Source organism: Methylorubrum sp. POS3, assembly GCF_043352485.1.
In the GTDB taxonomy this organism is placed as follows: domain Bacteria; phylum Pseudomonadota; class Alphaproteobacteria; order Rhizobiales; family Beijerinckiaceae; genus Methylobacterium; species Methylobacterium suomiense.
Genome location: NZ_JAPRBT010000001.1, coordinates 3,320,869 through 3,377,493, shown reverse-complemented (window position 1 = coordinate 3,377,493; position 56,625 = coordinate 3,320,869). Strand labels below are relative to the sequence as shown.

The 56,625-nt window shown below is 70.4% G+C and carries 49 protein-coding genes and 1 riboswitch; of the genes, 23 read left to right on the top strand and 26 right to left on the bottom strand.

Features of this window, described 5'->3' with window-relative positions; translation table 11 throughout:
• Window positions 1-741 precede the first annotated feature (741 nt).
• Together OWC43_RS15620 and OWC43_RS15615 are read left to right on the top strand one after the other, a co-directional pair.
• Window positions 742-1,827, top strand: coding sequence for a replication protein RepA (locus OWC43_RS15620; RefSeq protein ID WP_137831837.1), 1,086 nt, complete (start codon window positions 742-744; stop codon window positions 1,825-1,827).
• A gap of 367 nt (window positions 1,828-2,194) precedes the next feature.
• On the top strand, window positions 2,195-2,809 hold the full coding sequence (locus tag OWC43_RS15615) for a winged helix-turn-helix domain-containing protein (protein ID WP_393957327.1): 615 nt from the start codon (window positions 2,195-2,197) through the stop codon (window positions 2,807-2,809).
• A 249-nt stretch (window positions 2,810-3,058) separates the two neighbouring features.
• Here OWC43_RS15615 and OWC43_RS15610 read toward each other — a convergent pair whose 3' ends face one another.
• Window positions 3,059-4,405, bottom strand: a complete 1,347-nt coding sequence (locus tag OWC43_RS15610) for a patatin-like phospholipase family protein (protein WP_393957325.1) — start codon at window positions 4,403-4,405, stop codon at window positions 3,059-3,061.
• Window positions 4,406-4,885: 480 nt separating this feature from the next.
• Here OWC43_RS15610 and OWC43_RS15605 point away from each other — a divergent pair, with 480 nt between their 5' ends.
• The 3 genes from OWC43_RS15605 to OWC43_RS15595 all read left to right on the top strand — a co-directional run bounded on the left by OWC43_RS15605 (window position 4,886) and on the right by OWC43_RS15595 (window position 7,767).
• On the top strand, window positions 4,886-5,935 hold the full coding sequence (locus tag OWC43_RS15605) for a CoA ester lyase (protein ID WP_137828260.1): 1,050 nt from the start codon (window positions 4,886-4,888) through the stop codon (window positions 5,933-5,935).
• Between the two features lie 24 nt (window positions 5,936-5,959).
• Window positions 5,960-6,334, top strand: coding sequence for a heat shock protein HspQ (gene hspQ / locus OWC43_RS15600; RefSeq protein ID WP_393957324.1), 375 nt, complete (start codon window positions 5,960-5,962; stop codon window positions 6,332-6,334).
• A 164-nt stretch (window positions 6,335-6,498) separates the two neighbouring features.
• Window positions 6,499-7,767: a GGDEF domain-containing protein gene (locus tag OWC43_RS15595; RefSeq protein ID WP_393957323.1), complete on the top strand. Its 1,269-nt coding sequence runs from the start codon at window positions 6,499-6,501 to the stop codon at window positions 7,765-7,767.
• Window positions 7,768-8,204: 437 nt separating this feature from the next.
• On the opposite strand, the gene OWC43_RS15590 is transcribed toward OWC43_RS15595, so the two are convergent.
• The 3 genes from OWC43_RS15590 to rimO form a co-directional block, all read right to left on the bottom strand.
• Window positions 8,205-8,615: a DoxX family protein gene (locus tag OWC43_RS15590; protein WP_393957321.1), complete on the bottom strand. Its 411-nt coding sequence runs from the start codon at window positions 8,613-8,615 to the stop codon at window positions 8,205-8,207.
• Between the two features lie 12 nt (window positions 8,616-8,627).
• Window positions 8,628-8,813: a hypothetical protein gene (locus OWC43_RS15585; protein WP_393957320.1), complete on the bottom strand. Its 186-nt coding sequence runs from the start codon at window positions 8,811-8,813 to the stop codon at window positions 8,628-8,630.
• A gap of 118 nt (window positions 8,814-8,931) precedes the next feature.
• The gene (gene rimO, locus OWC43_RS15580; protein ID WP_238307738.1) at window positions 8,932-10,278 is read right to left on the bottom strand and encodes a 30S ribosomal protein S12 methylthiotransferase RimO; all 1,347 of its coding nucleotides are present in this window, start codon (window positions 10,276-10,278) and stop codon (window positions 8,932-8,934) included.
• 458 nt (window positions 10,279-10,736) lie between these two features.
• Here rimO and pabB point away from each other — a divergent pair, with 458 nt between their 5' ends.
• From pabB to OWC43_RS15565, 3 genes are read left to right on the top strand one after another with little or no spacing between them, the layout of a single operon-like run.
• Window positions 10,737-12,122 carry an aminodeoxychorismate synthase component I gene (gene pabB / locus OWC43_RS15575; RefSeq protein ID WP_393957319.1) on the top strand — a complete coding sequence of 462 codons (1,386 nt, stop codon included), beginning with the start codon at window positions 10,737-10,739 and terminating at the stop codon, window positions 12,120-12,122.
• Window positions 12,119-12,745, top strand: a complete 627-nt coding sequence (locus OWC43_RS15570) for an aminodeoxychorismate/anthranilate synthase component II (RefSeq protein ID WP_137828265.1) — start codon at window positions 12,119-12,121, stop codon at window positions 12,743-12,745. Before pabB ends, OWC43_RS15570 begins: the two co-directional genes overlap by 4 nt.
• The gene (locus OWC43_RS15565; protein ID WP_393957317.1) at window positions 12,732-13,589 is read left to right on the top strand and encodes an aminotransferase class IV; all 858 of its coding nucleotides are present in this window, start codon (window positions 12,732-12,734) and stop codon (window positions 13,587-13,589) included. The genes OWC43_RS15570 and OWC43_RS15565 overlap by 14 nt, the downstream gene beginning before the upstream one ends.
• 213 nt (window positions 13,590-13,802) lie before the next feature.
• On the opposite strand, the gene pncA is transcribed toward OWC43_RS15565, so the two are convergent.
• From pncA to OWC43_RS15545, 4 genes are all read right to left on the bottom strand, one after another.
• On the bottom strand, window positions 13,803-14,426 hold the full coding sequence (gene pncA / locus OWC43_RS15560) for a bifunctional nicotinamidase/pyrazinamidase (protein WP_393957316.1): 624 nt from the start codon (window positions 14,424-14,426) through the stop codon (window positions 13,803-13,805).
• A 188-nt stretch (window positions 14,427-14,614) separates the two neighbouring features.
• Window positions 14,615-15,589: a quinone oxidoreductase gene (locus tag OWC43_RS15555; RefSeq protein ID WP_137828268.1), complete on the bottom strand. Its 975-nt coding sequence runs from the start codon at window positions 15,587-15,589 to the stop codon at window positions 14,615-14,617.
• A 115-nt stretch (window positions 15,590-15,704) separates the two neighbouring features.
• Window positions 15,705-15,929 (bottom strand): hypothetical protein, encoded by a 225-nt coding sequence (locus OWC43_RS15550; protein WP_393957314.1) that lies wholly within the window; start codon window positions 15,927-15,929, stop codon window positions 15,705-15,707.
• 26 nt (window positions 15,930-15,955) lie between these two features.
• Complete coding sequence (locus tag OWC43_RS15545; protein ID WP_137828270.1) at window positions 15,956-16,171, bottom strand: hypothetical protein; 216 nt, start codon at window positions 16,169-16,171, stop codon at window positions 15,956-15,958.
• Between the two features lie 300 nt (window positions 16,172-16,471).
• On the opposite strand from OWC43_RS15545, the gene OWC43_RS15540 reads away from it, so the two are divergent.
• Window positions 16,472-17,701 (top strand): FAD-dependent monooxygenase, encoded by a 1,230-nt coding sequence (locus OWC43_RS15540; protein ID WP_393957313.1) that lies wholly within the window; start codon window positions 16,472-16,474, stop codon window positions 17,699-17,701.
• Between the two features lie 40 nt (window positions 17,702-17,741).
• Here OWC43_RS15540 and OWC43_RS15535 read toward each other — a convergent pair whose 3' ends face one another.
• A complete protein-coding gene (locus OWC43_RS15535; RefSeq protein ID WP_393957312.1) occupies window positions 17,742-18,194 on the bottom strand; it encodes a DUF488 family protein in 453 nt (150 codons plus the stop codon).
• Window positions 18,195-18,392: 198 nt separating this feature from the next.
• On the opposite strand from OWC43_RS15535, the gene OWC43_RS15530 reads away from it, so the two are divergent.
• The 5 genes from OWC43_RS15530 (at window position 18,393) to OWC43_RS15510 (ending at window position 24,319) form a co-directional block, all read left to right on the top strand.
• On the top strand, window positions 18,393-19,244 hold the full coding sequence (locus OWC43_RS15530) for a GH25 family lysozyme (RefSeq protein WP_137828273.1): 852 nt from the start codon (window positions 18,393-18,395) through the stop codon (window positions 19,242-19,244).
• A gap of 241 nt (window positions 19,245-19,485) precedes the next feature.
• Window positions 19,486-20,247 carry a Crp/Fnr family transcriptional regulator gene (locus OWC43_RS15525; RefSeq protein WP_137828274.1) on the top strand — a complete coding sequence of 254 codons (762 nt, stop codon included), beginning with the start codon at window positions 19,486-19,488 and terminating at the stop codon, window positions 20,245-20,247.
• Between the two features lie 183 nt (window positions 20,248-20,430).
• Complete coding sequence (locus tag OWC43_RS15520) at window positions 20,431-23,202, top strand: PAS domain S-box protein (RefSeq protein ID WP_393957310.1); 2,772 nt, start codon at window positions 20,431-20,433, stop codon at window positions 23,200-23,202.
• Window positions 23,203-23,301: 99 nt separating this feature from the next.
• Entirely contained in the window at window positions 23,302-23,730 is a 429-nt protein-coding gene (locus tag OWC43_RS15515; RefSeq protein ID WP_137828276.1) for a response regulator, read from the top strand.
• 67 nt (window positions 23,731-23,797) lie between these two features.
• Window positions 23,798-24,319, top strand: coding sequence for a GNAT family N-acetyltransferase (locus tag OWC43_RS15510; protein WP_393957308.1), 522 nt, complete (start codon window positions 23,798-23,800; stop codon window positions 24,317-24,319).
• Window positions 24,320-24,497: 178 nt separating this feature from the next.
• Here OWC43_RS15510 and OWC43_RS15505 read toward each other — a convergent pair whose 3' ends face one another.
• Entirely contained in the window at window positions 24,498-27,638 is a 3,141-nt protein-coding gene (locus OWC43_RS15505; protein ID WP_393957307.1) for an efflux RND transporter permease subunit, read from the bottom strand.
• A 137-nt stretch (window positions 27,639-27,775) separates the two neighbouring features.
• Here OWC43_RS15505 and OWC43_RS15500 point away from each other — a divergent pair, with 137 nt between their 5' ends.
• Entirely contained in the window at window positions 27,776-28,981 is a 1,206-nt protein-coding gene (locus tag OWC43_RS15500) for an efflux RND transporter periplasmic adaptor subunit (protein ID WP_393957306.1), read from the top strand.
• A gap of 109 nt (window positions 28,982-29,090) precedes the next feature.
• On the top strand, window positions 29,091-29,318 hold the full coding sequence (locus OWC43_RS15495) for a hypothetical protein (protein WP_137828346.1): 228 nt from the start codon (window positions 29,091-29,093) through the stop codon (window positions 29,316-29,318).
• A 13-nt stretch (window positions 29,319-29,331) separates the two neighbouring features.
• Here the strand turns inward: OWC43_RS15495 and OWC43_RS15490 are convergent, their stop codons facing one another.
• A complete protein-coding gene (locus OWC43_RS15490) occupies window positions 29,332-31,401 on the bottom strand; it encodes a methyl-accepting chemotaxis protein (protein ID WP_393957305.1) in 2,070 nt (689 codons plus the stop codon).
• A 341-nt stretch (window positions 31,402-31,742) separates the two neighbouring features.
• Between OWC43_RS15490 and OWC43_RS15485 the strand changes: the two genes are divergently transcribed.
• The 3 genes from OWC43_RS15485 to OWC43_RS15475 all read left to right on the top strand — a co-directional run bounded on the left by OWC43_RS15485 (window position 31,743) and on the right by OWC43_RS15475 (window position 37,132).
• On the top strand, window positions 31,743-32,189 hold the full coding sequence (locus tag OWC43_RS15485; protein ID WP_393957303.1) for a cupin domain-containing protein: 447 nt from the start codon (window positions 31,743-31,745) through the stop codon (window positions 32,187-32,189).
• Between the two features lie 341 nt (window positions 32,190-32,530).
• Complete coding sequence (gene uvrA / locus OWC43_RS15480; RefSeq protein ID WP_393957302.1) at window positions 32,531-35,635, top strand: excinuclease ABC subunit UvrA; 3,105 nt, start codon at window positions 32,531-32,533, stop codon at window positions 35,633-35,635.
• 519 nt (window positions 35,636-36,154) lie between these two features.
• Window positions 36,155-37,132, top strand: a complete 978-nt coding sequence (locus tag OWC43_RS15475; RefSeq protein ID WP_137828348.1) for a transporter — start codon at window positions 36,155-36,157, stop codon at window positions 37,130-37,132.
• Window positions 37,133-37,386: 254 nt separating this feature from the next.
• Here OWC43_RS15475 and OWC43_RS15470 read toward each other — a convergent pair whose 3' ends face one another.
• Both OWC43_RS15470 and OWC43_RS15465 read right to left on the bottom strand, forming a co-directional pair.
• Entirely contained in the window at window positions 37,387-38,205 is an 819-nt protein-coding gene (locus tag OWC43_RS15470) for an anti-sigma factor domain-containing protein (protein ID WP_393957301.1), read from the bottom strand.
• Entirely contained in the window at window positions 38,202-38,777 is a 576-nt protein-coding gene (locus OWC43_RS15465; protein ID WP_393957300.1) for a sigma-70 family RNA polymerase sigma factor, read from the bottom strand. Before OWC43_RS15465 ends, OWC43_RS15470 begins: the two co-directional genes overlap by 4 nt.
• A gap of 273 nt (window positions 38,778-39,050) precedes the next feature.
• On the opposite strand from OWC43_RS15465, the gene OWC43_RS15460 reads away from it, so the two are divergent.
• The 3 genes from OWC43_RS15460 (at window position 39,051) to trmFO (ending at window position 41,960) form a co-directional block, all read left to right on the top strand.
• Window positions 39,051-40,025, top strand: a complete 975-nt coding sequence (locus tag OWC43_RS15460; RefSeq protein ID WP_137828350.1) for a S1C family serine protease — start codon at window positions 39,051-39,053, stop codon at window positions 40,023-40,025.
• Between the two features lie 158 nt (window positions 40,026-40,183).
• Window positions 40,184-40,411, top strand: a complete 228-nt coding sequence (locus OWC43_RS15455; protein ID WP_393957299.1) for a hypothetical protein — start codon at window positions 40,184-40,186, stop codon at window positions 40,409-40,411.
• A gap of 121 nt (window positions 40,412-40,532) precedes the next feature.
• Window positions 40,533-41,960: a methylenetetrahydrofolate--tRNA-(uracil(54)-C(5))-methyltransferase (FADH(2)-oxidizing) TrmFO gene (gene trmFO / locus OWC43_RS15450; RefSeq protein ID WP_393957298.1), complete on the top strand. Its 1,428-nt coding sequence runs from the start codon at window positions 40,533-40,535 to the stop codon at window positions 41,958-41,960.
• Window positions 41,961-42,068: 108 nt separating this feature from the next.
• On the opposite strand, the gene OWC43_RS15445 is transcribed toward trmFO, so the two are convergent.
• From OWC43_RS15445 to OWC43_RS15400, 10 genes are all read right to left on the bottom strand, one after another.
• Window positions 42,069-42,260 (bottom strand): hypothetical protein, encoded by a 192-nt coding sequence (locus OWC43_RS15445; protein WP_137828353.1) that lies wholly within the window; start codon window positions 42,258-42,260, stop codon window positions 42,069-42,071.
• A gap of 150 nt (window positions 42,261-42,410) precedes the next feature.
• Window positions 42,411-44,639, bottom strand: coding sequence for a TonB-dependent receptor (locus OWC43_RS15440; protein ID WP_393957297.1), 2,229 nt, complete (start codon window positions 44,637-44,639; stop codon window positions 42,411-42,413).
• Between the two features lie 26 nt (window positions 44,640-44,665).
• Window positions 44,666-44,865: riboswitch (cobalamin riboswitch) on the bottom strand.
• Window positions 44,866-45,116: 251 nt separating this feature from the next.
• Complete coding sequence (locus OWC43_RS15435; protein WP_393957295.1) at window positions 45,117-45,662, bottom strand: HupE/UreJ family protein; 546 nt, start codon at window positions 45,660-45,662, stop codon at window positions 45,117-45,119.
• A 47-nt stretch (window positions 45,663-45,709) separates the two neighbouring features.
• The gene (gene ureG / locus OWC43_RS15430) at window positions 45,710-46,327 is read right to left on the bottom strand and encodes an urease accessory protein UreG (protein WP_137828355.1); all 618 of its coding nucleotides are present in this window, start codon (window positions 46,325-46,327) and stop codon (window positions 45,710-45,712) included.
• Window positions 46,328-46,334: 7 nt separating this feature from the next.
• On the bottom strand, window positions 46,335-47,003 hold the full coding sequence (locus OWC43_RS15425; RefSeq protein ID WP_137828356.1) for an urease accessory protein UreF: 669 nt from the start codon (window positions 47,001-47,003) through the stop codon (window positions 46,335-46,337).
• Window positions 46,996-47,502, bottom strand: a complete 507-nt coding sequence (locus OWC43_RS15420) for an urease accessory protein UreE (RefSeq protein ID WP_137828357.1) — start codon at window positions 47,500-47,502, stop codon at window positions 46,996-46,998. The genes OWC43_RS15425 and OWC43_RS15420 overlap by 8 nt, the downstream gene beginning before the upstream one ends.
• The gene (locus OWC43_RS15415; protein ID WP_137828358.1) at window positions 47,499-47,981 is read right to left on the bottom strand and encodes a DUF29 domain-containing protein; all 483 of its coding nucleotides are present in this window, start codon (window positions 47,979-47,981) and stop codon (window positions 47,499-47,501) included. The genes OWC43_RS15420 and OWC43_RS15415 overlap by 4 nt, the downstream gene beginning before the upstream one ends.
• Before the next feature lie 238 nt (window positions 47,982-48,219).
• Entirely contained in the window at window positions 48,220-49,932 is a 1,713-nt protein-coding gene (ureC, locus tag OWC43_RS15410; RefSeq protein ID WP_393957293.1) for an urease subunit alpha, read from the bottom strand.
• 77 nt (window positions 49,933-50,009) lie between these two features.
• Window positions 50,010-50,822: a DUF1003 domain-containing protein gene (locus tag OWC43_RS15405; protein ID WP_393958570.1), complete on the bottom strand. Its 813-nt coding sequence runs from the start codon at window positions 50,820-50,822 to the stop codon at window positions 50,010-50,012.
• Between the two features lie 83 nt (window positions 50,823-50,905).
• Window positions 50,906-52,291 carry a solute carrier family 23 protein gene (locus OWC43_RS15400; RefSeq protein WP_393957292.1) on the bottom strand — a complete coding sequence of 462 codons (1,386 nt, stop codon included), beginning with the start codon at window positions 52,289-52,291 and terminating at the stop codon, window positions 50,906-50,908.
• A 206-nt stretch (window positions 52,292-52,497) separates the two neighbouring features.
• Between OWC43_RS15400 and OWC43_RS15395 the strand changes: the two genes are divergently transcribed.
• The gene (locus tag OWC43_RS15395) at window positions 52,498-53,631 is read left to right on the top strand and encodes an RNA ligase (RefSeq protein ID WP_393957291.1); all 1,134 of its coding nucleotides are present in this window, start codon (window positions 52,498-52,500) and stop codon (window positions 53,629-53,631) included.
• 41 nt (window positions 53,632-53,672) lie between these two features.
• On the opposite strand, the gene OWC43_RS15390 is transcribed toward OWC43_RS15395, so the two are convergent.
• The 3 genes from OWC43_RS15390 to OWC43_RS15380 all read right to left on the bottom strand — a co-directional run bounded on the left by OWC43_RS15390 (window position 53,673) and on the right by OWC43_RS15380 (window position 56,485).
• Window positions 53,673-54,293 carry an urease subunit gamma gene (locus OWC43_RS15390; protein ID WP_137828362.1) on the bottom strand — a complete coding sequence of 207 codons (621 nt, stop codon included), beginning with the start codon at window positions 54,291-54,293 and terminating at the stop codon, window positions 53,673-53,675.
• A gap of 72 nt (window positions 54,294-54,365) precedes the next feature.
• A complete protein-coding gene (locus OWC43_RS15385; RefSeq protein WP_393958569.1) occupies window positions 54,366-55,211 on the bottom strand; it encodes an urease accessory protein UreD in 846 nt (281 codons plus the stop codon).
• Between the two features lie 221 nt (window positions 55,212-55,432).
• Window positions 55,433-56,485, bottom strand: a complete 1,053-nt coding sequence (locus OWC43_RS15380; RefSeq protein ID WP_137831605.1) for an aliphatic amidase — start codon at window positions 56,483-56,485, stop codon at window positions 55,433-55,435.
• Window positions 56,486-56,625 lie beyond the last annotated feature (140 nt).

The following is a 56,625-nucleotide window of genomic DNA, read 5'->3' as shown; positions in this document are numbered from 1 at the left end:
CGTTCCGGCGCTCGGACGGCAGCTTTCGACCGCGCCGGCGGCGATGCGCCCGGCGGGGACAACCCGGGCCGTTTCCCGATCCGACCTGTGCAAAATTCCTTTTATTCCTTTTGAAAATGAGGATTCGAAGTCCGTTCTTTTTGACGAACGCTGCCTCAGCCCCCTTAGGAAAGGTATCAGTAAGGGATTCTTCGAGAGTCAGTTCGGCAAGTTATAAGGGACGCGAAAAACCTCTTTCGTGGCCATGGCTTAAGACCCATTCGCGCATCCAACTCTGCGCATCCGCGCATCGAACTCTGCGCGGTCCCGCATCGGATTCTGCGCGGATCCGGCGGGCCGATGCATCGGATTCTGCGCGGGGCCGCACGGGATTCGGCGTGGATCGCGGCGCCCGCCGGTGGATCGTGGGGACAAGGCCCCGGTCCGGGGCGTATCGAACTCTGCGCAGGGTGAGTCCGGCCCGTATCGGACTCTGCGTGGGGGCGGGGCGGTCGCGTTGCGGCGTCTCCGGGCGCTTTCCGGGCCTCTGCCCCGACAGGCCTGTGCAGACCGGGCCGGGGATGCGTGAATTGCCGGGAAAACTCGCGGACCCCCTGGGACTCCGCGGAGCCGAATCGCGACAGATCGGTTGGCGGCAGGAGCTCGATTCGAGACTCGAAGCCGTGGCGGATGCCCGAGGACCCCGTGAGCGTGTATTTCCCTCCCTGCCCCGTTCCGGCGGCCGAGCGTTAGGCGCCGGTCATGTCCGGGCTCGAGGCCAAGATCGATCGGATCCGTGACGCGGATCTGCGCGCCGAGCTGGAGGCGGCCCGGGGCGGCTTCCTGTTCGCGCCGATCGTCGAGCACCTGCTCTACCGCCAGCGGGAGCGCGACGCGGAGCGGGAAGCGGCCGGGGCCCAGGCCGAGCGGCGCGAGGCCATGGGCCGCGACCGGCGCCGCCGCGAGGCCGTGCGCGAGGTCATCGAGAACGAGCCGACGGCGCCGGAGAACCTGCAGCACCTGCACTCGGTCCTGGCGCTCTGCGGCCTGCCCTATCGCGATCCCGGCGCGACCCGGGAATTCGTGCGGGAATACGGCCGCAATTCCCTGAGCCTCACCGCCGGGCGTCTCAAGAACCCGATCACCGGCGAGATGGAGCCGCAGGGCCTGCCCTACGGCCCCAAGGCGCGCCTCGTGCTGCTGCATCTCTGCACCGAGGCGGTGCGCCAGCGCAGCCCGACCGTCGAGGTCGCCGACAGCCTGTCCGGCTTCATGAAGGCCATGGGCTTCGCCGTCACCGGCGGCGAGCGCGGCACGATCGGCGCTTTCAAGGAACAGCTCAACCGCCTCGCCGCCTGCTCGATGCAGATCGGCCTGTGGGACGGGGAGGGCCAGGCCTCGACCCTCAACGTGCCCCCTTTCCGCGCCCTGGAGCTGTGGCGGCGCGGCGAGGACGGCCTGGTCTGGCAGAAGACCGTCTCGTTCCATCAGGATTTCTACGACAGCCTGATCCGCCACGCCCTGCCCGTCGATATCCGCGCGGCCCGCGCCTTCTCCGGCTCGGCGCGCAAGCTCGATCTGCTGTTCTGGACCGGCTACCGCCTGCGCGCCCTGCAGCGCCCCCTGCGGCTCACCTGGGAGAACCTGCACCGCCAGTTCGGCGCCGAGAACGCCAGCCTGCGCAGCTTCCGCCAAGCCTTCAAGGCGGATCTCGCCGGCCTGCTGGAGGTGTTTCCGAAGCTGCGCATCGATCTCGACGAGGGCGGCCTGCTGCTCTACCCGGCCGAGCCCGGCAGCCTGCTGGTTCCGCCGAAGGCCGCCCGGCCGGCCAAGACCGCGCGCGCCTGAACCGGCCTCTTCCTCATCTCGGAATCGGGCATGTGCGGGGGAATACGCCGCCCGTGCGTCTTCCCTAGTCGCGGACCGGGCGGTCAGCGTGACGGTCCGGTGGCACGGGTCGGCTCATATTCCCTATCGATTTATTCCCTATAATTCCGATAGTTCCTACTGTGATGCGTTCCAACCGAGTGGGAATGCAGCGCTTGGAACGAGGCAGCCCTGGGGGATCCCATGGGCCCTCCTACGGAATAGGAAGATATGGAACAGAGTTTCCGCATATTCCATTCTGATCCATGACGATCGGGTATTCCATTCTCTCCGCGATCCGCTATCTTCCCAACCTGTCCTTCCCGGGCGCAGTTGGAGTATTCGGAACATGGGGCTCTCGGAAGCGCAGGCCGAGGCGCGGCTGGCGGATCTGCGCCGCCGCCGCGACGCCCTCGAGCGGGAGATCGCCGACCTCGTGCTCTACCTCGAACTCGGCCGCCGCCTCGCCGGGCCGGCGGGGCAGGGGGACACAGACACGGGCACGGACAGGAATTTGGATCGGCATTCGGACGGGGATCGGGGCGAGGACAGGCATGGTCCCGCCCCGGTCCGTCCGCCCGCGGAGCCGGTCCGAGCCCCCGCCCCTCCGCCCGCGCCGCGAGCCCCGGCTGCGTTCGCCTCGCCACCGCCCTCCCCGCCTCCGGTCCCGGCGGACGCGCCGGTCATGCGGATGGAGGGCGAGCCCGGCCTGTCGGAGACGGTGCAGGCGCGCCGCTACGGCCGGGCGCTGATCGAGGCGGCGCTGGCCATTCTGGAGGAGGCCGGGCGCCCGCTCCATGCGAGCGAGATCTGGGCGCGGCTCGCCGAGCGGGATTTCGCGCTTCCGGGCGCCGACCCGGTGGCGGCGCTCAACACGCGGCTCTGGAAGCGCTCCGGCCCCGGCGGCCCGCTCCGCCGCCTGGGCGAGGCCGTCTACGCTCCGGGCGAGGCGGAGGAGGGGTGAGGCGCGCTCCGGCGGTGTCGAGGATGTCGATGCGGTGGCGACACGGATCGGTCGTCGCCCGCCGCATCGCCGAGCGATCCGGTCACGTCCCCCTCACGCCCTCGTCCTGAGCAATCGCGGCGGAGGGCGCCGGACAGGGCGTGCCGGGCCGGAACTCTCTTTGCGAGGCTTCCGCCTTCGGCTGCGCCCCCGAGGATGAGGGCGAAGGGCAGGGAGGGTCTTGGTGGCGAACCCCCTCCCCCCATCGCATCACCGCCCGGCGACGGCCCCCAACGCCCCCTCGGCGTGGCCCCCGTCCCGGTGGGCGCTGTCCGCGAAGGCGGTGCCGTCGCGGCCGAGCGCCCTTCCGTGGGCGAACAGGGCCTGCATGTAGGGCCGGTCGAACGGGCGCTCCGAGGTCTGGGTGAAGCGCGGGTCGATCAGGGCCACCTGGAGGTCGAGGCCGGTGCGCTGGGCGTAGGAGCGGGTCAGCGCCAGGGCCGCGCGGGTCTGCGCCTTGATCGCCGCGGACATGGTGCGGCCGAGCACCGAGAGCACCGAGCGGCCCGCCATCTGGAAGTCCGGCTCCAGCCGGTTGTTGACCACGAGATAGACCCGCGAGGTCGGCAGGATCAGCCGCGTCTCGCCCGCCACCGCCGCGGCGGGGGCGAGGAAGAACGGCCCCATGGCGCCGCCGTCGTCGTGCATCTCCTCGAAGGTCCTGTCCCCGCTGCGCGCCGGGATCAGCACCGGCGGGAACACGCCGGGCACGGCGGTCGAGGCCAGCACGATCTCGCGGAACAGCTTGAGGGCGCGGGGATCGCCGTTGGCGTTCAGCGTCGCGATCGCGCCCATGTCCCACAGGGTCGGCCGCTCGCTGTCGACCTGGGTGGTGGCGATCAGCAGGCGCCGACCCTTGGCATGCTCGGCCGCCACCGCCTTGAGCAGCGCGGGCGTCACCGAGCGCTCGATCCGCTCCTTGAGCGGCCACGTATCGGTGAGCGAATCCCGCGTCCCGCCGAACTCGAACACGTCGGCCGCCGAGATCTCGGTGTAGTTCTGCTTGAGGGCCTCGTCGGCCTGGGGCCCGACGAAGGCGAAGGGAGCGATCAATGCGCCGGTGGAGACGCCGGTGATGACGCCGAAATCCGGACGGTCGCCGCGCTCGCTCCAGCCGGCCAGCAGGCCCGCCGCGAAGGCGCCGTTCTCCCCGCCCCCCGACAGCACGAGCCAGGGATCGGAGGCCCTGTCGGCCGCCTCGATCAGCGCCGAGAAGGCCGCCGCGTCGTCGCCCGGGATGCGCACGGAGGCCGGCAGCCCCTCGGGCCGGGCCTTCGCGGCCTCGGCGGCGGTGTAATCCGGCCGCTCCTCGGGCGGCTTCTCCGCCTGTTTCTCGGCCTGTTTCTCGGGATGGCGCTCGATCATCTTCTTGGCCGACGACCGCTCGCCCGCGATGGCCGGTGAACCGAAGAGGGACGCGGCGAATCCGTGCGGGCCGACGCCCTGCACCGGTCCCACCGCCATGGCGGTGCCGAGCAGGGTGAGGGCGAGCCCCCGGCGCATCCGCCGGGCGGCGGGCCATCCCCGCGATCTGAAGTGTGAAATCCGTTCCGGCATCGACGCACGTCCCTCGACGGTGTTCGATCTGAGTGAACCCACGCGACGCCCGATCACCGGATGCCCCTCCCCGGCCCGTCGGACCGGTAGAAGTTTCGTGAATGCACTCGCCCGCCTCGGCCGGAAAACACGGCTCGGCCCCGACCGTTCCGAGCCGTCTTGTTTCGCCGGGCAAGCAACCTGCCCGAATCTGCGTCGATCCGGGCGCAGGCGCAGTGCGAAATCACACCCGAATCCTTGGCGAAATCTTTGGCTCTTTAACCGATGATCTTCGCGAACGGGAATTTGCGCAATGCTCGAATGCATTCGGTGCAGGGTTGTCCCCGAGATGATTGGATCCGGCGGGTCCATCCTCGGTGTGGTTACCGGGCCCGGACGGTGCCGCCGGCCGCCGGCCTCCGCCGAAAGCCCGGCTTTACGGCGGGGGGCGGGGTGCTCTAACCGGTTCTCCAGACGCCAAATCCGGAGCGAAGACATCCGATGAAACTGCCCCGCCGCTTCTTCCAGCCGCTCGCCGCGGGTGCGCCCGAGCCGTTCCGGGAATTGCCGATCAAGCTCGAGCGGATGATCCACTTCGTGCCGCCGCACAACGACAAGGTCCGCGCCCGCGTGCCGGAGCTCGCCAAGACCGTCGACGTGGTGCTCGGCAACCTGGAGGACGCGGTCCCGGCCGATCAGAAGGAGGCGGCGCGCAAAGGCTTCGTCGAGATGGCCAAGGCCACCGATTTCGCGGCCTCCGGCACCGGCCTGTGGACGCGCATCAATGCGCTGAACTCCCCCTGGATCCTCGACGATCTGTTCACCCTCGTCGCCGAAGTCGGCGACAAGCTCGACGTGGTGATGGTGCCGAAGGTCGAGGGCCCCTGGGACATCCACTACATCGATCAGCTGCTCGCCCAGCTCGAGGCGCGCCACGGCGTCAAGAAGCCGATCCTCGTCCACGCCATCCTCGAGACGGCGGAAGGCGTCGCCAATGTCGACGCCATCGCCTGCGCCTCCCCGCGCATGCACGGCATGAGCCTCGGGCCCGCCGATCTCGCGGCCTCGCGCGGCATGAAGACCACCCGCGTCGGCGGCGGGCATCCGGACTACAAGGTGCTGTCCGACCCGAAGGGTGACGCCGAGCGCGCCTCCGCCCAGCAGGATCTCTGGCACTACACCATCGCCCGGATGGTCGATGCCTGCATGGCCAACGGCATCAAGGCGTTCTACGGCCCGTTCGGCGATTTCTCGGATTCGGCGGCCTGCGAGGTCCAGTTCCGCAACGCCTTCCTGATGGGCTGCGCCGGCGCCTGGACGCTGCATCCGAGCCAGGTGGCGCTCGCCAAGACCGTGTTCGCCCCCGATCCGGACGAGGTGAACTTCGCCTCCCGCATCGTCGAAGCCATGCCCGACGGGACCGGCGCGGTGATGATCGACGGCAAGATGCAGGACGATGCCACCTGGAAGCAGGCCAAGGTCATCGTCGACCTCGCCCGCCTCGTCGCCGACAAGGACCCGGACTTGGCCAAGGTCTACAATCTGCCCTGATCGTCGCGGAGAATCGGCTTCGCGATGGCAGGAAGCGGGCGCGAGACCTATCTGTCGGTCATGACCCAGACCAGCATGAGAACCGCGAAATTCGGCCTCGGTGCGGTGGTCCGGCATCGGATCTACCCGTTCCGGGGCGTGGTGTTCGACGTCGATCCGGAATTCGCCAACACCGAGGAATGGTGGCTCGCGATTCCGGAGGACGTCCGGCCGCGCAAGGACCAGCCGTTCTACCACCTGCTCGCCGAGAACGCCGACAGCGAGTACGTCGCCTACGTCTCCGAGCAGAACCTCGTGCCCGACACCTCCGGCGAGGCGCTGCGCCATGCCGGCATCCCCGAGGTGTTCGAGCGCGACGCCGATGGCGGCTACCGGATGCGGCTCGGCCACGCCAACTGAGCGGCGACCGAATTCCACCCCCGAATCCAGCAGGGTGACGCGCGTCCGGCGGTGAATCCGGCTGTCCGGGCATGCCGGTACTGTCTTCGGGCGGGCCGGGGAACGGTTTTTCAAACGTTCCCCGCTAGGCGAGCGCGGGATATCACCGTTGCCTGAAGAGCCCGATGCCGATCGATGCGCTCACCATGCTGTTCATGACGCTGGGCATCGCGGCGGTCGCCGCGGTGTTCCTGGCCGTGGAATGGCGCGCGCTGCGCAACCCCGCTTTGCTGTTCTGGAGTGCGGGCTTCGCCACCATCGTCCTCGGCTGCTCGATTTCGCCCCTGCGCGCGACCTCGTTCCTCCTCGGGGTCTGGTTCGCCAACGGACTTCTCGTCTGCGCCCACCTCCTGTTCCTCGCCGGCGCGACGCGCTTCGCGGGGCGGCGGACCGGGCCGCTGCCCTGGGCCCTGCTCCTGCCCTGGGGCGCCCTGCTGCTCCTGCCCGAAACCATCGACCGCACGCCGGCCTTCGCCGTCGCCAATGCGGGGCTCGTGGCGACCGCCTCGCTCGCCACCGCGCACCGCCTCCTGTCGCGGGCCCAGGCCTTCCCCGACCGGACGAGCGCGTCGGATGCGCTGGGCGCGGTCTTCCTCGTCCATGGCGGCTTCTACGTGCTGAAGGCGGGGCTCGCCCTCGTGCCCGGCGCCTTCGTCAGCCTCGTCGGCTTCAAGGGCGTGATGATCCAGATCTCCCTGTTCGAGGGCGTTCTGGTGGTGGTGCTCCTCGCCCTGCTGATGGCGGCCTCGGCCCGGCGGCGTCGGGAGGAGGAGATGGCGGCGCTCGCCGAGCGCGATCCCCTCACCGGGGCCTTCAACCGCCGGGCCTTCGAGAGTCGGGCGGATGCCGCCCTGCGCGGGGCCGGGACGCGGCCGGGCGCCCTGCTGCTCCTCGACATCGACCGCTTCAAGGGCGTCAATGACGGCTTCGGCCATCTCGTCGGCGACCGCCTCCTCGTCGCGCTGACGGGGGTGCTGAGTGAGACCCTGCCCCGGGCGGCGGTGCTGGGCCGGCTCGGTGGGGACGAGTTCGCCATCCTCGTCCCCGACATCGCGCCGAGGGACGTGCAGGATCTCGGGGATGCGGTCCGTGCCCGCTTCGCCGCCAGGGGCGCCGCGATGCCGGATTGTCCGGTGCGGGCGAGTGTCAGCATCGGTGCCGCCCTGTTCGCAACGGGCGCGCTTGCGCGGGCGTCCGGCCTCGCCGCCCTCGTGGCCTGCGCCGACGCTGCCCTCTACGAAGCCAAAAGCCGGGGCCGCGACCGGCTCTGCCCGCGCGACTTCGGACCGCTCGCGCCCGACGACCTATCGAGAGGGATCGTCCCTCAGGCGGGACGCCGGTCGGATCCGCGCGAGGCGTCCGGGCCCCTGCCCCGGACCTGCGAGAGGGCCTAGAGCATCGGCCCGAAAGGTGGGAGCCGGTGCGCGGCGTCAGCTGCCCTTCCGTGGCGGGCGCGGCGCCTTCGGCTTCAACCGTTCCACGATCCGCTCGATGGCGCGCTCGACGGCCGATTGCTCCGGGCGGGGCGGCTCGTCCTCCCCGTCCCGCGTTGGTCTGGTCCGGCTCGGGTCGCGGCGCTTCGGCATGGGCCAAGGCTAGACGGCGTCACACCTCGATCGCCAGCGCCCTTTACGCCCCGCGCACCGCCCAAAACGGATTTTCCTCAGGAAAAGACCTGCTCATATTTGGAATTATGCTCAATAAACCGTGGCGATGACGAGTTTTCATGCCTCGCCGATCGGCTCTGCTGGTCAGAGTGAGCGAGCGGGCAAGGCGTTGCAAGCAGTGGCCGGACGGGATCCGGTGATGCGCGGATCCTGGGATGAAGGGATCACCGGATCCGGCGATCCCGGAACGGCCAGTCGATCACCCGGCTCGCGTAGAGCGCCCACCACACCATGACCGGTTGAAAGGCCAGACGGGGTCCGTGGTACCACCATGTGTCCGGGATCGGCGGCACGGAGATGCCCTCGACCGCGTGCTTGATGTTGGCCGGGAACACGCAGACCGCGTAGAGCGCGAGGCCGATCCCCGCCGCCTGCCGCAGCCGGCGCGTCATGAGCGCCAACGCCGCCGCGATCTCGCACAGGCCCGTGCCGATCACCACGAGGCGCGGCTGCGGGACCCAGTCCGGCATGATCGGCAGGAACTGGTCGGTGGCGACGAGATGCACCGCGCCGATGAATCCGTAGAGGCCGATCAGGCCGTAGCGCAGCAGGCGGCGGTCGTCCCCGTCGGTCATGGCCGGGCGGGATCAGGCGGAGCGGTCGGGCTTCGGGGGCTCGGGCGTCTCCCCCGCGGGCGATGACCCGCGGGCGGCCTCTTCGGCCTCGGTCCCGGCGCGCTCCATCGGCCCCGGCTGGGATGTGATGCGGCCCGTCACCGGATCCTTGGGCGAGACCGCGGCCTGGTTGGTCTGGTCTCGCTGCTCGTCGGCCATGCGCGTCCCCGTCCGGTTGTTGCTCCGGTCGGAGAACGCGTCTCGGCCAAAGGCGGTTCGCTGCGCCCGCCCCGGAAGGGACCGGCCCGACAATCCGGGATCTCTCCGGACCGATGCGTCAGACCACGATGCCGTGCAGGTCGTGGGCCTCGGCGCGCTCGATCTTCACGGTGACGATGTCGCCCGGCCGCACCGGACGACGGGAGGCGACGTGGACCGTGCCGTCGATCTCCGGCGCGTCGGATTTCGAGCGCCCGCGCGCCACGGTCGGGCCGGTCTCGTCGATGATGACGGGGATGCGCTTGCCGACCTTCGCCCGCTGGAGCCGGAGCGAGACCGTTTCCTGGGCGGCCATGAAGCGGCGCTTGCGCTCGGCCTTGACCTCCGGCGGCACGGCCGCGCCGAGATCGTTGGCGGTCGCGCCCTTCACCGGCTCGTACTCGAAGCAGCCGACCCGCTCGAGCCGGGCCTCCTTGATCCACTCCAGGAGTTCCTCGAACTCCTCGTCGGTCTCCCCGGGGAAGCCGACGATGAAGGTCGAGCGGATGGCGAGGTCCGGGCAGGTCTCGCGCCAGCGCCGGATGCGCTCCAACTGGCGCTCTTGGTTGCCCGGCCGGCGCATCCGCTTGAGCACCGAGGGGCTCGCGTGCTGGAGCGGCATGTCGAGATACGGGAGGACCTTGCCCTCGGCCATCAGCGGGATGACCTCGTCGACATGCGGGTAGGGGTAGACGTAGTGCAGCCGCACCCAGGCCCCGAGCTCCCCGAGTTCCTTGGCGAGGTCGTAGAAGCGGGCCCGCACCTCGCGGTCCTGCCAGCGGCTCGTAGCGTAGCGGGTGTCGAGCCCGTAGGCCGAGGTGTCCTGCGAGACGACCAGGAGTTCCTTCACGCCGGCTTTGACCAGCTTCTCGGCCTCGCGCAGCACGTCCGCCGCGGGGCGGCTGACGAGATCGCCGCGCAGCGACGGGATGATGCAGAAGCTGCAGCGATTGTTGCAGCCCTCCGAGATCTTCAGATAGGCGTAGTGGCGCGGCGTCAGCTTGACGCCCTGCGGCGGGATCAGGTCGAGGAACGGGTCGTGGGCCGGCGGCACCGCCTCGTGGACGGCCGCCACCACCGATTCGTAGGCCTGCGGACCGGTGACCGCGAGCAGGTTCGGATACTTTTCGCGGATCTCCTCCGGCTGCGCGCCCATGCAGCCGGTCACGATCACCCGGCCGTTCTCGGCCATGGCCTCGCCGATCGCGTGGAGCGACTCCGCCTTGGCCGAATCGAGGAAGCCGCAGGTGTTGACGATGACGACGTCCGCCCCGTCGTGGCGGCGCGACAGCTCGTAGCCCTCGGCGCGCAGATGGGTGAGGATGCGCTCGGAATCGACCAAGGCCTTGGGGCAGCCCAGCGACACGAACGAGATCCGCGGCGCGGCGGCGCCCTTGGTGTCCGAGGGGGAGGCGGTGGCGGTCATGACGGCTCGTCGTGGGCGGCGCCTCGCTGGGAGGGCCCGGGCATGTCGCGAAAATGGCGGTGAGGCCGCCGATATAGCCGCATTGGGGCGCAGTTGCGAGCGGAGCCGTACGGGATGCGGGAGGCCGACGCGGTTCCCCCGCCGCCCTGTCGGCACCGCCTCGCAATGACGCAGCGGACGCCCCTCACCGTGATCGCGGCCCTACGCCGGAGCCATCCGGGCCGTCCACTTCACTTCGTAAATCGGTATTGACAAGCAATGATAGTAGCTTGTGACAATTTCTTCATCCAAGGCGTTAGTCGTCGGTGAGGCGGGGCGCATACCCCTCCCGCAGGCCCGGAACATGCGAGGCGATTGACGGCACGCCGTCGGACGCCCTTGGGTGGGGACGGCGCCGTCGCGACGCACGCCGAGGCGCGATCCGAGGCGCCATCTTTGGCACGACACCCTAGAAGACGATGGTCTGGACTCGCGCGATTCCCTTCCTCGACCCGGTCGCGGCGGCTGCCCGCCTCGCCCGGCTGCCCGGACTCGCCTTCCTCGACAGCGCCATGCACCACGACACGCTCGGCCGCGTCTCGGTGCTGGCCGCCGACCCGTTCGGCCGCTTCCGTTTCCGCGAGGGCCGCGCCACCCTCGACGGGCAGGCCGTGCCGGGCGCGCCGCTCGAGGCCCTGCGGGCCTGCCTCGCGCCCTACCGGCTCGCCCCCCAGCCGGACCTGCCGGCCTTTCCCGGCGCGGCGATCGGCTATTTCGCCTACGATCTCGGCGCGAGCCTGGAGCGGGTCGTCCCGCCCGCCCGCCGGGCCGGGCTGACCGACGACATCGCCTTCAACCTCTACGACACGCTGCTCGCGGTGGATCACGGCAGCGGCACCTGCCTCCTGATCGCCACGGGCTTCCCGGAGACCGACCCCGGGGCCCGGAGGACCCGCGCGGAAAAGCGGCTCGACGCCTTCGCCGCCCTGCTGGCCGAGCCCGCCGAGACAGCGCCCGACGGGGCCGCGCCCAAGCTCGCGTGGCGCACGAATCTATCGCGAGAAGCCTATGAAAAGGCTGTCGAAACCGTCAAGGATTACATCCGCGCGGGCGACATCTATCAGGCCAATATCGCCCAGCGCTTCGTCGCCGACCTGCCGCCCGGCTTCGATCCCTTCGCCTTCTACCGTCGCCTGCGCGCGACCAACCCCGCCACCTTCGGGGCCTATCTCGATGTCGACGGTCTGACGGTCGCGTCCTCCTCGCCGGAGCGCTTCCTCAAGCTGCAGGGGCGCGCGGTCGAGACGCGGCCGATCAAGGGTACGGTGCGGCGCGATCCCGATCCCGCCCGCGACGCCGAGGTCGCCGCCGCGCTCCAGGCCAATCCGAAGGAGCGGGCCGAGAACATCATGATCGTCGACCTGCTGCGCAACGACCTGTCGCGGGTCTGCGAGGCCGGAAGCGTGCGGGTGCCGGTCCTGTGCGGGCTGGAATCCTATGCCGGCATCCACCATCTCGTCTCGGTGGTCACCGGCACGCTCCGCGAGGAGGCCGACGCCCTCGACCTCATCCAGAAGACCTTTCCCGGCGGCTCGATCACCGGCGCGCCGAAGCTCAGGGCCATGGACATCATCACCGAGATCGAGGGCGACGCGCGGGAGCTCTATTGCGGGGCGATCGGGGCGCTCGGCTTCGACGGGTCGCTCGACACGTCGATCGCGATCCGCACCGTGTTCATGGACGATGCCCAGGCCGTGCTCCAGGCCGGCGGCGGCGTGACGCTCCTGTCCGAGCCCGGTCCCGAATACGAGGAGACGCTGACCAAGGCCGCCCGGGTCTTCGCCGCGTTCGAGGAGGCCCCGTGATCCTCGTCGTCGACAATTACGATTCCTTCGTCTTCAACGTCGTGCGCTACTTCGAGGAGCTCGGCGAGACGGTCGACGTCGTGCGCAACGACGCCCTCGACGTCTCGGGCATCCGCGCCCGCGCCCCCGAGGCCGTGGTGATCTCGCCGGGACCCTGCACCCCGGCGGAGGCGGGCGTCAGCCTGCCGGCGATCCGCGAATTGTCCGGCGAAGTGCCGATCCTCGGCGTGTGCCTCGGCCATCAGGCGATCGGCGCGGCCTTCGGCGGACGGGTCGAGCGGGCCGGGCGCCCGCTCCACGGGCAGGCCACGCCGATCCGGCACGGCGGGGAGGGCCTGTTCGCGGGCCTGCCGCAGCCGATGCAGGTCGGGCGCTATCATTCGCTGATCGTGACGCCGACGCCGGAGATGGAGCGGCAGCTGTCCGTCGATGCCGTCTCGTCGGAGGGCGAGGTGATGGCCCTGTCGCATCGGGCGCACCCGACCTGGGGCATCCAGTTCCATCCGGAATCGGTGCTGACCGAGAACGGCCACGCGCTGTTCGCCAATTTCCTGAACGGCGCCCGCGCGTGGCGGGCGGGGCAGGGCCGGCCGCGCACCAGGGTGGCCGATGCTGTGGTGTGACGGGCGCCTCGTCGAGGGCGGCACCCTCCCCTTCGACATGGGCGACCGCGGGCTCCTGCTCGGCGACGGCGTGTTCGACACGGCGCTGGCGGTGCAGGGCCGGATCGCCTTCGAGACCGCCCATATCGGCCGCCTCGTCGCCGCCGCCGCGACGCTCGGCTATCCCGCCGACCCGGAACGGATCCGCGCGGCGATGCGTGCCCTCGCCGAGGGCCTGCCGCTCGCGGCGATCCGCACGACGCTGACCCGCGGCTCCGGCCCCCGCGGCCTCGCCCCTCCCGCGGAGCCCGCGCCGTTCCTGTTCGCGAGCGCCGCCCCGGCGCGGCCCGGCCTGTTCTTCGCGCCCCTGCGGCTCCTGCCGACGGCGATCGCCCGCAACGAGACCTCGCCCGCCGCCCGCCTCAAGACGCTCGGCTATCTCGACGCGGTGCTCGCCGCCCGCGCCGCCGCCGCCGCCGGGTTCGACGAAGCGTTGTTCCGCAACACGCGGGGGCGCGTGGCCTGCGCCGGGACCGGCAATCTCTTCGCATGGATCGGGGACGCGCTCGTGACGCCGCCCGCGGAGGAGGGCGTGCTGCCGGGCATCGTCCGGGCCGAGATTCTGTCGAGGATCGCGCCGGGCCTCGGCCTCGCCGTCGAGGAGCGCCCGCTCCTTCCCTCCGAACTGGAGCGGGCGGAGGCCGTGTTCGTCACCAACTCCCTGCGCCTGATCGCCCCCGTCGCGGCCATCGGCACGACGACCTACGACAGCGCCGGACACGCGACCGTGCGGCGGTTGTCGGACGGGTTGCGCGCGGCGGTGGCGGCCTCGTGCGGCGTCGCGCCGGATGCCGTGACCCCCTGATCCGAGGATGACGGGATCACAGGATCGCGGGACGCCGTGATCCTCCCATTCCATGCGTCCCATCCATCCCCCCTCATCCTGAGGTGGCGGCGCGGAGCGTCGCCCTCGAAGGAGGGCTCCAGGGATCGCGCGAGACGCTGGAGCCCTCCTTCGAGGCCGCTTCGCGGCACCTCAGGATGAGGGGGATGGGTGGACGTGTGGGAGGCGGGTCGTTCAGACGAGATCGGCGCTCGTCACCCGCTGCACCCCCGCCCGCTCCATCTCGGCGAAGGCCTGCGCCGTGCCGTCGCGGTCGATGCCGCGCACGGCGTCCTCGATCACGTAGGTCTCGAACCCGGCGGCGCGGGCGTCGAGGGCCGACCAGAGGACGCAGTAATCGGTGGCGAGGCCGGCCAGGAACAGGCGGGTCAGACCGCGCTCGGTCAGGTAGCCGGCGAGCCCGGTGCGGGTCCGCCGGTCGGCCTCGAGGAAGGCGGAGTAGCTGTCGACCCCCGGGTGGTGGCCCTTGCGGATCACCAGTTCGGCCCGTTCCGCCTGAAGGCCCGGGGCGAGGGCGGCGCCGGGCGTGCCCTGCACGCAATGGTCCGGCCAGAGCCGCTGCTCGCCGTAGGCCATCGCCACGGTGTCGAAGGGCCGGTGGCCCGCATGGCGCGAGGCGAAGGAGGCGTGGCCGGGCGGGTGCCAATCCTGCGTCAGCACCACGTGCGGAAAGGCGGCGGCCAGCCGGTTGATCGGCCCGATCACGGCATCGCCCTCGGGGACCGCCAGCGCCCCGCCGGGCAGAAAATCCGCCTGTACGTCGATGACGAGCAGGGTGTCGGTGGGTTCGCGCCGCATGCCAAGTCCAAACCCGAGTCCGGGGTGACGGAGCGCCCTGCCATCCGAGGGAGGCGGGGCGCCGCGCCGTGCCCAGGATGGTCGCATGGCCCGCGCGCGCGCCGGAATCCCCGCCGCCCGCATGGGTCCCCTGCACGGGCTCCCCTGCCCTGCGGCGAGGTTAGTGGAGCCCGGATCGAGGAAGCCCCTTACGGCGTCATCACCGTGGCGCCCGTGGTCTGCCGGTCGGCCAGATCGCGGTGCACCTGCGCCGCGTCGGCGAGCTTGGCGCGGGCATGGATCGGGATCTTCACCGCCCCGCTCGCCACGACCTCGAACAGCTCGGCGGCGTTGGCGTCGAGCTGTTCGCGGGTGGCGATGTGGGTGAAGAGGGTGGGGCGGGTGGCGTAGAGCGAACCCTTGGCGGCCAGGATGCCGATGTCGAACGCCTCGATCGGGCCCGAGGCCGAGCCGAAGCTGGCGAAGACGCCGCGGGGGCGCAGGCAATCGAGGGAGGCCGGGAAGGTCGCCTTGCCGACGCCGTCATAGACGACCGGAACCCCCTTCCCGCCCGTGATCTCCTTGACCCGGGCGGCGAAGTCCTCGTCGCGGTAGAGGATGACGTGGTCGCAGCCATGGGCGCGGGCGAGGTCGGCCTTCTCCGAAGTGCCGACGGTGCCGATCACGGTGGCGCCGAGATGCTTGGCCCATTGCGTGGCGATGAGGCCGACGCCGCCGGCGGCGGCGTGGAACAGGATCGTGTCGCCGGGCTGCACCCGATAGGTCAGGCGCAGCAGGTAATGGGCGGTGAGGCCCTTCAGCATCATCGCGGCGGCGGTCTCGTCGGAGATCGCGTCGGGCACGTGGACGACGCCCTTGGTGTCGACCACGACCTCCTCGGCATAGGTGCCGACGGCGCCGGCATAGGCCACGCGCTCGCCGACGCGGAAATCGGTCACGCCCTCGCCCAGGGCATCGACGACGCCCGCGCCCTCCTTGCCGAGGGTGAAGGGAAGGCCCGCGGCCTTGTACTGGCCGGAGCGGAAGTAGATGTCGATGAAGTTGACGCCGATGGCGGTCTGGCGGACGCGGATCTGACCGGGGCCGGGCTCCGGCGTCGGGATGTCCTCGTAGACCATCGCCTCGGGGCCGCCATACTCGTGCACCCGGATCGCCTTCGGCATCGCGCTCTCTCCGTCCCTGTCGTCCGGCCCTCTCGGATGCCGGACATATCGGGCGCGGCGGCGGCGGCAAGCACTTTCGCGCGGATCGGCGCGGGATTCGGCCGACGGCCCTGCCCTATCCCTCCCGCACGGCGACGCGCATCCCCGTGCCGGACAGGCAGCGGCGAATGCGTTCGGCGATCTCGGGCGTCAGCTGATGGACATGGACATGCATCGTCGCGGTGTCCTCCGGCCGCACGCTCACCCGGTAGCGCAGGCCCTCTTCGCGCATCTGCCGCAGCAGGTTGGTGCTCGCCGTGGTCATCGCCGCGATGTGCTGCTCGATCAAATCTGGCCGCATGCCGGGCGTCGCTCCTCTGATGCCGCTCATCCGCGTCCCTGGCCGCCCGCCGAGGCCGTCGGCCGTGCCTCGGCATGGCCCTCGCCCGCCGCATCGGAGCCGTCGTCCCGGGGCGGGCGCACCTGACGGACCGGGGGGAACAGGTGGGACAGGCCCTGCGCCACGCCCACGAGCACGGGATCGTAGGGCGAGCCGAAATCGGCCGAGGTGACCTCGGGCCGGGCAGTGATGAATGTCCGCACGGTTACGCCCCCTCAGACGTCTGCTCCGCGCCCTGTGTCGCGCGCGATTCCGCTGTGTCGTCCGGCCCGGGTCGCCGCTTCCGGCGAGCCGACAACATAAGTTGCCAATTCGCCCGGGCGGATTTGGTTTCATCGCGTCGCGTCGTCTTGTCGCCGCCGCGGCCTCGCCGGCGCTCTCGGTCCGGGGGTCGCGCGCCCTTGACCCGGCCGGTGCGCAACCTCTGTTAGGAAGGGAGCGGCCACCCTCCCCCGTTGCCGGCTTTGCCGCCCTCTTGCGCCGCCCCAAGGAGCCCTGTCGCCGTGACGGTCCCGGTTCAGACTCGCGCCCTCCCCGCCGTCCCGCCCCGCTTCGAGGCGGCGGTGGTCGGCGCCGGGGCGGCCGGGCTCGCCGCGGCCCTGGCGCTCGCCCGCGACGGGGTGGCGACCGCCCTGGTCGGGCGCCACGCTCCGGTCGCCGACGGGCGCACCGTCGCGCTGCTCGACGGCTCGGTGCGGCTGCTCGCGGCGCTCGGGGCCTGGGCCGAGATCGCCCCGCACGCGGCGCCGCTCGCCGAGATGCATCTGATCGACGACACCGGCAGCCTGTTCCGCCCGCCGCCCGCCCGCTTCTCCGCGACCGAGATCGGCCTCGACGCCTTCGGCCGGAACGTCGAGAGCGCCCGCCTCGTCGAGACCCTGCGCCGGCAGGCCCGCACCACCCCCGGCCTGACCCTGTTCGAGGCGGATTCCACCGGGATGCAGACCGGACCGGACGCGGCGATCCTCACCCTGACGGACGGGCGCAGCCTCGCGGCCCAGCTCGTCGTCGCGGCCGACGGGGGGCGCTCGCCGCTGCGGCAGGCGGCGGGTCTGCGCACCCGCGAATGGTCCTACCCGCAGGCGGCGCTGACGACCCTGCTCGCGCATGAGCGGCCCCACCGCGACGTCTCCACCGAGTTCCACACCCGCAACGGGCCCTTCACCCTGGTGCCCCTGCCCGGCGGGCACCGCTCCAGTCTCGTCTGGGTCACCGGCGAGCGGGCGGCCAAGCGCCTGTCCGGCCTCGACGACGCGGCGTTGGCGGCGGCGGTGGAGCATCAGGCCCGCTCGATGCTCGGTGCCATGCGGATCGACGGGCCGCGCGGCCTCGTGCCGATGCGCGGGCTCTCGGTGGCGAGCCCGGTGGGCGAGCGGCTCGCCCTGATCGGCGAGGCCGCCCACGTCTTCCCGCCGATCGGCGCGCAGGGGCTCAATCTCGGACTGCGCGACGCCGCCGCCCTGCGCGACGCCGTCCTCTCCGCCCGCGAGGCCGGGCGCGATCCCGGCACCGCCGCCGCGCTCGCGGGCTTCGCCCGGGGCCGCGGCATCGATGCCCGCCTGCGCGGGGCCGCGGTCGACATGCTCAACCGCTCGCTGCTCACCGATCTCGTGCCGGTCGATGCCCTGCGCGGGCTCGGCCTCGTCGTCCTCTCCTCGATCGCGCCCCTGCGCCGCCTCGTCATGCGCGAGGGCGTGCAGCCGCGGCTCGGAGCGCCCCGGCTGATGCGGTGAGGGTCCGGGATCCCGGCCTCTCCGTCACCGGCGGCGAGGGTCACAGAAAATCGCCGTAGAGATCGACGGTCTCGAAGCCCCGTTCGCGCAGGCGCTCGGCCAGCACCCGCCGATGGCAGCGGGCGGGGTCGCGCTCGAAGCAGAGCAGGCAGGTGGGGGCGCGGGCGGCGAGTTCGGCCAGCCCGTCGAGGGCCAGCCCGCCATCGGCGGTGTCGAGCACCTCCTCGCAGTAGATCCGACGCATCAGCCCGGCATCGTGGGCCCGGGCGGCCTCGCGACCGGATTTCGGGGTGCCGAGACTCCGGAAATGCGCGTAGCCGAGGCCGGCCTCCTCCAGGCCCGCCTTGAGCGCGCCCTTCGAGAAGCCGCGCTTGCGCGAATTGGCCACCGCGCGCACGTCGGCGAGGATGGCGACGCCCGCCTCCTTGAGCGCGGCGTGCAGCCGCTCCGGGGCGAGGCCTTCGTATCCGATGGTAAACAGAGTGTAGCGCATGGGACGCTGGCTCGAAAAATCAGAGGGCGCAATGAATTAAGCCGGAGCATCGCCCCGTCCTGGGCCGCTCGTACCGGCCTATGTGCCCGGCTTGCAACGTGTTCCGGAAATCCGCCGCAATGCTGGCAAAGCTCTGTTAACCGCCCGCAGGGCATCGAATACCCATTGATTTCGCACGCGGGAAGTGGCGGGCCGTCGATGTCGCAGGACACCGGGTATACCTCTGAACGCCGTGCGGCCTCCCGCACCTGGCTGAAGCGGGGGCTTGCCGCCCTTCTGCTCTCCGGGCTCGCGGCCTGCGCCTCGCAGAACGACTTCTACCCCACCAAGGGCGACGTGAAGCCCCATCCGGGGGTGGCCAAGGCCAAGAACCACCCGATCCAGGGCATCGACATCTCCAAATGGCAGGGCCCGATCGATTGGGCCTCGGTGAGGAGCGCGGGCACGCAGTTCGCCTTCATCAAGGCGACCGAGGGCGGCGACCATGTCGACGAGCGGTTCCGCGAGAACTGGGACGGGGCGGGCCGGGCCGGCGTGCCGCGGGGCGCCTATCACTTCGTGTTCTGGTGCCGCTCGGCCGAGGACCAGATGGCCTGGTTCAAGAAGAACGTGCCGAACGATCCGACCGCCCTGCCCCCGGTGCTCGACGTGGAGTGGAACGGGCATTCGGCCAAGTGCCCGAAGAAGCTGCCCAAGGCCCAGGCCCTCGCCATGACCCGCTACATGCTGGAGGAGATGGAGCGCTACACCGGCAAGCGGCCGATCATCTACACCGACATCACCTTCCACAAGGACGTGCTGGAAGACGAACTGCCCGACTATCCCCACTGGGTCCGCTCCACCGCGGCCGAGCCGGAGCAGCGTTACGCCAACCGCAAGTGGATGCTGTGGCAGTTCACCTCGACCGGCCGGGTGCCCGGCGTGCGCGGCGACGTGGACCGCAACGCCTTCTACGGCAGCCCGAAGGAATGGGCCTCCTTCCTCGCCACCGATTGCGATCCGCGCGACCACCGGCATCTCGCCTCGCAGGGATTGTGCACCGAGAAGTAGTAGGGCAGAAAGCGGGCGCGGTCGGCTGCGCGCCCGACGCGGGCGACGGGGGACGTCGGGGCGGATGCCCGGACGTCAACCTATGTTGTCGCCGGGCGTGATCGCGGGCCTATCGAATGCGATGAGGCGGTGCAGCGCGGGATTTTTCGCGTCCGGCGAAGATTTTGTCTACTTGTAGACAGACGTCGGGGCGGGGCTCGCGCTAGGAGCGCCGCATCCCCCGACGGACTCGAGCCTGTTCATGCCTTCGGCCCTGGAGCGCTGCTTCGAAGGCAACCTCCTTCTGAAATCCCTGCAGCCCGAGGATCGCGCCCTGCTGCTGCCGCATGCCGAGCGGCTCGAATATCCCCGCGGCGCCACTTTGTTCGCGGCGGGGCGCGAGGTCGATTTCATCAGCTTCCCCCTCGACCAGACGGTCGTGACGCTTCTCATCTCGATGATCGACGGGCGCAGTGCCGAGACCGCCACGATCGGCCGGGAGGGGGCGGTCGGCGGCGTGGTCAGCAATGGCGGCCTTCCCGCCTCGACCCACGCCCTGGTGCAGATCGCCGGTCCGGTGCTGCGGATGGATTCGGCCCGGCTCCAGGAGGCCAAAAGGCGCTCCGAGAGCCTGCGCAACCTGTTCACCCGCTACTCGGATTGCCTGCTCGCGCAGGTGCTGCAATCGGTGGCCTGCAACGCCCTCCACCCGATCGAGGAACGCTGCCTGCGCTGGCTGCTGACCCTGCAGGATCGGCTGGCGAGCGACGTTCTGCCGATCACCCAGGAATCGCTGGCGGCGATGCTCGGGGTCCAGCGGACCTACCTGACGCGCATCCTCAGGATGCTGCAACAGCAGGGACTGATCGAGGTCGGGCGCGGGCGCATCACCATCTTGGACCGGGCCGAGACCGAAGCGGTGGCCTGCGAGTGCCATTCCTGCGTCAAACGTCATTTCGAGACGGTGCTGGGTGCGGTCTATGCTCCAAATGGTCGCCTTGTTGCGATCGACCCACCCACCTAAAGCGCTGCCTGCCGGGATGACGCAGCCGTCGGACGAACATCTCGCGCGCGGCGGCCGTTGCGAACAGGAGCCGGGTCGCCGAGCCCGCGGCGAACGGGATGAAGGGGCGAACCGCGACCATGATCGAGGCCAGGATCAAGGTCATGACCGAGGTCGTGACATGCAGCGAGCCCGTCCACGCCGATGAGCCCCTTGCCTGACGCCTCCGTCGCGGCCGGATTCGCCGAGAGGCGCGCCGCGCTCGCGCGCTACGGCATCCTCGACACGCTGCCCGAGCAGGATTTCGACGATGCGGTCGCCCTCGCCGCGCAGCTCTGCGCCGCGCCGACCGCCCTCGTCAGCCTCGTCACCGAGGACCGGCAATGGTTCAAGGCGCGGCTCGGGTTCAGCGCCCCCGAGACCGGCCTCGACCGCTCGGTCTGCTCGCACACGCTCGGCCTGCGCGACGTCCTCATCATCCCCGATCTCGCCGCGGATGACCGCACCCGCACCAACCCCCTGGTCACGGGGGCGCCGGGGATGCGCTTCTACGCGGGCGCGCCGCTGATCACGCCCGAGAATGTCGCGATCGGAGCCCTGTGCGTGCTCGACGTGGTGCCCCGGCCCGAGGGCCTGAGCCCGGCTCAGAAGGCGGGACTGGCGGCGCTCGCCCGTTCGGTGATGACCAAGTTCGAGCTGCGCCGGGCGGCCCTGTCCCGCCGGGCGGAGATCGCCGCGCTGGCCGAGAGCGAGCTGCGCCTGCGGCTCGCCGTCGAGGCGACCGGCATCGGCACCTTCGACTACGACCTCACCGCGAACACGCTGCGCTGGGACGGGCGCACCCGCGCCCTGTTCGGGGTCGGCCCGGACGTTCCGGTGAGCTACGAGGGCAGCTTCCTGCCGCGCATTCACCCCGAGGACCGGGCGCGGACCGACGCCGCCGTGCGCGCCGCCCTCGATCCCGACGGCCCCGGCCGGTTCGATTGCGAGTACCGCACGATCGCTTCCGACGGCACGGTGCTCCACCGCGTCGCCGCCCGCGGCGCCCTCGTCGCGGAGGAGGGCCGGGCGCTCCGCTTCGTCGGCACGGTGCGCGACGTGACCGCCCAGCGCGCCGCCCTGGGGGCGCTTGCCGCCACCGAGGAGCGGCTGCGGCTGGCCACCCGGGCCACCAACGACGCCATCTGGGACTGGGACCTCGTCGCGGACCACGTGATGTGGAACGAGGCGCTGGAGGTGGCCTATGGCTGGACGCCGGAGACGGTCGAGCCCACCGGCCGCTGGTGGCTCGACCGCATCCACCCGGACGACCGGGCCCGAATCGAGGCCGATATCCGCTCCATCATCGACGGGACCGGCCATGACTGGCGCCACGAATACCGGTTCCGCCGTCGGGACGGGACCTATGCCGAGGTGTTCGACCGCGGCTCGATGGTGCGCGACGCCCGGGGAGAGCCCCTGCGGATGATCGGCGCCATGCTCGATCTGACCGAGCGCAACCGCGTCTCGGGCCAGCTCCGGGCGGTGTTCGAGGGCGCCAATGTCGGCATCGTCCAGATCGACCCGCGCACGCTGGTCGCGCTGGAGGTGAACGCCAAGCTCTGCACGATCTGGGGCGCGGAGGAATCCGACATCGTCGGCCATTCGGTGGCGAAATGGACGCCGCTGGAGGATACGGACGAGCGCGACCGCCTGCACCGTCGGTTGGCGGCGGGCGAGATCATGCGCGAGACCCTGGAGAAGCGCTATCGCCGCAAGGACGGGCGCCTGATCTGGGGCCGCGTCAACCTCGTCTCGCAGGTGAACGGCGACGCCCTGCTGACCACCGCGATGATCGAGGACATCACGGAGGAGAAGCGGGTCGAGACCCGCCAGCGGGCCCTGATCGAGCTCGGCGACCGCCTGCGCGATGCCTCCGACGCCGCCGAGGTCTCCGGCATCGCCGCCGCGATCCTCGGGCGCACGCTCGGCCTGTCGCGGGCGGGTTATTCCGCCATCGAGCCGGCCACCGGCCGGTTTCGGATCGAGCGCGACTGGACCGACGGGGCGTCGAGCCTCGCCGGAAGCCATCCCCTCGATCTCGTCCCGGCGACGATGGCGCGCCTGCGGCAGGGCGAGATCCTCGTGATCGCCGATGTCGCCGCCGATCCGGCCCTGGCGCCGGATGCGACGAGCTATGCCGGGCTCCTCACCCGCGCCCAGATCAAGGTGCCGCTGCTGCGCCGGAGCGAACTCGTCGGCCTGCTCTTCGCCCATGCCGCCGAGCCCCGTACCTGGGAGCCGGGGGAGATCGGCTTCGTGCGGGAAGTGGCCGACCGGGTCTGGGCGACCCTGAGCCGGCTCCAGGCGGAGGAGCAGCAGCGCGTCCTCAACCGCGAGCTGAGCCACCGCCTCAAGAACACCCTGACCATGGCCCAGGCCATCGCCTCGCAGACCCTGCGCAACGTCACCGATGTCGGCTCGGTGAAGGAGGCGCTGGTGGCCCGCCTCGTGGCGCTCGGCAAGGCGCACGACATCCTGCTCTCGGGGGAGGGCGAGGGGGCGGGGCTGGAAGCGGTGCTCGCGGGTGCGCTCGCCATCCACGACGACGGCGAGCCCGACCGCATCCGCCTGTCGGGGCCGGCGATCGAGGTCGGCCCCAAGGCCGCGCTGTCGCTCTCGCTGATGATCCACGAACTCGCCACCAACGCCGCCAAGTACGGCGCCTTCTCGGTGCCCGGCGGGCGCGTCGGCCTGGAATGGACCATCGAGACCGGGCCGGAGGGCAGGGCAGGCCCCGACGCCCTCGTCCGCATGGTCTGGACCGAGAGCGGCGGCCCCCCGGTCGCGGTGCCGTCGCGCAAGGGCTTCGGGTCGCGCCTGATCGAGCGCGGCCTGTCCGGGGCCGTCGGCGGCGAGACCCGGACCGACTATGCGCCCGACGGCGTCGTCTGCCGCATCACCGCGCCGCTCGGAGGGCTCCTCGAGAAGGAATGAGGGGCCCGGCGCCCCGGGCCGGCGCGGTATTTCCACGCTCGCGCGGCAACGAACCGGCGTCTCGCCGCTTGTCGCAGGGATCCGGCCCGAGGAACCCCGATGGACGAGACCGCCTCCCCTGCCGAATCCTCGCCCCGCGGTGACGGCGCGGGTCCGCTCGCGCTGATCGTCGAGGGCGATGCGATCCAGCGCATGGGAACGGTGGATTGCGTGGCGGCGGCGGGCTTCGCGGTGATCGAGGCGTGGAACGGCCCGACGGCCTTGCGCCAGATCGAGCGGCATCCCGACCTGCGCCTCGTCGTCATCGACGCCGACCTCGCCGATCCCGACGGACGCTTCGCCCTGGTCCACACCGTGGCCCATCGCCGGCCCCGCCTCGTCCTCGTCGCGGTCTCGGCGGGTCCGGCACCGGAGCCGGACGCCCTCCCCCGCGCCGTGCGCTTCGCGGCCAAACCCCTGACGGCGGCGCTCGCGCAGGCGATCCGGGACGGGTTAGGGACATCCTCCGTCGCGCCCTCACCGCGCTGAGACGCCGGCTTCGGGGCGCCGGGCGGTACCAGAGACGGAACTTAGGACGTCCCCTGAGCGGATCCCCGTGATCGAAGTGACATCGTCGGCGGAGTGGCAGCCGTTGCGGGCGGCGGACATGGCGCGGGTCGACGCGATCGCGGGGCAGATCCATGCCGGTCTGCCGGAGCGGCCCGCGGTGCTGGCGGAGAAGCGCGACCTCTCCCCCGCCACCTGCCTGAAGCTCGTGCTCGACGGGTCGATCGTCGGATACGGGCTCGCTCACCCGTGGATCCTGCACGATGTGCCGCCGCTCGACGCATTCCTGACCGCGCTGCCGCCGTCGCCGAGCTGCCTCTACGTCCACGACGTCGCGATTCTTTCCGAAGCGCGCGGCCGGCAAGCCGCCGCCCACTACATCGCCAGCCTCACGGCGCAGGCGCGCGTCTTCGGGATCGCGCATCTCGCCTGCGTCTCGGTCTACGGCACCGTCGGATTGTGGGCGGGGCTCGGCTTCACGGTGCGGGACGATCCGGGTTTGCGGGCGAAGCTGTCGAGCTACGGCGACAGTGCCCGGTACATGACGGCGAGGATTCGAGAGACCGTCTGACCGGCTCGCCCCCCAACCCCCTCATCCTGAGCTGCCCCTTGCCTCGGCAAGGGGCCTCGAAGGAGGGCTCCAACTCGCTGAGCGATCCCTTGTGAGCCCTCCTTCGAGGCTCCGCCTTCGGCTGCGCACTTCAGGATGAGGGGGGGTGGGATGGCGCTGCGGTGAAGTCCCTCGAACGTCACTCCGCCGGGACCGGCCGCCCCTCCCCGCTCTCTGCCGTCTTCGCTTCGCCCCGCAGCCGCTCGGCGGCGATGTAGAACACGGGCGTGACGAACAGGGTCAGGATGGTGGCCACCACGAGGCCGCCGATCACCACTGTGCCCATGGAGAGCCGGGCATTGGCGCCCGCCCCGCTGGCGATGGCGAGCGGCACGGCGCCGAGGATGAAGGCGAAGGAGGTCATCAGGATCGGGCGCATGCGCATCCGGGTGGCGTGCTTGGCCGCCTCCAGCGCGTCCTCGCCCTTGGCTCGCAATTCCTCGGCGAAGGACACGAGCAGGATCGAGTTCTTGGCGGCCAGTCCGACGAGGAGCAGCAGCCCGATCTGCCCGAACACGTCGAGGGGCATGTCGCGCAGGGCCAGGAAGCCGATCGCGCCGAAGATCGCGAGGGGCGTGGCGAGCAGGATCACGAGGGGCAGGCGCACCGACTCGTACTGCCCGGCGAGGAAGCAGAAGATCATGAACACGCCGAGCCCGAAGATGAGCGGCGCGAAGCTGCCGGCGATCTTCTCCTGGTAAGCCACCTCGGTCCACTCGATCGAGAAGTTGCGCGGCAATTCGGAGGACAGGCGCTCGACCGCCTCCAGGATCGTGCCGGAGGAGGAGGTCGGCTCGATGGTGATCGCCACCTCGATCGCCGGATAGGTGTTGTAGGACAGGACCGCCGTCGGTCCGGTGGTGAACTTCGCCTGGACCAGCGAGCCGAGGCGCACCGGCTGCCCCTCGGCGTTCAGGACGGTCAGCGCCTCCAGATCCTGGAACACGCGGCGGCCCGAGGCCTCGCTCTGGACATAGACCTGGTAGACGAAGCCGAAGCGGTTGAAGAGGTTGACGAAGCTCGACCCGACATAGGTGCCGAGCGCCTCGAACAAGCGCGAGAGCGGCACGCCGAGCTGCTCGGCCTTGGCCCGGTCGATGTCGAGGCGGATCTGCGGCACGCCCCATTCGGTGGTCGGCGTCGCCCCGCTGACGCCGGGCAAAGCCTTGATCTTCTCGATGAACGCGTTGGCTGTCTTGGCGAGTCCGAGGCCGCCATTGCCGGAGCGGTCCTGGATTTCGAGCGTCAGGCCGCCGCGGCTGCCGAGGCCGGGGAGCGGCGAGGGATTGGCGATGCGCACCTGCCCGTCGGGATCGTGCTTGAAGCGCTCCTCCATGTCGCGGATCAGGTCGTTCACGGTCGTCGTGCGTTCGTCCCAGGGCTTCATCACCGGGATGTTGAAGCCGTAGAACGGGGCCACCGTGTCGGCGAGGAACGAGCGGCCGGACACGCCGATGGTGTGGTCGACATCGTCGCGGGCGCGCAAGACCTCGCCGAAGCGGGCGTTCATCGCCTCGGTGCGCTGGACCGAGGCGCCGAGCGGCATCGCCACCTCGGCGTAGAGATAGCCCTGGTCCTCCTCCGGCACGAAGCCGGTCGGGCGCTGCATCAGGAGCAGCGCCGTCGCCCCGGCAAAGAGCGCGAAGACGACGAGCGTCAGCACGACGCGACGCGACAGGAACCCGATCGACGCGACGATGAAGCCCGCAATCCGCTCCAGGGCGGTGTTGAACCAGTCGAGCGGGCGCTGCCACCACGGGCGCCGGTATCCGTGCTCGTGCGGGCGCAGCAGCAGCCCGCAGAGCGCCGGCGTCAGGGTGAGCGAGACGATCGCCGAGATCAGCACCGAGATCGCGATGGTGAGCGCGAATTGGTTGTAGAGCTGGCCGGTCAGCCCCGGGATGAAGGCCACCGGCACGAAGAGCGCCGCGAGCACCAGGGTCGTGGCGATGACCGGCCCGCCGACCTCGTTGACGGCCGCCCGCGCGGCGGGCTTGGGGTCCTGCCCCTCCGCCATCAGCCGCTCAGTGTTCTCGACGACGATGATGGCGTCGTCCACCACCAGCCCCACCGCCAGCACGAGGCCGAGCAGGCTCAGGGTGTTGAAGGAGAAGCCGAGGAGCGCCATCGGCCCGAAGGTGCCGATCAGCGCCACCGGCACGGCGATGGTCGGGATCAGCGTCGCGCGCCAGTTCTGGAGGAACAGATAGGTGACGACGGTGACGATCAGGATCGCCTCGATCAGCGTCCGCACCACCTCGTAGATCGCTTCCTTGACGAACTCGGTGGAATCGAGCGCGATCTTGTAGTGCAGGCCCGGTGGAAACCGCTTGGCGAGATCCGCCATGGTCTCGCGCGTCCCGTTCATCACGTCGACCGCATTGGCGTCGGGGTTCTGGAAGATGCCGAGCGTCGCCGCCTGCTTGCCGTCGAAGTTCGAGGTGACGCCGTATTGCTCGGATCCGAGCTCCACCCGGCCGACATCGGCGACGCGCACCACCGAGCCGTCGGCATTGGCCCGCAGGACGATGTTGGCGAATTCCTCCGGCTTCACCAGCCGGCCCTTGGTGACGAGTTGCAGCTCGAACGGCGTCGCCCGGTCCATCGGCAGCTTGCCGAGCGAGCCGGTGGTCACCTGCGCGTTCTGCGCCTGGATTGCCTGGAGCACCGTCTCGGTCGCCATGCCGAGCGCTTCCATCCTGGCCGGGTCGAGCCAGACGCGCATGGCATAGCGCATGTTCGAGAAGTTGAGGATGCGGCCCATGCCGGTGACCCGGCGCAGGGGCTTGATCACCTGGGTCTCGGCGTAATTGGCCAGGAACAGCTCGTCGAAGCCGGTGCCCTCGTCGGCGTAGAGCACGACGTTGCCGAGGCGCTGGCGCGAGGACTTCTGGATTTCCAGACCTTGGTCGCGGACGGCCTGGGGCAGTTTGGCTTCCGCCCGGCTCGAGCGGGTCAGCACCTCGGCGGCGGCGGCATCGAGATTCGAGCCGACTTCGAAGGTGGCGTCCACCGAGACGCTGCCATCGGCCGAGGAGGTCGACTGGATGTAGATGAGGCTCGGCGCCCCGTTGATCTCCTGCTCCAGCGGGATCGCGATCGATTCGTAGGCCTGCTGGGCGGAGGCGCCCGGATAGGTCGCCTGGATGTTGACGACGGGGGGCGCGATCTCCGGATATTGCGCCACTGGCAGGGTCAGCCCGGCGACGACGCCGATCGTCGTGATGATGATCGAGATCACCGCGGCGAGGATCGGCCGGTCGACGAACGTGGCGAACATGGGCCGGGCGCGTCTCCGGAATTGTTTTACACGAGGCAGCGAAGAGTCCGCGTGCAACGTCTTGGGCTTCAGCGTGTTCCCCCACCTGCCGCGCCGCCCCGCCGGGACGGGCCCGCGGCGCCGGGAAGGGGGGCTTCGTGCGGTCAGGCGTCGGTTTCGTCATCGCCGGCATCGTCATCGGGGCGATGGGGATCGCGGGCGGCGCGTGGTGGGGGATGGGCCGTCCGATCCCGGGCTTCCTCGCCCACCATCTCAAGGTGGATCAGCGCAACAAGGCCAAGCAGAAGGAGGAGCCGGCGCTCGCCGTGAAGGCGGTGCCGGCCGAGCAGGCCGAGGTTCCCGTCGCCTTCGAGTATACCGGCACCATCGTCTCGCCCCGCGACGCGGAACTCCAGGCGCGGGTGACCGGCATCGTGGTGGAGCGCGCCTTCGAGCCCGGCGGCCACGTCAAGAAGGGCCAGGTGCTGTTCCGGATCGATCCGCGGCCCTTCGAGGTGGCGCTGCAATCGGCGACCGCGCTCCGCGATCAGGCCAAGGCCACCCTCGACTTCGCCCAGGCCGAGGTGAACCGCACCGAGCAGCTCGCCGACAAGGGCTTCGCCACCGAGCAGCGCGCCCAGCAGAACCAGTCGAACCTCGCCACCGCGACCGCCAAGCTCAACGAGGCGGAAGCCGCCATCGCCCGGCAGAAGCTCAACCTCGACTACGCGGTGATCCGCGCGCCGATCGACGGGCGCTCGTCGCTGTCGCTCACCAATATCGGCGACATGGTGATCGAGAATCAGACCCGGCTCGTCTCGGTGGTGCAGGTGAACCCGATCGACGTGCAGATGGCGCTCTCCTCCGAGGACGCGGAAGCCGTTCGGGTGGCGCTGGCCGAGAAGAGGGCCAAGGTCCAGCTCCTCGACGTGCAGCGCGAGCCCGTGCGCGAGGCCACGATCTATCGCCTCGACAACCGCTTCGATCCTCGCACCGGCCGCCGGCTGATCCAGGCGTGGCTCGACAATGCCGACGAGCGCTACCTGCCCGGCCGCTTCGTGCGCGCCCGCATCGAGGTCGGACGCCAGGAGCGGCTGCTGGTGCCGACCATCGCGCTGTCGGCCCAGCTCGACCAGCAGGTAGTCTGGACGGTGGACGACCAGAACACGGTTCACATGACCGCGATCGAGGTCGGGGATGCCTACGGCGACCGGACCGCGGTGCTCAAGGGCCTCAAGCCCGGCACCCGGGTTGTGGTCGATCACCTCCAGAGCCTGAGCCAGAACCTGAAGGTCGAGCCGCGGGTGAGCGAGCCGGTGAAGGCCGTCGAGAACACGCCCGCCGCCGGCGAGGCGCGCCATTGATGCCGATCGTCAGGGGAGAGCGAGGTCCGGGTCTTGCGGCGCGGACCGCGCGCGCAGCCCCGGCCGTTCCCACCGGGACACGCGCGAGACCAGGAGCGAGACAGGGACGATGACGCTTCTCACCATGCCGGCCTTGCATGCCCTCGTGTTCGTGCTGGGCTGCGCCCTGATCCATGCCGCCCGCGCCCATGCCGCGGCCCTGGCCCGCGTGCTGACCGAGGCGGTGCTGCTGCTCGCCATCCTCCTGCTGGTCAGCGCCGCCATCAACTCGGCGGTCGAGGCCACCCTCGGCGGGACCGGCCCCTACGATGGGATCGTGGCGCTGGACACGCCCTGAGCCGGGTCGCGGGTCAGGCCGCCCGCACCTGCTCCAGGAACCCGCCGACCTCCCGCCTCAGGGCCGATGCCTGACGGGCGAGGTCGCTCGCCGCCCCCAGAACCTGGGTCGAGCCGGCGCTGGCGCCGACGGCGGCGTTCGCCACGCCCGCGACGGTGTCGGAGACGGTGCGGGTGCCGTGCGATGTCTCGACCGTGGTGCGGGCGATCTCGACGGTGGCCGCGCCCTGCTGCTCGACCGCCGCGGCGATGTCGCCGGAGATCCGCGCCAGCGCGCGGATGGTGCGGCCGACCCCGCCGATGCCGGCGACCGACGCTTCGCCCGAGGCGGCGATCTCGGCCACGCGCCCGGCGATCTCCTCCGTCGCCCGGGCGGTCTGACCGGCGAGCTCCTTCACCTCCGCCGCGACGACCGCGAAGCCGCGCCCCGCCTCACCGGCCCGGGCCGCCTCGATGGTGGCGTTCAACGCCAGGAGGTTGGTCTGCCCGGCGATGTCCGAGATCAACCCGACGATCCGGGCGATGCCGCCCGCGGCCCCCGCCAGCCGTTCGACCTCCGCGGCGGTGCGGGCGGCGTCCGCCTCGGCATGGGCCGCGGCGCCGGCCGAGGCGACGACCTGCCCGCCGATCTCGCGGATCGAGGCCGACAGCTCCTCGGTCGCCGCGGCGATGGTGTCGGAGGCGCGCGCCGCCTTCTCCGAGGCCGCCGCCGCCGCCGCGCTCAGGGCGGAGGTCTCGTCCGCCGCCGCGTTCATGGCGCGGGCGGCGCCCTCCAGCTGCTGGGCCGCCGTCGAGACCGCCTCGACGATGCCGCCGACCCGGGCCTCGAAGCCGTCGGCGATGTCCAGCATCGCCGCGCGGCGGCGCGCCGCCTCCTCCTGCGTGCTCTGTTCCCGGGCGGCGCGGGTGCGGGCCCGCTCGGCCACGCTGTCGCGGAACGCCGCCGCCGCCGCCGCGATGGCGCGCAGTTCGTGCGGGCCCTTCACCGGCACCTCGACCGTGGTGTCGCCCTGCCCGATCGCCGTGAGGGCCTTCGCCATGCGGCTCAGGGGCCGTGCGATGGCCGAGCCGAGGGCGAAGGCGAGCGCCACCGACAGGGCCAGCATCGCCAGCAATCCGGCGGACCACAGGGCGGCGGCCCGCTCGGCCCGGGCGCGGGCGGCCCCCGCCTCCCGGCCGAGCGATCCGGTGAGCCGATCCTCGATCGCCTTGAGCCCGTCGATGCGCTGGGTCGCCAGCCGGAACCAGCCCTTGGCATCGGTGAAGGCGGGCGCCTGGCCCGGCACGGTGCCGAGGGCGATCCCGCGGATGCGGGCGACCGCGCGGGCCGGCTCGGCGGCATTGGCCGCGTCGAGGCTCTCCACGTCCTCGGCCGGGCTCGCGGCCCGGAACAGTCGCTCGTAGGTGTCCTGATCGGCCGCGAGGCCGGCCAGCCTGCGGTAGCCCGGCAGGTCGAGGCTGCCCGCGGCGAAGGCCGCGGAGGCCGCGGCCCGTTCCTGGCCGGCGACTTCCTTGAGCGACAGGAAGGCCGAATAGGCCGCGATCCGCGCGCCCACCGCCGGGTCGGCGGCGACCTGCCCGACCTCGCGCACGAGGGTGAGCGCCTCGGCGATGACCCCGGAATAGAGCGCGAGATTGGCCGGCACGGCCGTCTCCAGGCGGTCGACGGCGCCGCGATGCGGCTCGATCCGGCCCAGGGCCACCCGCAGGGCGCCGGCCTTGCCGGCGACGCCCTCGCCCGCCTCCACCGGCTCGGCCGCCGGGGCGATGGCATCGAGCGCGACCAGAAGCGCCGCGCGGGCGCCGTCGGTCAGCTGCCGCTGGGCGGCGAGTTCGGGACCGAATTGCGCGCCCTTCGAGCCGAGGAACAGGGACGAGGCGCCGCGCTCCTTCTGCGCCTCGTGCACGAGGGCGCTGATCCGCGCCGACAGGCCGACGAGCGACTCCATCCGGGCCATCGTCCGGCCCTCCCCGATCCGTCCGTAGGCCGCCTCCCCGGCCACTCCGGCGAAGGCGAGACACGGGATCAGCGCCACGGCGACGATGCGCCCCCGCAACGAGCCGAACATCTTCGGTCCGGTCATGGGCGAACCGGATTGTCCGTGAATGGATGAGTTCAGCATCGCGCGGCCATCGTTCAGTATTTGCGGGATGCGGCATGCGTTCTGTTCGTAAACAATCGGTTGTCTTCTGTATTTATTGATCAAAATTAGGCAATTTGTATAATTTTTGTGCGGCGGGATCATAAATTGGGCGGGCGCGGTATCGCCCTCCGGGCCCTGGGTGGCGGTTCATCCGCCGGTACCAGCCGTCCGGCCTCCGACCGACTCCATCCCCTCGCCCCACCGGCGGAACCCCACGAGACCGGCCGTCTTGGATCGCAGGCTTGCGATACAGGCGCGGCGGCGCGAACCGGAGGACGAGCATGACGGCATCCGACCAGGGACAGAGCGGGGCGGGCGGGCGCTTCGACATCCATGCCATCGCCCGCGGCCTGCCGGAGGAGGCCGCGACGCTCCTCGTCGATGCCTATCTGTCCGACCGCGCGGCGGCGAGCGTCCGGGTCTTCCGCGTCTATCGTCCGACGCCGCCGCATTATCACGCCACCTGCGACGAGGCGCTCTACTGCGTCTCGGGCCGCGGCACCTTCTGGATGGGCGATGCCTCCGGCGAGGCCGAGTTCGGCCCGGGCCATCTCCTGCTGTTCGACCGGGGCACGGTCCACGCCCTGCCGAAGATCCTCGAAGAGCCGCTGGTCTTCCTCTCGGTCGATACCCCGCGCCGGGCGCCGACCGACATCGTCTTCGTGAATCCGGAGGACGGCACGCCGGCGACCTTCATGGCGCGCAATGCGGAGGGCGGCGGGACTTAGAGCATCGGCCCGGACGGGGGTTGCCGGCTCACGGGAGAAAGCCGATGCGGCCTGCGGGTCCGTCACGCCGGCTGTCGGTGCCCCCTGCCCGCACAGCGGCCACGTCCCTGCGGAACCGCCGATCTCGGCCATGCGTCTGCGCGGAGCGGAGTCTGCGGCGCCCGCGCCACCTTGCCGACTTGATCGGCGTTGCCGTCGTACCCGTTCCGTTCTAGTGGTTTCGCGCGGCGCGGAACCCATCTGCGTTTTCGAAACCTGTTCCCGCGCAGCACACCCGCCCAACGCTTCGACGGCGCATCGGCGCGGTGACTTCGGCACGACCGCGAGAGAATTCGTCGCCCATGGCCACAGCCAAAGCCCGCAAAGCCGCGACCGCGGCCGGCAAAGGGGTCGAAACGGAGAAGCAGGCCGATGCCCGCCTCGCCGCCCTGTTCGACGCCGCGGCGCCCTCGGCGCGCGACACGCGCGTGATCTCCGTGCGGGGTGCCCGCGAGCACAATCTCAAGAACGTCGATCTCACCATCCCGCGGGACAAGCTCGTGGTGTTCACGGGGTTGTCCGGCTCCGGCAAGTCGTCGCTCGCCTTCGACACGATCTACGCTGAAGGGCAGCGCCGCTACGTCGAGTCGCTCTCGGCCTATGCCCGGCAGTTCCTGGAGATGATGTCCAAGCCCGATGTCGATCAGATCGACGGGCTCTCGCCGGCCATCTCCATCGAGCAGAAGACGACCTCGAAGAACCCGCGCTCGACGGTCGGCACCGTCACCGAGATCTACGATTACATGCGTCTTCTCTGGGCGCGGGTCGGCATCCCCTACTCGCCCGCCACCGGCGAGCCGATCGAGAGCCAGACCGTCAGCCAGATGGTCGACCGGGTGCTGGAGCTGCCGGAGAAGACCCGGCTCTACCTGCTCGCCCCCGTCGTCCGAGGGCGAAAAGGCGAATATCGAAAAGAAATCGCCGAATTCCAGAAGAAGGGCTTCCAGAGGCTTCGCATCGACGGGGAGTATTACCCGATCGACGACGTGCCGAAGCTCGACAAGAAGCTCAAGCACGACATCGACGTGGTGGTCGACCGCATCGTCGTGCGGGCCGACATCGCCGCGCGCCTCGCCGATTCGTTCGAGACGGCCCTGGAACTCGCCGACGGCATCGCCGACATCGAGTTCGCGGACACGCCGGAGGGCGAGGCCCCGAAGAAGATCACCTTCTCGTCGCGCTTCGCTTGCCCGGTCTCGGGCTTCACGATCCCCGAGATCGAGCCGCGGCTGTTCTCGTTCAACAACCCGTTCGGCGCCTGCCCGACCTGCGGCGGCATCGGCCACGAGATGCGCATCGATCCGGAGCTCGTGATCTCGGATGCGGCGCTCTCGCTGAAGCGCGGTGCGGTGGGGCCCTGGGCCAAATCCACCTCGCCCTATTACGATCAGACGCTGGATGCGCTCGCGCGCCATTTCGGCTTCAAGACCACCGTCCCGTGGTCGACGCTGCCGGCCACGGCCAAGCAGGCGATCCTCTACGGCACCGGCACGGAATCGGTGCGGTTCGACTACAATGACGGCCTGCGCTCCTACTCGGTCAACAAGTCGTTCGAGGGCGTGATCCCGAATCTGGAGCGGCGCTACAAGGAGACCGAGAGCGACGCGAGCCGGGAGGAGATCGGCCGCTTCATGAGCGCCACGCCCTGCGAATCCTGCGGCGGCAAAAGGCTCAAGCCCGAGGCGCTGGCGGTCAAGATCGACCGGCAGGATATCGGCGAGGTGACGGCTCTCTCGGTGCGGGAGGCCCATCGCTGGTTCTCCGAAATCTCCGAAAAACTCACGGACAAGCAGAACGAGATCGCCGTCCGCATCCTGAAGGAGATCCGCGACCGGCTGACCTTCCTGGTCGATGTCGGCCTCGAATACCTCACCCTCGCCCGCGGGTCCGGCTCGCTGTCCGGCGGCGAGAGCCAGCGCATCCGCCTCGCCTCGCAGATCGGCTCGGGGCTCACCGGCGTGCTCTACGTCCTCGACGAGCCCTCGATCGGCCTGCACCAGCGCGACAACGAGCGCCTGCTCGGCACGCTCAAGCGCCTGCGCGATCTCGGCAATTCGGTGATCGTGGTCGAGCACGACGAGGACGCGATCCTGCAGGCCGATTACGTGGTTGATGTCGGGCCGGGCGCGGGCATCCACGGGGGCGAGATCATCGCCCAGGGCACGCCGCAGGAATTGCTGAAGGACCCGGCCTCGCTCACCGCCAAGTACCTCACCGGCGAGCTCTCGGTGCGCACCCCCAAGGTCCGGCGCGATCCCGGTCGCGGCATGCTCACCGTGGTTGGCGCGCGGGGCAACAACCTCAAGGATGTCACGGCCAAAATCCCGCTCGGCACCTTCACCTGCATCAGCGGCGTGTCGGGCGGCGGCAAGTCGACCCTCGTCATCGACACGCTCTACAAGGCGGCGGCCAAGCGCCTGAACGGCGCGCTGGAGCATCCCGCGCCCTTCGACGCGATCGAGGGGCTGGAGCATCTCGACAAGGTCATCGACATCGACCAGTCGCCGATCGGGCGCACGCCGCGCTCGAACCCGGCGACCTATACGGGCGCCTTCACCCCGATCCGCGACTGGTTCGCGGGGCTTCCCGAGGCCAAGGCCCGCGGCTATCAGGCGGGGCGGTTCTCCTTCAACGTGAAGGGCGGGCGCTGCGAGGCCTGCTCGGGCGACGGCGTCATCAAGATCGAGATGCACTTCCTGCCCGACGTCTACGTCACCTGCGACGTGTGCAAGGGCAAGCGCTACGACCGCGAGACGCTGGAGGTGCGCTACCGCAACAAGTCCATCGCCGACGTCCTCGACATGACGGTCGAGGAGGCGGCGGACCTGTTCAAGGCCGTCCCCTCGATCCGCGAGAAGATGGAGACGCTGGCCCGCGTCGGCCTGCACTATGTCCGCGTCGGCCAGCAGGCGACGACGCTGTCCGGCGGCGAGGCGCAGCGGGTAAAGCTGTCGAAGGAGCTGTCCAAGCGCGCCACGGGCCGCACTCTCTACATCCTCGACGAGCCGACCACCGGCCTGCATTTCCACGACGTGGCCAAGCTGATGGAGGTGCTTCACGAACTCGTCGACCAGGGCAACACGGTCGTCGTGATCGAGCACAACCTCGAGGTCATCAAGACCGCCGATTGGGTGATCGACATGGGACCCGAGGGCGGCGACGGCGGCGGCAAGGTGGTGGCGCAGGGCACGCCCGAACAGATCGCCGCCAGCACGGCGAGCCATACCGGGCGCTTCCTGCGCGAGGTGCTGGCCCGCCGACCGGCCCCGACCGCCAAGTCGACGGTCAAGTCGACCGCCAAAGTAGGGGCCAAGACGGCGAAAGCGTCGCCTGCTCCACAGGCAGCGGACAAGACCGCCGCGCGGCGCGGGCCGGGCACGGGCCGGAATCGTCAGGCGGCCGAGTAGCCGCCGGCACGGGCCCCTCCCTCGCCGTGAAATGGGGGCGGGGCTCGGAGCAACGGAACGATTCGTCGCCGACCCTTCGGCCTCTCCCGGCCGATGCCTCCGCGCGCTCTTGCTGCGCTGCGAGAGGCCCGGGCATTCTTGCGCAATCGGCCCAATGCCCCTGCCGAAGATGCCCGGCCGTCGATGAGGCCCAACGAGTTGAGGACGCTTCGTAATTCAGGGGCGCGGCTCGTCTTGGGCGACCGGACCCACTGGTAAGATATCGTTAAGGATTCCGTTGCTCTGCAGCGAAAATGCGGCTTTTGCGCAACGGTGTGACCCGAACTGCTGAGATTGAAGGCAATCCCCTGTCTTTCGGGAGCGGTCTGTAGAATAGTTCCCGTCGTCGAGACTTGAGGTGCGGCCGTAAGGGGGCGTCGGCATCGGGCCAGTTGAACCTGCTCCAGAGAGCGGAATGACGGTCTGAAGATGCGGGGGCTACGGGGCGGACGCCTGAAATCCTTGGGAAGGAACGAGAAAATGATGAAGAATTGGCTCGCTGCGGGCGCGATTGCGCTCACGGCCGGAATGACGACGACCGTCGCGCAGGCCCAGACCACCACGGTCCCCGGCGAGCAGGTCGGCCTCGCGGTCGGCGCCCCGCTGCCCGAGGGCGTGTACGCCATCAACACCTTCACCTACGGCGGTCGTGATCAGGGCGCGCTGGACGTCGGCGTGAACATTCCGATCCTGGTTTGGGCGACCCCGTGGGTTCCGCTCGGCGGCCGTCTCGAGTTCGTCGTCGCTCCCCCGACCGTGTTCGCGTTCGGCAAGAACAGCGGCCCGGGCGGCATCCGTGACTTCTCCGTCAACGTCGGCACCTTCGTCGGTGGCATCTGGGCGTTCGACCTCGGCGGCAACTTCGGCGTCAGCTTGCTCGGCGGTGTCTACCTCAACGAGGCGAACGGCGATCGTGGCGTGGCTCGCTTCAACAGCGGCGCCGTCGCTGTGAACCCGGTCCTGCCGTTCCTGGCCTCCAACACCTACCGCTTCGGCGTGGCCGGCAGCTACACCGGCGACGGCTGGAACGCGACTGCCAACCTGACCTACAACTTCTACGATTCTCCGGCGACGTTCAGCGGCAACAACACCTTCGGGACCCGTGGGCCGTTCAACATCTCCGACGCGATGAACCTCGACCTGACCGCGACCAAGAAGTTCGGCAAGTTCGAGATCGGCGCCATCGGCTACGGCACGGTCAACCTCGACCCGAACCTGCTGAACCGCGTCGGCGACATCGGCAGCGGCCGGATCGGTCGCGGTGGTCGCTTCCTCCTCGGCGGCCTCGTCGGCTACGACTTCGGCGCCTTCACCACGCAGTTCTACGTGGCCCGCACGGTCGCCCGTACCGCGGACTCCTTCGACTCGACCGAGGGTTGGTTCCGCATCGTGGCCCCGCTCTACTCCCCGCCGGCTCCGGTGGCGGTCGCCCCGGCTCCGCTGGTGCGCAAGTACTGATCCGAACCGGGGACGCCGCTCGCGGCGTCCCCAAGCCCCCACGGGCAAAACCGTCCGGCCGCGAGGCCGGACGGTTTTTTGTTGTCGGATCCAAGCGGTTGGTCGAATGCGGACCGGAGATCGTTTTTTCCGAAAACCGCCATCCCCATTCGGGTCGATGCTCGCCGCACAGGGAACAGAGTTCCTCGCCCGGAGTCTTCGCTCCGGCCGCCAAGTCGCTGCGAAAATTGGAATTATAGATCCAGCGCCCGAAGCTATTCCGGGATCAGCTTGCCCGAATAGACCACTTGGCCGGTCGGCTGGCCGGTGGGCGAGCCGCCCGGCGGCTCCACCGAAACCGCGAGGGTGGCGCCGGCGCCGCTCCCGGTTCCCGGGGGCAGGGCGAGGCGGGCCGGCTCTGTGCCGACGAGGCCCAGCGGCCGCGGTGCGGCGCCCGCGCCGATATACCAGAGTTCCAGACTCCGGCCGGCCGGGGCTTGGGCGGCGACGGGGCGGACCTGCACGGTGCCGCTCGCGCTATCGACGCTGACGATCAGGGCCGGCAGGTCGCCGCCGCTCGTCACCACCGCCACGGAGCGCGGGCTCGGAACCGCTGCAGGTTGCGGCCAACCGGTCAGCACCAGCGCGAGGCCCGCCGCGGCGAGGCCCGCCGCACTCCCCGCCCCCGCCGCGGCGCGGCGCCAGAACCGGACCTGCCGGGCAAGGTCGCGCAGGCGATTGTCGTTGGCGGCGGCCCCTCCTGCCGTGCCCGAGGCGATCTCGTCGCGCCCGCCCGCCGGCCTGTCTCCCCGCCCGGCGAATGCTTCCGTTTGCGCCGCCGCGCCGCCCGACGGCAAAGCCGCGGCGATCCGGGCCCAGATTTCGGGGCTGGGCCGAATCGCGGGCACCGCCCGCGTCAGGGGGCCGAGCCGCCGCTCCCAGGCGCGCAGGGCCGCCTCCGTCGCCGGATCGACCGTCCGCTCCAGTTCGAACGCCGCCCGCTCGCGCGCGTCGAGGGTGCCGAGCACGTACTCGGCGGCGCGCAGGTCGCGCTCCCCGCCCGCGCCGTCTCCGACCGGCCGACCGCCGCTCATGCGATCGTCTCCAGGCAGGATTTCAGGGACGCCAGCGTGCGGTGCAGCCAAGTCTTCACGGTGTTGACCGGTCGATCATAGCGCGCGGCGAGCTCCTCCCTCGACCAGCCCTCGCAATAGGCCAGCACCACGCAGTCGCGCTGGGTCGGATCGAGGCGCGACAGGCAGGCGACCAGGGCGTCGCGGTCGAGGATCGCGTCCTCGCCGCCGCCCGGTGCGGTCAACCGTTCCCAATACGCCTCACCGGATTCCCCCGACGGCATCGTGACCTCGCTTCGGCGACGAACGCCGTCGATGGCCCGGTTGCGCGCGATGGCGCACAGCCAGGAAAGCGGTGCTCCCGCCGTGGGGACGTAGGATCCGGCGGCGTGCCAGATCCGCAGATAGACATCCTGAAGCACGTCCTCGGCCAAGCTCCGATCGCGCTGGATACGGAGGATGACCCCGAGAAGTTTCGCGGCGGTCTGATCGTAGAGCGCCCGCAGCGCCGCCTCGTCCCCGCCGGCGATCCGCGCCAGCAGGTTTGCCAGCAACGCGTCGGCGCCGTCATCGGCCCCCTCATGCGACGTCACGGTTCGCTCCCGTCTCGATCGGCGCGGTGGAGGGCATCCGGGTCGGATGGAGCATGCGGGCGGGCACGGGGCGTCCGTCTGGCGGGAGCATTGCGGGCAACCTATCGGAGGCGAGGGGCGGGCGCCATCGTCCCGGGCGAAGCTTTCGGTGCATGTCGGATGGTCGGAGGGCGGCGGCTGTCGAGGACGTCTTCGCCGCCTATGTTCTGCGGGATGCCGGATGCCCGCCAATCGGGGCGGATCGGCTTCGGGACATCGCGAGAGAGGGATCGCATGGCCGCGCACGGCGAATTCAGGATCCCGGCCGCCCAGCAGCCGAAGCCCGGCGATTACGCCTATGATCTCGATCGGACGCTCGCCTCGGTGGTCTCGCTCTCGGCGCGCGTGCCCGCGGAGGCGTTCACCGCCGAGACCCTCGGCACCGAGCGGGCCGGCAACGGCGTGGTGATCCGCGAGGACGGCCTCGTGCTCACCGTCGGTTACCTCGTGATCGAGGCGGAGAGCGTCTGGTTGACCACCCATGACGGGCGCTTCGTTCCCGCCCATGTCGTCGGCTACGACGCGGTGACCGGCTTCGGCCTCGTCCAGGCGCTCGGCGATCTCGGCCTTCCGGCCCTCCGGCTCGGCCGCTCGAGCGCCCTGCGGATCGGCGACCGGGCGGTCATCGCGGGCGCGGGCGGACGCGGCCACAGCCTCGCGGTCGAGTTGGTCGGGCGCCAGGAATTCGCGGGCTACTGGGAATACGTCCTCGACGAGGCCCTGTTCACGGCGCCGGCCCATCCGCATTGGGGCGGCACCGCCCTGATCGGGCCGGAGGGCGAATTGATCGGCATCGGCTCGCTCCAGCTGCAGCAGGGCGGCAGCGCGGGCGCGCGGGCGATCAACATGGTCGTGCCGATCGAGCTGCTGCCGCCGATCCTCGCCGACCTGGAGACGCGCGGCCGGGCCGACCGTCCGCCCCGGCCCTGGCTCGGCCTCTACGCCACCGAGTCGGAGGACGGCGTCGTGGTGATGGGCCTGACCGACAAGGGCCCGGCGGAGGCCGCCGATCTGCGCCCCGGCGACCTGCTGGCGGAGGTGGCCGGCGAGCCGGTGGCGGATCTGGCCGGCTTCTTCCGGCAGGTCTGGGCGCTGGGCGAGGCGGGGGTGCGCGTGCCGCTGACGATCAACCGCGACGGCCGCTCGCTGCGCCTCTCGCTGACCTCGGTCGATCGCGAGCGGTTTCTGGTGGGGCCGAAGCTCCACTGAGCGGGTTCGTGCCCATCCGTAGGGATGGCCCTGCGCCCACCCACGCTTGCATTCGGGTCTTCGGGATTTAATCTCGGGTCATCGTCGGCAGGGGGATCCTGGGCGCCGGCGGCTGAGAGACCGTCGTGCTCCCGCCCGAACGGACAGGGAGACGGGTCTTGCCCCTCTTCGTCGGACCGCCGATCTGCCCGGAACTGCCCGCCGCCTATCGCGTGCTGGTCCTGAGCCCGAGCGGTCGCGTGCTCGTGAACGAGCCGATCGCGGCGGCCAGCGACACCGAAGCGGTGGCGGTGGCGCGGCAGCGATCGGGTACGGCCCCCACCGAGCTATGGGACGGCGTGCGCTTCATGGAGCATTTCCCGCCGCGGATCGGACGCGCCGCCTGATGCGGCCCCCGCTCTCGGACCTCGTCCGGCGCGGCCACGCGATCCTCCCGCCGCGTCGCGAAATCCCGCCGGTGGCGCGCGTCGCATTGATCGCGGGCGCCGGGGGCTCTATCCCGGCGGGATGACCGATCCGATCCATATCGTCGGCGGCGGCTTGGCCGGCTCCGAGGCCGCGTGGCAGATTGTGCAGGGCGGCGGGCACGTCGTGCTGCACGAGATGCGGCCTCACCGCGCCACCGAAGCCCACCAGAGCGACGGGCTCGCCGAACTCGTCTGCTCGAACTCGTTCCGCTCGGACGACGCCAACGGCAACGCCGTCGGCCTGCTGCATCAGGAGATGCGGCGCATGGGCTCGCTGATCATGCGCGCGGCCGATGCCCACCAAGTGCCCGCGGGCGGGGCCCTCGCCGTCGACCGCGACGGCTTCTCGCAGGCGGTCACCGCCGCGCTCGAGGCGCATCCCAACGTCCGGATCGTGCGCGAGGAGGTCGCCGGCCTTCCCCCCGAGGAATGGGGCTCGACCATCCTGGCCACCGGCCCCCTCACCTCCCCGGCGCTCGCCGAGGCCGTGGCCGCGCTGACCGGTAAGGAATCCCTCGCCTTCTTCGACGCGATCGCCCCGATCATCCACCGCGACTCGATCGATATGAGCAAGGCGTGGTTCCAGTCGCGCTACGACAAGGCGGGACCGGGCGGGACGGGGGCCGATTACCTCAATTGCCCGATGGACCGGGCGCAGTACGATGCCTTCATCGCCGCGCTGATCGCGGGCGAAAAAACCTCGTTCAAGGAATGGGAGGCCACGACTCCCTATTTCGACGGCTGCCTGCCGATCGAGGTGATGGCCGAGCGCGGCCCCGAGACCCTGCGCCACGGTCCGATGAAGCCGGTCGGGCTCACCAATCCGCACGATCCGACGGTGAAGCCCTGCGCCATCGTTCAGCTGCGCCAGGACAACGCACTCGGCACCCTGTTCAACATGGTGGGCTTCCAGACGAAGCTGCGCCATGCCGAGCAGGTGCGCATCTTCCGCACGATCCCGGGGCTGGAGAACGCCGAGTTCGCCCGCCTCGGCGGCCTGCACCGCAACACCTACCTCGATTCCCCGCGCCTCCTCGACGCGACCCTGCGGCTGCGTGCCCGGCCCGGCCTGCGCTTCGCCGGTCAGATCACCGGCTGCGAGGGGTATGTCGAGAGCGCCGCCGTCGGGCTGATGGCGGGCCGCTACGCCCTCGCCGAGACGCGGGGGGAGAGCCTCGCCCCCCTGCCCCCGACCACCGCGCTCGGCGCGCTGATCGCCCATATCACCGGCGGCCACATCGAGGCGGGAATCGAGGCGGAGGCCAACGCGCCGCGCTCGTTCCAGCCGATGAACGTGAATTTCGGCCTGTTCCCGCCGCTGGATCGCATGCCGCGCAACGAGACGGGCCGGCGCCTGCGCGGTCCCGAGAAGGCGGCGCTGAAGAAGCGGGCGCTCACCGACCGGGCGCGGGCGGACCTCGCCGTCTGGCTCGGGGGCGACGAGACGCCCCTCCGGGCGGCGGAATAGGCGCCGCAGAGTCCGAGAGCCGGTCCCCACCTTTCGGGCCGATGCACTCGGCTGTTGTGCCGCATCGGCCTTTTCCGAAAGCCGGTCCCCACCTTTCGGGCCGAGGCTCTAGCCGGGCTTGTCCGCGTCGCCGGGCGTCTCGGGCTTCGGGTCCTTCGACGGGTCGGGATTGTCCTCCGGCCGCATCGTCGCCCCCGACGTGCCCTTGCCGGGATCGCCCGTCTGCTCGTCGATATTGCCGAGCGCCCCGCCCTCCTGCGTCTTGCTGTCCTTCGTGCCTGGCTTCTCCGGCTTCCTCACGGCGGCCTCCTGTGACGAGGTCCGGGCATATAGTTCTTAAATGATGGACAGCTAGTCGGTTTCGGAGGGTAAATAGAATTATCATTCTATTTCTGCGAAGCGCGCACCGTCGGTCAGCGGGGTCGATCCGAGGATGCGCCGAACCTCGCGTCAGAACCGGCCCGCGAGCGTCAGCCGAACGGCGGTCGGCTCGACCGGGTGGAAGTGGCGATCGGCCCGCGCCTCGCCCTGAGGGACGACCCGCGACTCGTAGTAGTAGGTGATCTGGTCGGCCTTCGCGTTCGTCAGGTTGAGGACGTCGAGGGAGAGGCTGACGCCGTTCTCGAAGGCGTAGCCGATCCGGCCGTTGAGCAGGGCGGTCGCCCGCGAGCGCACCGAATTGTCTTCGATGAGGGGGCGCGGACCGAAATAGCGGAAGCGCAGGGATCCGAACCAGCCGGCCCCGTCGCCGAAGGCGATGCCGGCCGAGGCGATGGTGGTCGGCGCGTCGGGAACGCGTCCGCCCGCCGGATCGCGATCGGCGAAGCGGGCATTCGTCACCGTCAGGTCGCCCTCCAGCTGGAGCCAGGGCGTGAGGGCGTAGCGGTTGGTCCATTCGAGGCCGAAGCGGCGGGTCGAGCGGCTCGGCTCGGTGGTGCCGGCATCGCCGACGAAGAGGTTCTCCGAGGCGAAGTCGAGGCGGAACAGCGCCAGGGCGGTCTCCAGGCCCCTGATGGAGCGGTTGCGCAGGCCGATCTCGTAGCCGGTCGAGGGAACGAGGAAGGGGGAGCGCGCCACGTCGAAGAGCGGGCTCGACGGATCCACGGTCGCGGTGACGCCGCGCACGTCGTTCGAGTGGAAGCCGCCGCCGTAATTCAGGTAGAGTTCGGTCTCGGCCCAGGGCCCGAGCACGAGGCCGAGCTTCGGCGTCACGATGGCGTCGCGGGCTTGGCCGGAATTGGCGGGCAGTTCGGAGCGGACATCGGCCCAGTAGCCGTCGGCGCGGAAGCCGACGCTGGTGCGCAGCCAATCCGTCCAGCGCACCCGGTTCTCGGCGTAGAAGGCCGCGCTCGTCTCCAGCACGCGGTCGTCGCGCACGCTCGAGCGGAACTGCCGGTTCACGGTGTTGAACAGGCCGACCCGCATCGCGTCGGTGCGGGTCTGGACGCCGATCTCGTTCTCCATCGGCCGTCCGAACAGGTCCCCGGAGAAGACGTGGCTGGCCTCGGCCCCGCCCAGCACCCGGTCGTCGAGTTGGCGGAACTGGTCGCCGTTGACGGGATCGTTGAGGAAGTAGGTGAAGTTGTTCCAGAGATTCATCCGGTAGCGGATGAGATAGGCATTGGCCCGGCTGAGCCCGGCCTCGCCCGTGTGGCTCCAGCGGCCCGAGAGGGAGAAGCGGCCGGTATCGCCGCCGTCGGACGGGTCGAGGGTGCCGAAGCGGCCGATGATTCCCTCGGCGACCGCACGCTCCGGGATCTGGTTGGTGGCGTTCCACTTCGCCCAATAGGCCATGCCGGTGACGGCGAGGCCGTCGAGCGCCGTGCCCTGGCTGTAGCGGACGACGCCGTTGAGCTTCTTCAGGCGATCCGGCACGTCCCAGGGGCCGTCATAGGTCTGCGCCTCACCCGCCACGAGCAGCGTGCCCGCGCCGAGGGGGGCGGAGGCGATGGTGAGCGCGCGCTTGTAGCCGAACGATCCGATCGAGGTCAGCGCCACGTTCTTCGCGACCGCGTCGAGGTAATCGATCCGCACCGAGCCGGCGGAGGCGAAGTCGCCGTCGCGCACGAAGTAGGGGCCCTTGTGGAACTCCACCGCGCCGACGAGTTCGGGGATCAGGAAGTTGAGGTCGGCATAGCCCTGGCCGTGGGCATGGGTGCGCATGTTGACCGGCATGCCGTCGACGAAGAGCGCGATGTCGGTGCCGTGGTCGAGGTTGAACCCGCGCAGGAAGAACTGGTTGGCCTTCCCCTCCCCCGAATGCTGGGTGACGATCAGCCCCGGCACCGCTTCCAGCACCTCGCCGGGACGGGTGACGGGCCTCGCATTGATCTGCGCACCGGAGACGATCCCGCCGCTCGCCGATGCCACCGGCTGAAGTGCGCCGCCGATGCCGGTCACACCGCCGACAGCGCCGGCGCTGGCCGAGAAGGCGGCGGGTGGCCGCGGAGCTTCGCCCCCGACGGAGAGTTCCTCCAGGGTGACCGACTCCTGGGCCGTGGCGGGAAGCGGGGGAGCGGCGAGCGCGGCGGCGAGCGCCGCCAGACGGAGGACCGTCGAGGGATGAGCAGGGGACACGGGCGAAACAGCCTCGGGCAACGGCAGTGGCACGTCACCGCGAACGAGGCCGCGGACTTGCCCGACCCTAAAGCAGGATCGGTGCCGTCCCCGGCAACCCATCGGTGCACCCCGCCCGACACGCCTCGCGTGTGACCACGACTGACGGCAGGTCTCCTGGCTCGCGGGTCGCTGCCCTCTCACCGTCTTCCCGGATGAGGCCCATCCAGTGACATGGTGGCGGAAGGCTCGCCGCTCACAGTTGCGGGGGCAGCCACGGCCTCGGGCCGAAGGCCCTCACCGCGTTCCCTTTTGATCCCCGAGGGGAACCGTCGCCACCACGGTTAGCACGGCGGCCGCCTCCGCCGTCAACGCGCGGTCCGGGGGCGAAGGGCGAATCAATACGCCCGTGCCCGAACGGCGACACCCGGCCGACCCGAGATGGCGGCCCGATCGCGGCCCCACGCGGCGACCGGATCCGGGACGGTTCGGTCGGCCCATGCGCCGCAGCGGCTGTCCCCGGAAGCCGGGTCCCCCGTTCGGGCCGATGCGCCCGCCGCCCCTTGGCTCGCCGCAGGGCGGCGGCGCGTCGTCCGGTCGTCACGCACCCTGGCGCAGGGCACCACCGGATCGCGGCAGCCACCGCGTCAGCATGAGGCCGGCAACGAGGCCCGCCGCGTGGAGGCCGACGGTCGCGGCGAGGAAGCCGAGCCCGTAGGAGAGGCCCGAGGCGGTCTCGGGCATCTCGGCCCCGTGCGCCGCGCCGTGGAACACCGCGAAGGCACCGACGAGGCCGGCCAGAGCGGCCAGTGGGATCAGGCGGGCGCAGGCCGCCATCACGGCGAAGGCGGCAACCGATGCGAGGATGGCCGGCTCGACGAAGGGCAGATCCAGGCCGGCCATGGCGAGGGCTGCGCCGATCGTCATCATGCCGAGGAAGGAAGCCGGCAGCAGCCAGAGCGCCCGCCCGCCGACGAGGCCGGCGATGATCCCCACCGCGACCATCGCGAGGATGTGGTCGGTGCCGTGGATCGGGTGGGCGAAGCCTGCGGCCAAGCCCGCCGCCTCGCCGTGGCCCGGATGGGCGAGGGCCGCGCCGGGCACCAGCAGGAGCGCCGTCGCGAGCGCCATCGAACGAGAGATCATACGGGTCCTCCGGAAATGCATCGTGGACAGCGTCACGATGTCAGACGTCATTGGGCGAGCCCCCCTGCTTCGATGACGAAGCGGGCGATGGCGTCGGCCCCGTGCCCCTCGCGCAGGGACGAGAACACGTAGGGCCGCTCTCCCCGCATGCGGCGGGTATCGGACTCCATCACGGCAAGATCCGCGCCGACCAGGGGGGCGAGATCGGTCTTGTTGACGACGAGGAGGTCCGAGCGGGTGATGCCGGGCCCGCCCTTGCGCGGGATCTTCTCGCCGCCCGCCACGTCGATGACGTAGAGGGTGATGTCGGCGAGTTCCGGCGAGAAGGTCGCGGCGAGATTGTCGCCGCCGGACTCGATCAGCACCACGTCGAGGGCGGGGAAGCGGCGGCGCATCTCGGCCACCGCCGCGAGGTTGATCGAGGCATCCTCGCGGATCGCCGTGTGGGGGCATCCCCCCGTCTCGACGCCCATGATCCGCTCCTCGGGCAGGGCCCCGGCCACGGTCAGGAGGCGGGCATCCTCCTTGGTGTAGATGTCGTTGGTGATGGCGCAGATGTCGTAGGTGTCGCGCAGCCGCTTGCACAATTGCTCCATCAGCGCCGTCTTGCCGGAGCCGACGGGGCCGCCGATGCCGACGCGGAGCGGACCGTTCACAGATGCCATGGCGTCCTCATGATCGGAAGATCCTCGAATACTGGGTCTCGTGCCGGAACGAGCCGAGATCGACCCTGAGCGTGGCCGAGCCCAGCGCGTCGAGGCCGAGCGGCTCGACCGCCTCGGCGAGCGCCGCCACCCGGGGAGCGAGGGAGGCGACGATGCGGGTGCCGGCCCCCTGCCCGATCGGCGCGACGCGCAGGCCCGCCGAGACGATGGCCTGGACGAAGGCGAGGCCGTAGGCGGCGAGCATCGCCCCGCGCCCCATGCCGTGGGCGCCCGAGGCCGCGCCGACGGCCACCGGCAGCGCCACCGGCCCGGGCAGGGCTGTCGCGACGGCATCGAGGGCCGGGCAGGGCCAGGCCGCGAGCGTCGCGTCGAGGAAGCTGCGGCCCTGCTGGCTGGTCTCCAAGTGAAGCTCGCGCGAGGGCGCCATCGCCAAGGCGAGATCGTTGATGGCGCCGAGGGCGGCGCCGTTGCCTGCGGCGCGATGCGCGTGCGCCGCCAGGATCAGGTCGTTGCGCCCGGAGCCCCGCTCCAGCACGGCGCCGAGCCAGTCCGAGAAGCTCGCCTCGTCGGCGACGTCGCCGGTCTCCACCGCCCATTCGAGGCCGTGGGAATAGGCGAAGCCGCCCACCGGATAGGCGGGCGACAGCCACGCCATCAATCGCAGCGCCTCAATCATGCCGGTGCGGCGGATGCGCGTGATCGTGGGGATGACCGTGCCCGTGATCGTGCGGATGACCGTGGCCGCCCTGATAGGCGCCGCCCTCGGGCCGGAACGGGCGCTCGACCGGTTCGGCGCTGCCGCCCAATCCCCGCACCATCTCGGCCAGCACGTGGTCCTGGGCGATCCAGACCGCCTCGGCGCCGATCTCGGCGGGGATATGCCGGTTGCCGATATGCCAGATCAGGCGCTTGAGGGCATGGTCGGAGGGCGCCCGGACTTCCAGCAGCTTCTCGGGGGCCGCCTCGACCCAGACGAGGCGGCCATCGTCGAGGACGAGCGCGTCCCCGTCGTCCAGGACGGTCGCCTGGGCCAGATCGAGCAGGAAGGCGGTGCCGCCGACCCCGCGCATGGCGATGCGGCGGCGATGCCGCTCGCCGTGATCGAGCACGACGCGATCGACGATCTCGCCGCTCGCGAGGGCGTCGCGGCGGATGACGCGAGTGGCGCGGATCATGGGGTGAGGCGACCGGGCTCGGCGGGCAGGAAGTCCAGATTGAGTGCTTGCTCGACGGTGAAGGGTGGCTGCTCGGGAAACAGGGCAAAATCGAAGCCGGTGTCCTTGGCGGCGAGCACGCGGCCCGAGTGGTAGGCCCGCGCGAACACCTCCGCCGGATAGCGCCGCAGGCTCGGGCTCATCTCCAAGACGTCGTGTACCTGCAGCCGCTGCTCGGTGATCGTGCCGGTCCAACTGCTCGACCGGGCGCCCGGCTGGACCATCCATTTCAGGAGATGCCCGATCAGCACCGCAAGACGATTCTTGATCTCGCGCTTCTCGCTCGCCCCCACGCTCGCCACCTCCTCGATCAAATGGCCGAGGTCGAGCGCGTCGAAGCGGCCTTGGCGCAGCAATTCGGCCTGCGCCTGGGTCCAGGCATAGAAATCCGTGTCGTACAGATCGGCCGCCGGTGGCGGCTTCAGCGCGGCCTTCGTCATCGCGGGCCTCCGGGTCATCCCGTCGCCATCCTATCGCAGGCTGCGGTCGATGCGACAGCCGAGTCGCCGACCCTCGGTCCCCACGCGCCTTCATCCCGAGGTGCGGAGCGAAGCGAAGCCTCGAAGGAGGGCTCCAGGGATCGCGCGATCCGCTGGAGTCCTCCTTCGAGGCGGCTCACGCGGCACCTCAGGATGGAGAGGTTTAAGTGGTGAGAGCCGGGACACGGCGCGCCGCTCTTCAAAACAAAAAGTAGCGCTGGGCCATCGGCACCACCTCGGCCGGCTCGCAGACCAGCAATTCGCCGTCGGCGCGCACGTCGTAGGTCTCGGGGTCGATCTCGATGGTCGGAGTGGCGTCGTTGAGGATCATGCTCTTCTTCGAGATGCCGCCCCGCACGTTCTCGATGGCGACCAGCTCCTTGCCGATCCTGAGCCGGGCGGCGAGTCCGTCCTCGATCGCGGCCCTCGACACGAAGGTGAGTGCCGTGGCGAACGGTGCCCGGCCGTAGGCGCCGAACATCGGGCGGTAATGCACCGGCTGGGGCGTCGGGATCGAGGCGTTGGGGTCGCCCATCGGGGCGGTGGCGATCATGCCGCCCTTCAGCACGAGATCGGGCTTCACGCCGAAGAAGGCGGGCGTCCACAGGACGAGGTCGGCGAGTTTTCCGGGCTCCACCGAGCCGATATGGCGCGAGACGCCGTGGGCGATGGCCGGGTTGATCGTGTATTTCGCCACGTAGCGGCGGGCGCGCAGGTTGTCGTTGCCGGATGCGTCGCCGGGCAGGCTCCCGCGCTGGCGCTTCATCTTGTCAGCGGTCTGCCACGTGCGGATCACGACCTCGCCGACCCGGCCCATCGCCTGACTGTCGGAGGACATCATCGAGAGCGCGCCGATGTCGTGCAGGATATCCTCCGCCGCGATGGTCTCGCGGCGGATGCGGCTCTCGGCGAAGGCGAGATCCTCGGGGATCGACGGATCGAGGTGATGGCACACCATCAGCATGTCGAGATGCTCGTCGATGGTGTTCTTGGTGTAGGGGCGCGTCGGATTCGTCGAGGACGGGAGCACGTTCGGCAGGCCCGCCACCTTCATGATGTCCGGGGCGTGGCCGCCCCCCGCCCCTTCCGTGTGGAAGGCATGGATGGTGCGGCCCTTGAAGGCCGCGATGGTGTCCTCGACGAAGCCGCCCTCGTTGAGGGTGTCGGAGTGGATCATCACCTGCACGTCGTGGGCATCCGCCACCGTGAGGCAGGTGTCGATGGCCTGGGGCGTGGTGCCCCAATCCTCGTGGAGCTTGAGCGCGCAGGCGCCCGCCCGCACCATCTCCTCCAGCGCATCGGGGCGGGAGGCGTTGCCCTTGCCGGCGAAGGCGAGGTTCATCGGGAAGGCGTCGGCGGCCTCGATCATCCGGGCGATGTGCCACGGGCCCGGCGTGCAGGTGGTAGCCAGCGTGCCGTGGGCCGGCCCGGTGCCGCCGCCGAGCATCGTCGTGACGCCGGAGCAGAGCGCCTCCTCGATCTGCTGCGGGCAGATGTAGTGGATATGGCTGTCGAAGCCGCCCGCCGTCAGGATCTTGCCCTCGCCCGCGATCACTTCCGTGCCGGGGCCGATCACGATGTCGACGCCCGGCTGGATGTCTGGATTGCCGGCCTTGCCGAGGCGCAGGATGCGCCCGCCCTTCAGGCCGACATCGCATTTCACGATGCCCCAATGGTCGAGCACGACCGCGTTGGTGATGACGGTGTCGACGGCGCCCGCGGCGTTCGTCACCTGGCTCTGGCCCATGCCGTCGCGGATCACCTTGCCGCCGCCGAACTTCACCTCCTCGCCGTAGGTGGTGAGGTCGCGCTCGACCTCGATCTCCAGGCTCGTATCGGCGAGGCGGATGCGGTCGCCGGTGGTGGGCCCGAACATCGCGGCGTAGGCGCTTCGGGGGAGGCGGGCGGACATGGGCAGGACTCGCGTCGGGACTGGGCGGGATCGGGCAAGCAGGGACGGTGCCGCGGGCGACGGAAGCGGGCTTCCGCTCAGTCCGGGGCGCGGGGCGTGTCGGGCGGGATGCCGGCCTCCTCCGGTTCGGTCGTCGCGGGCGCGGCGCCCGCGCGGGCGGATTTCGGACGCTTGCGGCGCACCACCTTCTTCACCTTGACGGTGGGCTTGCGGGCGACGCGGGCGCGCATCTCCTGAAGCATCTCGAGCTGGATCTGCTGGATCTCGGCCAGACGCTGCCACTGCTTGGTGACGAGGTGGTCCATCTTCTCGTGCAGATGCCGGATTTCCAGCTCGGCCTTCAGGTTGACCCGGTAGTCGTTGTTCGAGCGCAGGCGGTCCTTCTTGTCCTGCCGGCTCTGGCTCATCATGATGATCGGGGCCTGGATCGCCGCGAGGCAGGACAGGACGAGGTTGAGCAGGATGAACGGGTAGGGATCGAACGCCTTCGCCTCGCCGATGGCGACGTTCGCCAGCATCCAGGCGAACAGGACCACGGCGAAGCTGATCAGGAAGGCCCAGGAGCCGCCGAAGGCCGCGAGTCCGTCCGAGACCCGCTCGCCGAAGCTGCGATGCTCGTCGTAATCCTCCTCGACGTTCTCGGCGATGGTGTCCTGGGCGGCGATGCTCTCGGCCACCTGCCGGTCGAGGTCGGAATACTCGCCGTGCTCCTCCGCCAGGAGCTCGGCGACGAAGCGGGTGCGGTATCGCGCGAGTTCGTTGACGCCGATCAGCGCGTCGTCGCCCAGGCCGGGGAAGTCGGCGCGGATATGGACGGCGAGGGCCGGCCTCAGGGTCGCGACCGGCACGAGATTGCGCCGGTTCATCGCGACGCCGCTGATGGCGCAGATGCCGCGCTTGCCCTTGCCCGCCGAAAGCGGCCCCTGACCTGCGTCCTGGGCCGCGTCCTCGTCCGCCTTGGTCTCGATCAGGGTCACGGCTTGCCCATCGCATCGGCGCGCAACGCCGCCCGCCTATCCGAGACGGAGGCGGGAGTCATCTCGCCCGGCGGCGACCGGTCGGCGCGAGACCCCCGTTCGTGGTCCTGGCGGGGCCCGGCCCCGAGCAGGTGATAGACGAGGATCGCCCCGAAGGTGGCGGTGCCGATGCCGCCGAGGGCGAAATCGCCGAGGCGGATCGTCAGGTCGCCCGCGCCCGCGATCAGGGCGACCGCCGCGGTGACGAGGTTGCGGGCCTCGGCGAAATCGGTCCGGTCCTGCACCCAGATGCGCCCGCCGGTGGCGGCGATCAGACCGAACACCACGAGCGCCAGCCCGCCGACGACCGGCACGGGAAGCGTCAGCACCAGGGCGCCGAATTTCGGCGAGAAGCCGAGCAGGATGGCAAACCCCGCCGCCGCGACGAAGACGAGCGTCGAGTAGATCCGCGTGACCGCCATCACGCCCATATTCTCGGCATAGGTCGTCACGCCGGTGCCGCCGCCCAGTCCCGACAGGATGGTGGCGAGCCCGTCGGCGAGGAAGCCGCGGCCGATCAGGGGATCGTAGTCGCGCCCGGTCATCGCCGCGATCCCCTTGATATGGCCGAGATTCTCCGCGACCAGGATGAGGGCGACCGGCGCGATCAGCACCATGGCGGGTCCCGAGAAGACCGGCGCGGCGAAGGTCGGCAGGCCGAACCAGGCGGCCTCGCCGAGCCGGGCGAAGTCGATGGGCTTGGCGAGGCCCAGACCGTTGGCGAGCCCGAGATAGAGCCCGTAGGCGATGGCCGCGCCGATCAGGATCGGCAGGCGCCGCGCCATCCCGCGCCCGCGCACCGCCACGAGCCCGACCAGCAGCGCCGTCACCAGCCCCATCGCAGTGTCGACGCCGGTACCCGAGAGGCTCTTCACGGCGACGGGGGCGAGGTTGAGCCCGATCGCCGCGACGATGGCGCCCGTGACGACGGGGGGCATCAGCCGCTCGATCCAGGCGGTGCCCGACAGGTGCACGGCGAGCCCGATCGCCGCGTAGAGCGCGCCGCAGGCGACGATGCCGCCGAGCGCCACGCCAATATTCGGGTTGGGACTGCTGCCGGCATAGCCGGTGGCGGCGATCACCACGGCGATGAAGGCGAAGCTGGAGCCGAGATAGGACGGCAGCCGCCCGCCCGTCAGCCCGAAGAAGAGCAGCGTGCCGATGCCGGAGAACAGGATCGCGGTGTTCGGGTCGAACCCCATGAGGATCGGCGCGAGCGCGGTCGAGCCGAACATGGCGACGACGTGCTGGAGCCCGAGCACCACCGTCTGCCCCGTGGGCAACCGCTCGTCGGGCGCGACCTCGCCGAAGGTCCTAAGACGCCAGCTCGGGAAATAACTCACGACCGATCCCTTTGTGGCCGATCACAGTGAAGGATCGCTTGTCCTTCATGCCCGGTCCGGATGATAGTCCGATCACCGACAGATCTGTCGGCCAAGGAGATTGTCATGCCTAAATTCAACATTGCAACGACCCGACTTTGCCGCCCGTATTTCATGGGCATGAGCGTCAATTCCGCGCGTCGTCGTGATTGGGGAGCGATACGGACATGATCTTTCCTCGAATCGAGCATCTCGACCAAGTCACGCCGCACATTTCGTTCGATCAGGGTTTCGTCGTCTCGCGTCGCCCCGACCACACGGTGATCGATTACGTCTTTGCCGGCCCTGAAACCTTCAGCTCCGCCATGGCTCTGGAGTGCCGCGGCCTGAAATTCGACCGCGATGGACGGCTCATCGGACGACCGTTCCACAAATTCTTCAATCTCGGCGAGCGCCAGAGGATCGAGCAGATCGACTGGTCGGCGCCCCATCACGTGCTCGATAAGCTCGACGGATCGATGGTGCATCCGGTCCTTCTCGAGGGCGCGATGGTGTTCATGACCCGGATGGGCGCCACGGCGCAGGCCGCGACGGCGCAGCGGCAGGCCGGGGCGGGTGTCCTCGATCTGGCCCATCATCTGCTCGCGGGCGGCCTCACGCCGATCTTCGAGTTCACCTCGCCCGACAACCGGATCGTCGTCGCCTATGAGCGGCCGGCGCTCACCCTGCTCGCGGCGCGGGACATGGTGAGCGGCGCCTATCTGCCACAGGCCGAACTCGTGCGGCTCGGCGCGCGCTTCGGCGTCGCCGTGGTGCGCGCCGCAGGCCCGCTCGCGGATGCCGCCGACTTCGTCGCTCGCGCGCGATGCGAGGCCGGCATCGAGGGCTACGTGCTGGCCTTCGAGGACGGGCACCGCCTCAAGCTCAAGACCGACGGCTACGTGCTGCGCCACCGCACGCTCTCGGGCGTGCGCCAGGAGAAGACCGTGCTGGCCTGGGTCGCGGCCGGCGCCGTCGACGACGTCGTGCCGATCCTGCCCGAGGCGGTGTCGACGCGGCTCCTGGCCTATCAGGCGACCGTCGAAGCAAGCGCCGCGGCGCATGAAGCCGCGATCCGCGCCTTCGCGGCCGAGCATTGCGGCCTGCCCCGCAAGGACTACGCCGCCCTCGCCTTCCGGCGCTTCGACAAGCGCCTGACCAAGGCCGCGTTCGACGCCTATGACGGACGCGACCCGCGGGGCGCGATCGGCGCGATGCTGATCTACGCGGCAGGCAGCGAGGGCCGGGTCGAGGCCGTGCGCGACCTGTTCGGCATGGCCTGGAGCGTGGAGGACCTCATCCTGCCGGAGATCGAGCCGTAGGGCGCGCCCTCCCCTGACGCGGCGGAGCGTGTGGGCCGGTGTCACAGCCGGCCCATCACCTCGCCGCGGAAGCCGTAGACGGTGCGGGTGCCGGAGAGCGGCACCAGGGTCACCTCCCGGGTCGAGCCCGGCTCGAACCGCACGGCCGTGCCCGGCGCGATGTCGAGGCGCTGGCCGCGGGCCTTCTCCCGGTCGAAGACGAGACCGGGATTGACCTCGTAGAAATGGTAATGCGAGCCGACCTGGATCGGCCGGTCGCCGGTATTGGCGACCGAGACCACGGTGCGCGCGGCGCCCGCATTGAGCGCGATCTCGCCGGCCAGCGTCGTCACCGTGCCGGGCACGTCGTCGGAGGGGGCGCCGCGGATCGGATGATGGACGGTGACGAGCTTTGTGCCGTCGGGAAACGTCGCCTCGACCTGGATGTCGTGGATCATCTCGGCGATGCCCGGCATCACCTGATCGGCGGTGAGGACATGGGCACCGGCCTGCATCAGCTCGGCGACGGAGCGGCCGTCGCGGGCGCCCTCGACCACGAAATCGGTGATGAGCGCCACCGCCTCCGGGTGGTTGAGCTTGACGCCCCGGGCCAGCCGGTTGCGCGCGACCTGCGCCGCCATGGCGACGAGGAGCTTGTCTTTCTCGCGGGGGGTCAGGAGCACGGGCGCTCTCCGAAGTCGTCTGGATACGGTCTCGCGCGGATCATGCACGGGGCGTGCGAGAGCGCCACCGTATCAGGTCTGCCACACGCGGGGCATCGGCACCCCGCGATAGGCGGTCAGGAAGCGCGCGGCCAGCCCGCGCAGGGCGCCGACTTCCGGGCCGAGGAAACGCAGGGCGAGATGCCCGTTCCAGGCACTCGCCGCGGCCTCGGTGACGCCGGGATTCGCCGCCTCGAGGCAGGCGCGGGCCTCCTCGATCCGGCCCTCGGCGCCGGGCGAGAGATCGAGGATCGTGCCCATCGCCCGCGCGCCGCCGCCGATGGCGGAGCGGGCGAGCAGGTCCGAGACCCGGCCTTCGAGCCGCACGGTGTCGGCGTAGACGAGGCGTCCGCCCCGGCGCACCCGCCAGACATCCTCGAACAAGGCCTCCTGCAGCGTCTCGCCCCGGGCGACGCGGCCGAAGGCGACGATCTCGGCGACGAGGAGGCCGGCATCCTCGGCCAGATCCGCCTCGAAGCGCCGGCGCAGGCGCGCCCGGTCGAACAGGATCGTCTCCTGGGGCAGCCAGGCGAGGCTAGCGCCGGCCCCGAGGTCGAGGCGGTTGTGCACATGGCTCACCGGGCCGTCGGAACGGTAGACCTTCTCCGCCGCCACCGTGGTCAGGACGAGCGCGGCGCCCGGATCGAGCCGGGCGGATACCGAAAAGGCGTCGCCGCAGGCGATGCCGCCCGCGTTGTTGACGAGGATACCCTCCATCGTCCCGGCCTCCCGGGGGAAGCGCAGCCGCGAGGGGCCGGATTCCGCAAGATCCTTCAGCCGCGTCGGCCCGTTGGCCGTGGCCGGGCCGACATGGAGATCGACCTGGCCGCGCGAGCGCTGCCGCGATGGGGGGGCGGGAGGGGATGGGACGGCGTGGATGGTCGGACTCTCGCGGCGGGCGTTCGGCCCTTCCTGGCGTGGATGCGCCCGCCGGGCAACAACGTCGTCTCCCACCCCTCCCCCTCATCCTGAGGTACTCAGCCGAAGGCTGAGCCTCGTAGGAGGGCTCCAGGGATCGCTGAGACGTCTGGAGCCCTCCTTCGAGGCCGCTGATGCGGCACCTCAGGATGAGGGTGTGGGTGAGAGGGCGCTTTCGCGCCTCAGCGCGGGTCGGGCGGCCCCTCCCCCTTGCCGACGAAGGGGATGCCCTCGATCGGGCATTCCTCGGTGCCGACGCTGGAGCGGGTGATGGCGCGCACGGCGTCGCGGGTGGCGTCGGGGTCCTCGATCCAGCGGCGGTAGAAGTCGTAGGGGCATTCCGACATCCCGTGCCGGTTCTCCTTCGAGTTGATCATGCCGGTATAGCCGCGGTGGAGCAGCTTGAAGAGGTGGTTCTCCGACTGGCCGTGGGCGCGGAAGTCGCGGATCAGGAACTTCGAGAGCGCCGCGTACTGGATGCCCATCTCCTCCTCGCCGCACTCGCCGAGCGTGCGGCCGTCGAAGCCGATGATCGCCGAGTGGCCGAAATAGCTGTAGACGCCGTCGAACCCGGCCGCGTTGGCGACCGCGACGTAGGTGTTGTTGGCGAAGGCCATCGCCTTCGAGATCAGAACCTGCTGCTCTTTCGCCGGATACATGTAGCCCTGGCAGCGGATGATGAGTTCCGCGCCGCGCATGGCGCAGTCGCGCCAGATCTCGGGGTAATTGCCGTCGTCGCAGATGATGAGGCTCACCTTGAGCCCCTTCGGGCCATCCGAGACGTAGGTGCGGTCGCCCGGATACCAGCCCTCGATCGGCGTCCAGGGCATGATCTTGCGGTATTTCTGGACGATCTCGCCCTGGTCGTTCATCAGGATGAGCGTGTTGTAGGGAGCCTTGTGCGGGTGCTCCTCGTGCCGCTCGCCGGTGAGCGAGAATACGCCCCAGACCTTCGCCTTCCGGCAGGCATCGGCGAAGATGTCCGTTTCCGCGCCCGGGATGCTGGACGCGGTTTCGTACATCTCGCCCGCATCGTACATGATGCCGTGGGTCGAATACTCCGGAAAAATCACGAGATCGAGGCCGGGCAGACCCGCCTTCATCCCGATGATCATGTCGCCGATCTTCTTGGCGTTCTCAAGTACCTCGGCCTTCGTGTGCAGGCGGGGCATCTTGTAGTTCACGACGGCTACGCCGACGCTATCCTGGCTCGATGAGATGTCGCCGTGCATCATGGCATGTTCCTCCACGCTGAACTGATGGTTGGGAGGGCCGCGGTTCGCCCGCGGCCCCGAATGCGGCCGGGCTTCAGCCTGGGGCGAGGCCGAGGAGGGTTCCCAGCGGAACGACGAGGGTGAAGCCGCCGTAGAAGCCG

Excerpts from the sequence above, each read along its gene's own strand:
- OWC43_RS15620 (WP_137831837.1), top strand. The coding sequence starts at position 742 with ATGTCCGGGCTCGAGGCCAAGATCGATCGGATCCGTGACGCGGATCTG.
- OWC43_RS15615 (WP_393957327.1), top strand. The coding sequence starts at position 2,195 with ATGGGGCTCTCGGAAGCGCAGGCCGAGGCGCGGCTGGCGGATCTGCGC.
- OWC43_RS15610 (WP_393957325.1), bottom strand. The coding sequence starts at position 4,405 with ATGCCGGAACGGATTTCACACTTCAGATCGCGGGGATGGCCCGCCGCC.
- OWC43_RS15605 (WP_137828260.1), top strand. The coding sequence starts at position 4,886 with ATGAAACTGCCCCGCCGCTTCTTCCAGCCGCTCGCCGCGGGTGCGCCC.
- hspQ (WP_393957324.1), top strand. The coding sequence starts at position 5,960 with ATGGCAGGAAGCGGGCGCGAGACCTATCTGTCGGTCATGACCCAGACC.
- OWC43_RS15595 (WP_393957323.1), top strand. The coding sequence starts at position 6,499 with ATGCCGATCGATGCGCTCACCATGCTGTTCATGACGCTGGGCATCGCG.
- OWC43_RS15590 (WP_393957321.1), bottom strand. The coding sequence starts at position 8,615 with ATGACCGACGGGGACGACCGCCGCCTGCTGCGCTACGGCCTGATCGGC.
- OWC43_RS15585 (WP_393957320.1), bottom strand. The coding sequence starts at position 8,813 with ATGGCCGACGAGCAGCGAGACCAGACCAACCAGGCCGCGGTCTCGCCC.
- rimO (WP_238307738.1), bottom strand. The coding sequence starts at position 10,278 with ATGACCGCCACCGCCTCCCCCTCGGACACCAAGGGCGCCGCCGCGCCG.
- pabB (WP_393957319.1), top strand. The coding sequence starts at position 10,737 with ATGGTCTGGACTCGCGCGATTCCCTTCCTCGACCCGGTCGCGGCGGCT.
- OWC43_RS15565 (WP_393957317.1), top strand. The coding sequence starts at position 12,732 with ATGCTGTGGTGTGACGGGCGCCTCGTCGAGGGCGGCACCCTCCCCTTC.
- pncA (WP_393957316.1), bottom strand. The coding sequence starts at position 14,426 with ATGCGGCGCGAACCCACCGACACCCTGCTCGTCATCGACGTACAGGCG.
- OWC43_RS15555 (WP_137828268.1), bottom strand. The coding sequence starts at position 15,589 with ATGCCGAAGGCGATCCGGGTGCACGAGTATGGCGGCCCCGAGGCGATG.
- OWC43_RS15550 (WP_393957314.1), bottom strand. The coding sequence starts at position 15,929 with ATGCGGCCAGATTTGATCGAGCAGCACATCGCGGCGATGACCACGGCG.
- OWC43_RS15535 (WP_393957312.1), bottom strand. The coding sequence starts at position 18,194 with ATGCGCTACACTCTGTTTACCATCGGATACGAAGGCCTCGCCCCGGAG.
- OWC43_RS15530 (WP_137828273.1), top strand. The coding sequence starts at position 18,393 with ATGTCGCAGGACACCGGGTATACCTCTGAACGCCGTGCGGCCTCCCGC.
- OWC43_RS15525 (WP_137828274.1), top strand. The coding sequence starts at position 19,486 with ATGCCTTCGGCCCTGGAGCGCTGCTTCGAAGGCAACCTCCTTCTGAAA.
- OWC43_RS15520 (WP_393957310.1), top strand. The coding sequence starts at position 20,431 with ATGAGCCCCTTGCCTGACGCCTCCGTCGCGGCCGGATTCGCCGAGAGG.
- OWC43_RS15515 (WP_137828276.1), top strand. The coding sequence starts at position 23,302 with ATGGACGAGACCGCCTCCCCTGCCGAATCCTCGCCCCGCGGTGACGGC.
- OWC43_RS15505 (WP_393957307.1), bottom strand. The coding sequence starts at position 27,638 with ATGTTCGCCACGTTCGTCGACCGGCCGATCCTCGCCGCGGTGATCTCG.
- OWC43_RS15495 (WP_137828346.1), top strand. The coding sequence starts at position 29,091 with ATGACGCTTCTCACCATGCCGGCCTTGCATGCCCTCGTGTTCGTGCTG.
- OWC43_RS15490 (WP_393957305.1), bottom strand. The coding sequence starts at position 31,401 with ATGACCGGACCGAAGATGTTCGGCTCGTTGCGGGGGCGCATCGTCGCC.
- OWC43_RS15485 (WP_393957303.1), top strand. The coding sequence starts at position 31,743 with ATGACGGCATCCGACCAGGGACAGAGCGGGGCGGGCGGGCGCTTCGAC.
- uvrA (WP_393957302.1), top strand. The coding sequence starts at position 32,531 with ATGGCCACAGCCAAAGCCCGCAAAGCCGCGACCGCGGCCGGCAAAGGG.
- OWC43_RS15475 (WP_137828348.1), top strand. The coding sequence starts at position 36,155 with ATGATGAAGAATTGGCTCGCTGCGGGCGCGATTGCGCTCACGGCCGGA.
- OWC43_RS15470 (WP_393957301.1), bottom strand. The coding sequence starts at position 38,205 with ATGAGCGGCGGTCGGCCGGTCGGAGACGGCGCGGGCGGGGAGCGCGAC.
- OWC43_RS15460 (WP_137828350.1), top strand. The coding sequence starts at position 39,051 with ATGGCCGCGCACGGCGAATTCAGGATCCCGGCCGCCCAGCAGCCGAAG.
- trmFO (WP_393957298.1), top strand. The coding sequence starts at position 40,533 with ATGACCGATCCGATCCATATCGTCGGCGGCGGCTTGGCCGGCTCCGAG.
- OWC43_RS15440 (WP_393957297.1), bottom strand. The coding sequence starts at position 44,639 with ATGGGTTGCCGGGGACGGCACCGATCCTGCTTTAGGGTCGGGCAAGTC.
- OWC43_RS15435 (WP_393957295.1), bottom strand. The coding sequence starts at position 45,662 with ATGATCTCTCGTTCGATGGCGCTCGCGACGGCGCTCCTGCTGGTGCCC.
- ureG (WP_137828355.1), bottom strand. The coding sequence starts at position 46,327 with ATGGCATCTGTGAACGGTCCGCTCCGCGTCGGCATCGGCGGCCCCGTC.
- OWC43_RS15425 (WP_137828356.1), bottom strand. The coding sequence starts at position 47,003 with ATGATTGAGGCGCTGCGATTGATGGCGTGGCTGTCGCCCGCCTATCCG.
- OWC43_RS15420 (WP_137828357.1), bottom strand. The coding sequence starts at position 47,502 with ATGATCCGCGCCACTCGCGTCATCCGCCGCGACGCCCTCGCGAGCGGC.
- OWC43_RS15415 (WP_137828358.1), bottom strand. The coding sequence starts at position 47,981 with ATGACGAAGGCCGCGCTGAAGCCGCCACCGGCGGCCGATCTGTACGAC.
- ureC (WP_393957293.1), bottom strand. The coding sequence starts at position 49,932 with ATGTCCGCCCGCCTCCCCCGAAGCGCCTACGCCGCGATGTTCGGGCCC.
- OWC43_RS15395 (WP_393957291.1), top strand. The coding sequence starts at position 52,498 with ATGATCTTTCCTCGAATCGAGCATCTCGACCAAGTCACGCCGCACATT.
- OWC43_RS15380 (WP_137831605.1), bottom strand. The coding sequence starts at position 56,485 with ATGATGCACGGCGACATCTCATCGAGCCAGGATAGCGTCGGCGTAGCC.